Genomic DNA, 57,671 nt, shown 5'->3' on the forward strand with positions numbered 1-57,671 from the left:
ACATCCGCACTGTTCCATGCTCCAGCCATACAACCTTATTACACATCGATCTTATCTGATCAATACTATGTGAGACTAAAAGTACTGTAGTCCCTCCACTCATCAATTCGCGCATTCTTTTAGCGCTCTTTTTCTGAAATTGTGAATCTCCGACAGATAAGATTTCGTCTACGATTAATATATCGGGATTAACCAGAGTGGCTATAGAGAATGCCAAGCGCATAGTCATACCAGATGAGAAGTTACGAATTGGAGTGTCCATGAAATCTTGTAGTTCTGAGAATTCCACAATATCATTATAACGTTCTGTTAAATATTTCTTGGAATATCCCAGAACCGCACCATTCAAGTAGATGTTTTCTCTTGCTGTCAAGTCAACATCAAATCCTGCTCCAAGCTCTAGCATTGGCGCGATATTTCCTAAAACCTCTAATTTCCCCTTTGAAGGAGATAAAATCCCAGATATAATTTTTAACAGAGTGCTTTTCCCTGCACCATTTTTTCCAATAACACCTACAACATCGCCTTTCTCAATCGTGAAAGAAACATCATTCAAAGCAATGAATTCTTTATATTCAAGCTTTCCTACTATTTTTTTCACCATAAATTCTTTAAGGCTTGTAATACGGTCGTTGGCCATACGAAATTTCATCGATACATTCTCTACCTTAATCAAGTGAAACCCTCTCTCTTATAAATAAAGAATAAAATTATTTTGAGTTTTCTTAAATATCAACGATCCAAATATCAAAGCAACAACCGCGAAAATGGCACAATATACCCATGCTAATGGATCAGGAAATCCGTTATTTAAAATAATTACACGGATAAATCTTATAAAGTGATACATCGGATTTAACTCCATAAGCAATTTCATTTGTGGAGGCAAAATACTTTCCGGATAAAATATAGGTGTAATATAGGTCCAAATTGTAAGCACGATGCTATAAAGAAATTGTGTGTCACGGAAAAACACCATTAAAGAAGCAAGGAGCAGTGAAAGCCCACAAATAAAAATAATTAAGCATGATATTCCATATAGCAAAGCAATGTGATGATACGTAATTTTCATACCAGAAACAATAATTACAATATATAAAGCCACTAGAGAAAACAAAAAATTCACACCACATGAGAGTACACGTGAAAAAGGATATATGTACTTAGGCATGTACACCTTATTTATTAATGAAGCATTTTGTATAATGCATGTCATTGCCTGAGACGTCGCTTCAGACATAAAATTAAATATTACAATACCACTAAGTAAATAAACAGCATAATTAGGTATATCAAAGCGGAATAAAGTTGAAAATACCATATATTGAACAGTCATAATCAAAAGCGGATTTAACAGACTCCACAGGACACCAAGAACAGATCTTCTATACTTTGTTTTAAAATCTCTTTCCACTAATTGTGCAAGAAGAAAACCATATTTTTTATAATAGGTTAAACCAGTATTTTTAAGCACCTAAATCCCCCATAACCTTTTTTATATCCATCTTTTATATCCATCCTTTAATCTTCATTAAATGTATCCGATAACAATAAGAATTTTAAACCATAAATTTTCAATCGAGCCTTGTCTATGAAGCTTGCTTTTTTTAAGATATTTTAAACTCCTAAGCAAATTATTTCTTGGTTCTAAAAAAAGCTTAAGCTGTTCTTTTACATCATCCTTTATCTCATGCTCATAACATCGCCAAAACTCTAAGGCCTGATGATACAGAATCCTACTTTTTTTATTAGAAGAGTAACTTCGGTATTTTCGAAGTATTAAGTCCTTTATTGATTTATTTCCCCCAATTAGGTTTTTCTCATGTTGCCTGTATAACACTGAAGGTGAAGAATCATAAATCACCTCTCCTAATGCAGAAATACATAAATAAAACCACCAGTCATGCATAATAATATTTTTTTCTACTGGATTCTTTGAAAGGAGCATCTCTCTAGCAACTTTATTAATGGTGATGGTAGTGCCTACTGCAATATTCTCTATCAATGCATTATAAAAAAGCAGTTTCTTGGCCGGGGGAGGTGGCCATACTTTAATTATTCCCAAATTAGAATCCGTTAGATACGTTGAAGTGAAATGCATTAGAGGTTCATTCTCAACTAGTTTATTCAAAGTGTTAACAGCTTTCTCAACTTTGTGTGGTAACCAAACATCATCTTGATCACAAAATGCATAAAACGAATGTCCGCTTTCTGCCTCTTCTAATAAGAAGCGAAAACTGCTAATAACGCCGATGTTATGTCCTTTTATTAACCTTACCCTTTCTGGATATTTCAATGTATATATTCTAATTTTTTCCACTGTTTGGTCTCGAGAACCATCATCTCTTATCAGTATACTTAGATCCTCATAGCTTTGATTCAGAATGCTTTCTATTTGTTCAACAATGTATTGTTCACCATTATAAGTTGATAATAATACTTGAACATGCAATAAGATTACCGCCTTTTACTCCTAATTCTCTGAAACCCGTAAATAATAATTAAGTTAGTCCACATATTTATTTCAAATATCAAAATCAAGTTACGATGGTAACTAGCTCCTTTGCCAACTCATATGCTAAAATATCCTCGTACCTACAGATAAAGGAGATTAAAAACGTGTCGAAACCAGTATACGGTAAAAATGCGGTTCAGTCGAGAAATGTTGAAAAGATATCCAGTTACATATGGGCGTTAGCGATAGGGTTTATTGTTTTTTTGGTCTGGGCCCCGTTTCAAGTAGGATTATTTAATGGGCAGCAGATTGACTTTGAGAAGCCGGTCTATGTGTCTTCACTCCTAAGCAGCCTGTTGCTGCTGGTGTGGGTAGGCCTATACTTCACCAAGTTCAGACTGGAGGGACAGCGTGATGCGCTGGCTGTGGCCTCGCTGCTGTTGCCTGCTACCTACGCGTTGTCGCTTATTGGCGCTGCTTCACATTATATGGCGATGAATCTGCTGTTTGTACAGAGCATGTATGTCGCAATATTCATTATAGCGTTATATTTGCTCCAGCAAAAGCAACTAAATGTTGTCATTCAAAATGCTATTCTAGCGATTGCTTATTTCATCGTCGGTTTCGGTCTGCTGAACTGGCTTGGCAGTTGGAAATTCGCTGGGGGGCTGATCGGCTGGTTTTCCAATACGGTGCGTGGTGGTAAATACTTGGATGCAGTCATGACGGACTCTAACGGGCTGCGTCTGACCTCCATTTTCCAGTATGCCAATACTTATGCGGCCTTCCTGATGGCCTTCCTGTTCGTAGCGGTGTTTGCCCTGGTACGCTCCAAAAAGTGGTACGGCACACTAACGCACAGCTTCATGCTGGTACCGATTATTGTATCTCTGCTGCTGACCTTGTCCCGTGGGGGACTTGTCATGCTGCCTGTAGTGTTCATCCTGCTCCTGTTGTTCCTGAAGCCTGCACAGCAGATTCTCTGGATTATTCATCTTGCCCTGTCTGGCCTCGCGGCTCTGCTGGTTACTAACCCACTGACTACACTTGGAACAGAGCTAAATACTACGTACTCCTCATCAGCAGCACTTAAGGCTTGGGCCTATCTGATTGGGGCCTCGGCAGTCGTTGCTGCTTTGGGCTGGGTGATCCAAAGATTTGCGGCGCCATGGCTGCATGGGAAGCTGGGGGGCTCAGAAACCCGCAAATTCACAGGATTATGGATTCCTCTCGGTTCACTCGTGGCTGTAGCTGTTGTTGCTTTCCTGCTGATTGGGACAGGCTTGAAAAGTGTTTTACCGGATAATATTGAGACACGGCTGGAGAACATTAACTTCAAGCAGCACAGTGTACTCGAACGCTTTACTTTCTATAAAGATGCTATGAAGGTAGTGAAGGATTATCCGATTCTCGGATCAGGCGGCGGCGGTTGGGCTTCCTTATATGAAGAGTACCAGAACAACCCTTATATAAGCCGTCAGGTTCATAACTTCTTCTTGCAGTATTTGATCGAAGTCGGGATTGTCGGATTCATTGTGTTTATGGGCTTTATCGGATATATTTTCTACAAATACATCCGGGCATATCTGAAGCGGGACAAGGACGAGTTCAATAATGGATTCTTTTTCTACATCATTGCTCTATCCATTCTTGTTCACAGTCTGCTGGACTTTAACATGAGTTACGCGTTCATGGGGATTCTGGTCTTCATCGGCTTGGCTGGTATGGGTGCTGTGATGGAGAACAAACCGCTCCGCCAGAGCTGGAATAAAGCCGGGATTCGCATGGGGTACATGGCTGTCCTGAGCATCGGGACGATATTCCTGCTGTTCCTGTCGATCAGCTACATCGGGTCCAGTAACGCTGCGCTCAAAGGCAAAAACTTAGTTTCCGTGAGTACTTCCTATGAGGAGATCAAAACTCCGTTGGTCAAAGCATTAGATGCCCGTCCGTACCATCCGGAAGCAGCATTATACTTGTCCACTCTTGACATGCAGGTATTCAAGCAAACTCAAGATGAGCAGTATCTGGCTGAAGCGTCCAATGTGTTGACGCGCGCTTTGAAAGATGAGCCGTATAACAAAAATCTATTGGCTCAGTTGGCAAGCTATTACGATCTGAAGGGCCAACCAGATATGGCACTGGCAGTATACAGTGACAATGCTTACAAGTTCAACTGGGATATCACCTGGTATGAGTCATTGATTAACCGTGCTCAGACGCTTGTTGCGGCAGCTAGTGAGCAGAAGGATGATGCCAAGAAACAGGAATACCTCACCGCCGGACTGAATGCATATAAGCATGTTGAGGATGGTGTGGAGCATCTGAAAACTTTACCACCAGAACAAATGCAAGGCCGTCCTTTCTCTGTTACTCCTGCCATTGCACTAAATGTGGGTAAGCTACAGGTTATCTCAGGACAAAATGATGTAGCTGCTGCTACTTTGAAACTTGGATTGACTGAAGATTACAGTGATACCACTAACCGCGAGGTAGCCCGCTGGTACTTAGCAGCACTAAAAAAAGCAGGAGCAGTAGTAGATCAGCCAATCTATGACAAGCTGGTTGCCGCTGATCCGGCTGAGGCTGCAGCCATTGAGGCGGTTGTGAATACGCAGTACTGATCGCAATAACAGAACAGATATAGAAAAAAGCGGCTTACTGTCTGAGTACAGTGAGCCGCCTTTTATTATGATTTAAGTGAGATTGAATAAGAATACGTATGAAGATAAGCGCTAGTATCCTTATCTGCTAAACAGTCTCTCCTCGTTCTCGATAACCTGCTTCAAATACTCCAACAGCCCTTCCTTGAGCTCCTCATGCTGAAGCGCGTAATGAATGCTTGTCTGGATAAAACCCATCTTCTCGCCGACGTCATGCCGTCTGCCTTCAAAGTCGTAAGCAATAATCCGCTCCACTTCGCTTAAGCGTGAGATAGCATCAGTAAGCTGAATCTCACCGCCTACCCCTACCTGCTGTTCACCCAGCATATCGAAGATACGTGGAGTCAGGATATAACGTCCCAGAATCGCCAGGTTGGATGGAGCGTCCTCACGCTTCGGCTTTTCTACAAGCCGGTTAGCTTTATAGACACGTTCAGCTAATTCAGATCCGTCCACTACCCCATAACGGGAAACCTCTTCCCAAGGCACCTGCTGGACACCCACAATGGAGGATCTATATTGATCGTACACTTCAATCATCTGCTTGAGACAAGGCTTGTTCGACTCCACGATGTCATCCCCCAACAGCACTGCGAAGGGCTCGTTACCGATGAACTTCCGTGCACACCAGATTGCGTGTCCGAGGCCACGGGGTTCTTTTTGGCGGATGTAGTGGATGTCGGCCATCTCGGAGGATTTGCGCACCGATTCCAGCAGCTCCCACTTCTGCTTCTCAGCCAGATTGAATTCCAGTTCGAATGAATTATCGAAATGGTCTTCGATTGCACGCTTGCCTTTACCTGTCACAATAATAATATCTTCGATCCCGGAAGCTACTGCCTCCTCAACAATATATTGAATCGTGGGTTTGTCTACGATGGGCAGCATTTCTTTGGGCATCGCTTTGGTCGCAGGCAGGAAGCGGGTTCCCAGACCGGCAGCGGGAATAATCGCTTTACGGATCTTCATCTCATGGCTCCTTTAACAGATATACTCATAATCTCAATTATAACAGTTCCTGCTGATTTTGGGCAGTATACTGAGGCAGAGACAAACAGGGACGAAGATCTCTGGGTGAACGCCCGGCGTTGACGTTCCCATTGGATGTTGATATAACAGCACTATACAGCACTTCCATTCGAAGAGGAGGGTATCCATGTTAGACTTATCCAGTCCGGTATGGCAACAGCTTCACGGCCCTTTCGGCCCGGCTGAAGCGGTCCCCGGGTTACTGCAGCAGTTGCAGAAGGAGTATAGCACCGAGGTTAAAGATCAGCTGTACTGGGAGCACCTATTCCATCAGGACACGATCTACAGTAGCACTTATGCCGCGTTGCCTTATCTGGCGGAATTGGCCGGGCAGTCGGCTGATCCCGAAGTAAAATTGGACATCTACGTGACTTGCGGAATCTTCGTGGCAAATCAGCGGACAGTGAACAGCGGAAATCTACCTGCTGAATTTGCTCACCAGAACCCGCCGCTTGCTGAGGAACTTGTACGGGGGATTTATACAGCCTACCTCATTGCTGTTGAGCATCTGGGCAAGCTATCAGAAGAAGTCTTCCGCTATGCAGAAGCGGCTCAAAAGGATGACCAGGAGAAGCGATACATCCTCGCTGCGGATGCTGCTTACCGGGGAGATCAGGCAGTAGCGGGTATATTGTTGACCTATTCGGAAGGCGATGAATACATGGTTGGATGCCCGAGCTGTTATGAGGAAATGTATATTTGGCCGAATGAGAACAGCCTCGGGATGACCGCCTATTCTGACGACCCGGTATTCAACGGCAAGGAGAATGGTCAAGCCGTTACGCCTTCCGTGCTTGGCAGCGTCAGTTCTGAAGACAGCCCGTTAGCACGCCTATGGCAAGCAGCTCATACCATCAAGAACGGTCAGCTGATGGAGCAACTGCCTTATCTCACCGGAAAGGTGAACTGCCCGGCCTGTGGTGAAGCTCTGGACATCTGGCCGGAGCTGTTGCCGTTGTAAGAAAGAGCTGATGGGTAAAAGGTTTGGTTGGCCTGGATATTGTGGAGGATACAAAAACAGACCCGGAAGAATATCGGGAGCCATCTGGTTGGATGGCCCCGGTAACTGCCGGGCCTGTTATTATGTCCTTAGCTGACTATGTGCGCGAAACGCCGAAAACAAGTCCACCCTCAGGGGAATGGGTCTTATACACTTACTTCGCATTCACCAGTTGTCCGCGTGTAACCCCAAGCTGGTTTGTGGCCTTCAGGCTTTTCCAAACCTGGGTGCCGGAGATTTCACCACGCAGTGCGCGGCTGTAAAGGCTGATGACCTCTCCTACCTGCTCTGGAGTTTCCTCCAGGAACTCTACACGGAAAGAAGCTACGCCTAGCTCACGGAAGTGATTCAGGTATTCTGCACCGGACTGCTCGACCGCGTTATAGACGGTGTTGCGGCAGCCTTCGTCTACACGGACGGGATGGGACATGCCGATGCGGTCCTGCAAGGATGCACGCTGCTCCTCGCAAGGGCGGCCACAGTTCGTGTAATCTGTGCCTTCACTCATGAAGGTACAGTAGACACAGTGTTCGGTATGGAACATCGGCAGATGCTGATGGATGACCACCTCCATGCGGGAGGTGTCGCTGTGCCCGAGCAGATCAACCATCTGCTGGATGTTCAGGTCATATGACGGTGTCACCCTGTCACAACCGGCGTCCAGGAACAGGTCTACGGCTCTGTGATTGGCGATATTCAATGAGAAATCGCCGATCAGCCGGGGATGCGCAGCCTCCGGGTGCTCCATGCGGTGGCGCAGGTAATAATACAGCGCGCCGGTGTTGCGCACCAGCACAGCATCCGGCTGCAGCCGCAGGATGTTGGCATGGTAGCCGTTCTCGTTCGGCATATGGATGCGCGGGGTGGCCAGCGCAATGCTGGCCCCTGCTGCCCGCACAGCATCTACTGCCGCCGGGAACTGCTTGATGAACTCGAAATCGGCGTATATATTCGTTACGCCGGCTTCGAGCGCAGCCTGTACCTGCGGCAGGCTGCGGCACAGCGCGGTGAGCTCCGCTTCACCGCTGCCCGCTGCGGCGCCCCTGCGGGAGGTGCCGCCGTAGACCTCAACCTCCCGTTTCACATACACGGGAGGCTTCGGGCGCTCGCCCGCAAGCAGCTCCACCGCCTGACGGCGGATGCTGTTCAGCTCGCGCATGGGCACGATCACGTCGCCTTGCAGATGCGACTCCAGCGCTTCAAGCTGGAACAGGGTCCCGCCCAGGCGGCCGAATTGTTCTTCCAGCAGCGCGGTATCCATCGGACGCTTCTGCGCTGTCTCCAGCGCGAGCTCCGAATCCACACGGACAGTGACGTTCTTCTGAACGTCTGTCCACCAGGTCGTCAGCTTCTCGCCTGCGCAGCCCTGCACCCGCACATGAACCGGGAATACCCGGTACGGCTTCTCGGTCTCATACGACTGCCGCAGCGCCTTGTCGAGCGCCGGGTCGTTCGTCTTCCAGATGCGATCCCCCACATGCAGACGGCGCAGATCTACGTCATTCCGGCCCGGAACGATGTCAATAATCCATCCTTCGCCTGCTTCGCCCTCAAGCTTGACGCCCTTGCGGCGCAGATCGTAGATGCGGCCGCCTTCCTCCTTCTTCGTCGGATCTCCGGCGTCGAACACAATGCCGTCTCCACGTTTAAGCGGAGCATGAATGCGGCAGACCACGCCATCGCGCAGGATCTGCTCCACGGTGCCCAGATACACCCCCCGGCTCTTGGGGAAGGTGCCATCGACTAATTTCTTATTATTGGTACCTTCAAGGAAACCGTTCGTGAACCCGCGTGAGAAGCTCTGTTGCAGCTCACGCATATCCTCCTTCGAGGTAGGCGTCCAATTACCCTCAAAATACTTATCGATCGCCTTACGGTACTTACTGACCACATTAGCGACATACTCCGGGGTTTTGAGCCGGCCTTCGATTTTGAACGAAGTCACTCCGGCTTCAATCAGCTCCGGCATCAGGTCGATGGCGGCAAGATCCTTCGGCGACAACAGATAAGTCACATCGCCCATCGGCTTCACTTCACCGTCAATCATCAGATCATACGGCAGACGGCAAGCCTGAGCGCATTCCCCGCGGTTCGCCGAGCGGCCGCCCCACATTTCGGAGGTCAGACACTGGCCCGAATACGACACGCAGAGCGCACCATGCACGAATACCTCCATCGGCAGACGGGCTTGCTCGCCAATCGTGCGGATCTGCTTCAGATTATTTTCACGGCCGAGGACGACGCGTTCCAGCCCCCATGGCTTCGTGAATTCCACCGCTTCCGGCGAGGTAATCGTCATCTGCGTAGAACCATGAATCGGGAAGTCCGGCGAGATCTCGCGGATCATCTTCACCAGCCCCAGGTCCTGAACAATAACGGCATCCACACCCGCATCCACGCAGGCATCAATCAGTCCCTTGGCATCCGGCAGCTCATTCTCGAACACCAGTATATTAAAGGTCAGGAACCCCTTCACTCCATAGCTGTGCAGAAACGCCATAATCTCCGGCAGCTCGTCCATCCGGAAGTTGTTCGCTCTGGCCCGTGCATTAAATTTCTCTACGCCAAAAAAGACAGCATCCGCCCCGTTCGCCACCGCCGCACGCATGCAGTCCCAATCTCCCGCCGGAGCCAGCAGCTCTACGTCTTCTCTGCGTATTCCTTGCTCTTTCATTTATATCCTCCCAAACCGCCTGATGGCGGGTCATTTACAGCTTTTTAACTTATTAATTGTATCAAATATCACAGCTGTCTGCCAGTAAAATAGAAACACTTGGATTTTGCTTTCCATAAGATTCTATTTTAAAATAGTCCAGAAGCTCCTGCTTTAATAGACAAATGAAGAAGAACCTGCGTAAAATATGAATAGAAAAGATTAAATACGCAAAAGATCTCACGGTTCCCAATATTTATATACAGTAAAAGGAGAGTCGAAACCCATCATGAAAGGCATTATTCTTGCGGGAGGAAGCGGCACCCGCCTTTATCCACTGACAATGGTTACCAGTAAACAATTACTGCCGGTCTATGATAAACCCATGATCTATTATCCGCTGTCCACATTAATGCTGGCAGGCATCAAAGAAATTCTTATCATTTCTACCGCTGAGGATACACCGCGCTTTGAAAATTTACTTGGCGACGGCTCCCAGTTCGGAATCTCGTTGCAATATAAGATTCAGCCGAGTCCGGACGGGCTGGCGCAGGCTTTTATTCTGGGGGAAGACTTTATCGGGGAAGACTCCGTAGCTATGGTTCTCGGAGATAATATATATTACGGCAACGGTATGACCAAGATGTTGAAGCAAGCTGCCGATAAAACAAGCGGGGCGACTGTATTCGGCTATCATGTTCCCGATCCCGAACGTTTTGGTGTAGTGGAATTTGACGGAGACGGCAAGGTCCTCAGCATCGAAGAGAAACCGGAGCATCCAAAATCCAATTATGCGGTTACCGGCCTTTATTTTTATGACAACCGGGTAATTTCTATTGCTAAGGAAGTCAAGCCTTCACACCGTGGCGAGCTGGAAATCACTTCGATTAATGAAGCCTATCTGAAGCTGGGCGAGCTGGATGTTGCCCTGCTGGGACGCGGGTTTACCTGGCTAGATACCGGAACTCACCAGAGTCTGGTGGATGCCACCAACTTCGTCAGAACCATTGAAGACCATCAAGGGATCAAAATCTCCGCACCCGAAGAAATTGCTTATATCAATGGCTGGATTACCAAGGAACATCTCCTGGAATGCGGACATAAGCTGAGCAAGACCGGATACGGCCAATATTTAATTAAGGTCGCTACAGGTAAAATCCAATTTTAAACCATAGAAAGAGTGGATACGATGAAGTTTATCAAAACCAATCTGGAGGATGTTCTTGTCGTTGAACCGGCAGTCTTCGGGGACCACCGTGGCTGGTTCATGGAGACCTACAGCGAGGCCAAATTCCATGAACACAATCTCCGTTACCAGTTCGTTCAGGATAATCAATCCTATTCCGCTGTAAAAGGTACTTTGCGCGGACTTCACTTCCAGCTAAACCCGAAGGCACAGACCAAGCTTGTACGCTGCACACGCGGATCGATCTTTGATGTAGCTGTAGATATCCGTCAAGGCAGTCCTTCTTACGGCAAGTGGTTCGGCGTTGAGCTAAATGCTGAGAACAAGAAGCAGCTTCTCATCCCCAAAGGGTTCGCCCACGGCTTCATGACACTAACGGAGGATGTCGAGGTGCAGTACAAGTGCGATGAGCTGTACGCGCCTGAATGTGACGGCGGAATTCTGTGGAATGACCCTGAAATTGCCATTGAATGGCCGATCGATGTGATTCCTGTGCTGTCTGCCAAGGATGAACAAGCACCGCTGTTGAAGGATGTAAAGCATAATTTTGTTTATGAGGCTTAAGTAATTACATTCTTAGTAAATGCATTCGGATTAAAGCGATCTTTTCATTGTAATATCACAAAAACAACGTCCCGGCTCATCGGTAGCCCGGGACGTTATTTTATTTACCCCACCCAACCAAACGACCCCAGCACCCGCTCCAGCACCGCCTGCTGGCTCGCCGTGGCGTTGGCATCATTCAGTGTGACAGTAAGCGTATAGACCACATCGTTGCGGCTGAACACAATGATCTTCGTGCCCACCGGGATGCTGTTCTTGGTTTGCTCTACCGTGAGCATCGTAGCTGGTACACCGGCGAAGGTGGTTTCTGTGACGCTTTTCACCTGCGGGCCCTTAGGGTCTTGCTTGGTGTTCTGGTAATAGCTCTGGAGCTGGCTGACAGCATATTCTGGCGTAACCTCGGGACTGGCATAGAGCTGGAACCGGCCGCCGGTGAAGCGGTATTCCACGCTCTGACTCTCAAACAAATCCTGGACCGAACTCCACAGCCGCGGAATCTCGAGCTTGTAGCCGTAGGTCTTGGAGATCTTGGTGACCGACTTCTGGCTGAGCTGGGTATAATCCTCGGACGCCAGGCGTCCGAAGTTACTCTTCGTCTGGGCAAAATCAATATCGATCGAGTTCAGCACCTCTGTGAAGTGCGCCTGATCCCCACTCTGCCCGGGCCCGGAAGCCGCTACATATTCAAAATAATAACGGTACCCGTTCTTCAGCAGCAGAACTTGATATTCCGTACTCCACCCGCTGCCCGCGTTAAGCCCGATCTCATTAATCAGCGCCGGTTCACCTGAGACCTTGCCCGCTACGCTGTCCTTCAAGGTGTAGGCCTCGGTCACATAAGTGTCACGTAGCTGAGACCGCAGTTCCTCGTTCCAACTTGCCAGCGTGGAGCCTGCCGGGGCCGAGCTTACTTTTACACGCAGATAACTCCCCTGTTTGCCCGTATAATAGAGCTGCTGGTCATCCGCACTCCAGTCAGCAGGGACCTTAAGCGCAATCCCGTAGTCATCGTTGTACCCTTCGCGCAGCCCGTTGCGGATCGTGGAGAGGTCACGGATACTTCGGTCGGAAGCGTCAAAGGAAGGCTGGAACGAATTCAGCAACGCCGCATATTTGCCCAGGTCCTTATAATTGGCAGCATTGTCATCTGTCAGATAGATCTCATACAGCCTGCCTCCAGCATAATATTGCCTGCCCTCCCAAAGCGCGCCGCTCGAATCCTTGCTCACAGTCCGGGCATAAGGAACCTTGGCCTTAGATACAGCCTCCCGGTCCAGCACAATCTCCCCGCCGTCCTCCGAGGAGCGGACCAGATTCTCCAGCAGCCCTTCGGGATCAAGCGGAACGGCCAGCGGCGAAGCGTGCACCTCCAGATAGTACCCGTTCTCTGCACTCGTAAAAGTCGCTACGCTCTCATTCCCTCCGCTGTCGCCTACCACCAGCCCTGGCGGATAGTTCATACTCCACTCCAGATAACTGTTGCCGATCCGGGTTTTGCCGGCGTCGCTGTCAATTCCGCTCTGTGCTTCAACGTCTACTACTACTACTGGAGGAGATAACGTAACCAGTACCCCTCCGCCCTCCGCCGGAGTCATCCGCGCACCCAGCACCCCAGCCACGAACCTCAGCGGCACCATCAGCACACCGGATACCATACTCGGGGGCGCTGCGAGCTTGATTTTGACACCATCCTTCCAGGCAGTCGTACTGCCTATCGTCATCGCACCGGTATGAGGCCCGTACATTACCTTGACTACATCGTCGCCTGTGAGGGAGACGGTGCTGCCGAAGGCTTTTTTGAAAATTCCCAGCGGGACCAGCAGCGTTCCATTCTCAGAAAAAGGCTTCGGAATGGTGACCGGCTTCCCGTTAACTGTTGCAGCTGTACTGCCCGCTCGAATACTAAACTGTAGCAATGCCCCCTCTGCCGCCCGGGCCCTTCCCACGGGAAATAGGCTGAGCAGCAACAATAGGACTACAATAATAGACACTCCGCGCCGTATATGCCCCGTTCTGCTGCCCGGCCCGGCTGTATCTGCCGTTACCTCACTCTGTCGTCTGATCATCCGTATCCCCCTCCGCCTTAGCAGCATTAACCAGAGGGTCGCCTTGTCCAAGAACAAGGCTTCTGGCTACGATATCGCCGTCACTCTGCATCAGAAGCTTGACCACTGCCCCCGGCTTGTACTGTCTGAATAATTCATTAACGTCAACAAGTGAAGTCACCCGGTGTCCGTCTATGGCATATAGTGCATCTCCCGCCGTAATTCCTGCCTTGCGCGCTTCTGCCGTAAGCACCTTCGTCACTGTTAACGGCTCCTGCCCAGGCAGTCCGACAATTACGGGCCAGCTCTCCTCAAGCTCAATTCCGAGGCTCGGACGCCGGACCTCTCCATATTGGAGCAGCTGATTCATGATGTACTTCACCGTATCTGCGGGAATCGAGAAGCCCATATTCTCCACACCCACGGCTGCGAACTTCATGCTGTTGACCCCGAGTACCTCCCCCTTCATATTGACCAGCGGTCCTCCGCTGTTGCCGGGATTGATGGCCGTATCGCTCTGGATCAGCCGGTACGCCGCATCCACCGAACGGTTAAGACCGCTGATCACACCTACAGTAGCCGAATTTCTCAGGGAAAAGGAGATCGGCGTCCCGATTGCGATAACCTTCTCCCCTACCTGAAGCTTGGCGGCGCTGCCTGCGAAGGTTGCGGGTTTTAAGGCTTTGGCTTTGATTTTGACCAATGCAAGATCACTGAATTCGTCCGAGTATGTATCTGTGATGTTATAGCTCGTCCCGTCTGAGGTGACCACTACCGCCTTCTCCAGCCCGGCCATCACATGGGCATTGGTAATGATCCATCCGTCTGCTCTGACGATAATTCCGGAGCCGTGGGTCAGATTGTAACGGTCATCCGGTCCGCCGGTTTCTCCGCCCGCTTTGCCTATAATGCCGACTACAGACGGCGAGACTGTACTTATGATTTGCGGAACCGGGTCTGCTGCTGCAGGCTGGCTCCATTGCCCCTTGCTCTCCTTTTGCACCTTACCTGCTTGTCCGGCCTTCATTACGTTCACAGCCGTGCCTCTCTCAGCCGCTAATGCTCCTGTCCCGCCGTAGCCCGCCCCATGAACCACACCGGCTGGACCTATGAATCCCGACAATAATAACAACAGAATACCCGGCAGTACCACACTACCTCGGGCAATCCCGCTCCTCCCCATTCCCATGGCTCTCCCCTTCTTTCCTGCGCGCGAAGCATATGAATTCTTATCTTCAAAAAAAGACGCCTTTAGGATCGCCGCTGGCGGTAAAGGTGTCTTTAAGATGAGCTTGCCTCTGAGGTTATGTGTGCCTTACTCTAGCTGAACCAGTTCAGAATCATTGCATAATCGGATACCACAAAAACCAGCAGGCTTACCACTGCAAAACCGATGGCAAACTTGTTCTTCTGCGGAGCTCTAAGCAGCCGGACCACACCGATAAGTATCAGGATCGTGAATACAATCATAAACGCATCGAAGGTATGAAATTTAGACGGTTCTTGCGCGGCAGCTTCTGCAAGCAGCATGGCAATCCCTCCCTGAGAGTGTTGTCAAGCAAGTTTCTCTAATCCATATCACCTTCTATGTTATCGTTACCATTTCCGTCACGCAATAGAAATATTTTAAAAATGGCGTATTTGTCACAAAAAAGTTTCCTCATGGCTAAATCGCGCCTCGGATTGGCGATATTCATCATTGACCGCTGTTTTTTTCAATTTTCAATGAGCCAATCCACCTCAATCCAGCCTACAGCTGCTGCTATTCAATCAACGCAAAAGCTTCTCATTAAATCTTACGGTGGACATGCTATAGATATGCCTGTTTGGACTTGGTGGATTGGGTGGACTAGGTGGACCTCTATACCACGAAATCACACTATTTTAACACCTTTAATTAAATTTTCATTAATGAGCGCTAAATCGCTATCCACCATCATCTTGACCAATTGTTCAAATGTAATCTCCCGTTCCCAGCCTAGCTTTTCTTTTGCCTTGGAGCAATCGCCCAGCAGTATATCCACTTCAGCAGGTCTAACAAATCTCTGATCAACCACAACATAATCTTTCCAATCCAGTCCTACATGAGTAAATGCGATATCTACAAGTTCTTCAATCGTATGTGTCTCCGCAGTCGAGATTACGAAATCATCCGCTTTATCCTGCTGAAGCATCAGCCACATCGCTTTAACATAATCCCCTGCAAAGCCCCAATCTCTTTTTGCATCCAGATTTCCCATCCGGAGTTCCGTTTGCAGACCCAGTTTTATTCTCGCCACAGCATCAGATACTTTGCGGGTTACAAATTCAATGCCGCGACGTGGCGATTCATGGTTGAACAAGATTCCAGAACAAGCAAACATGTTATAGCTTTCTCTATAATTAACAGTAATCCAGTGACCATAAACTTTAGCTACACCATATGGACTTCGTGGATAAAATGGGGTCGTTTCTTTCTGTGGTGTTGCTACTACTTTACCGAACATTTCACTGCTTGAGGCTTGATAAAATCTCGCTTCCGGTTTAGTCAAACGCACCGCCTCGAGCAAATTGGTAACACCCATTCCAGTAGCCTGAGCAGTTGCAACGGGTTGAACCCAAGAGGTTGCTACGAAAGACTGGGCGGCCAGGTTATAGACTTCATCCGGATCTGAGATGCTCACCGCTCTCATCAGTGACCCCAGATCCAGCAAATCCCCTTCAATAAATTCGATTTCATTCTTTAGATGTCCGATGTTATCCATAATTGGTATACTTGTTCTACGGCGCAAACCGAATACTTTATATCCTTTTGACAAGAGAAGCTCTGCTAAATAAGATCCATCTTGTCCTGTAATCCCTGTAATTAATGCACGCTTTGTCACTTCAAATCCCCCTTTTTCATAAGTAATAAGGCTTACTGATACCTATTAACAAAGCCTGCAGAATATGTCTAAGCCAGCCCTCCGCAGAAATCCATCTCGAGAATCGGTATACATTATTTAGAAAGAGCGGTGACCCCTGCTTGAAATACATTGAATTCGGAATCGGAAACACATGGTGGGTGCGAACAGAGATTGAACAGCCCGATGGCACAGAGGTCGAAGCACAGGGGATCGTCCGGCCGATTATCTTCCGTTCCTTATATCTCAGAGTCTGGATCGGAAGAACAGTCTGGATTGCGGACTCACAGGAAGGGTTCAAACGGGGATCTAAGACTGCCCGCCGGTTTAAAATTATCTTGGGCATCCGCAGTGAGTTGTAGCGGGAGAGCAGATCATGTAAAATCCAGACCGGATAACATTACTGTTGATTACTTAAAGAATGCATTCAGTTTGTAGCGAACCCTCAGAGATAAGTGTATTCTGTGCAACTAAAAACAATAAAACGGAAGGCTTTCCTCTTCTAATTGTAGTTTGTACAACTACATTTGCCCGAATGGGTGAAAATTCAGGTATTGAGGCATTTTAATTGCACGAAATACAGCTAAACAGAGATTCGGCGGCACATCCGGCGATTTAGTTGTACAGATTACAATTAAGCCTACCTTTGCACTTAATCGGCGCGCTCGTCCTGGCTCTCATTACGTATGAAACGTGTGAAACCTGCCGCCATATTAAAATCCCCCATGCTCTCCTGTAAGAAGAGTCATGGGGGATTGGGGTTCTACAGTTACACCGTCTCTGAAGTCTGCAGCTCCATAGCCTGTGTGCGTTCCGTATCACGGATCAGGACAGGCTTCAGGTAGCGGCCAGTGTAGGATTCTTCAACAGTAATCAGCTTCTCTGGTGTTCCGGTGGCCAGGACCGTACCGCCGCCGCTGCCGCCTTCCGGCCCCATATCGATGATGTAGTCGGCCGTCTTGATGACATCGAGATTATGCTCGATGACCAGTACCGATTCGCCGGAATCGACCAGACGGTGCAGCACCTCCAGCAGACGGCCGATGTCGTCGACATGCAGGCCGGTTGTCGGCTCATCCAGGATATAGAGGGTCTTGCCGGTACTGCGGCGGTACAGCTCGGAAGCCAGCTTCACACGCTGGGCTTCGCCGCCGGACAGGGTGGTTCCCGGTTGGCCAATGTTGATATAGCCCAGACCTACATCCAGCAAGGTCTGCATTTTGCGGTGAATCTTGGGAATATTCTTGAAGAACTCCGTGGCATCCTCCACCGTCATCTCCAGCACATCCGAGATATTCTTGCCTTTATATTTCACTTCCAGCGTCTCGCGGTTATACCGTTTGCCTTTGCAGACTTCACAAGGTACGTAGACATCCGGCAGAAAGTGCATCTCAATCTTGATAATGCCGTCTCCACGGCATGCCTCACAGCGGCCGCCCTTCACATTGAAGCTGAAGCGCCCCTTCTGGAAGCCGCGCACCTTGGCCTCGTTCGTCTTGGAGAACAGGTCGCGGATATCATCGAACACACCTGTATACGTAGCCGGATTGGAACGCGGAGTACGTCCAATGGGGGACTGATCAATCTCAATGACCTTGTCCAGATTCTCCAGGCCGCGGATCTCTTTGTGCAAGCCGGGACGGACCTTGACCGCCTTGTTCAGCTGGCGGGCCAGACTCTTGTAGAGAATCTCGTTAATGAGCGAAGATTTGCCGGAGCCGGATACGCCGGTTACCGCTGTGAAGACACCTAGTGGAATCTTAACATTCACATTCTTCAGGTTATTCTCTTTCGCTCCGCGAATCTCGATCCAGCGTTCATTGTCGGTTGGCCGCCGCTTGGCCGTCACCGGGATGAACTTGCGTCCGCTCAAGTATTCACCGGTCAGGGAACCGGGGTCCTTCATAATTTCCTCCGGTGTTCCTTGGGCAATGACCTGACCGCCGTGTTTGCCGGCACCCGGTCCAATGTCGATAATATAGTCAGCCGCCATCATGGTATCCTCATCATGCTCAACAACGATGAGCGTATTGCCCAGGTCACGCATATGGGCCAGCGTGGCAATCAGCCGGTCATTGTCCCGCTGATGCAGGCCGATACTTGGCTCATCCAGAATATAGAGGACGCCCATTAGACTGGAGCCAATCTGGGTAGCCAGCCTGATGCGCTGGGCTTCCCCGCCGGATAGAGAACCTGCTGCCCGGCTAAGGGTCAGGTAGTTCAGCCCCACATTCACCAGGAAGCCGAGCCGGCTGCTGATTTCCTTGAGGATCAGATTGGCAATCGCTGTTTCTTTCTCACTAAGCTTGAGGTCTGCGAAGAAGTCCAGGCAATCCCCAATCGAAAGATCCGTCACATCCGCAACATTCTGCTCATTGATGGTCACCGCCAGAATCTCTTTCTTGAGCCGCTTTCCCTTGCATGAATGGCAAGGTTTGGCGCTCATGAAGCCTTCTATAAACTCGCGGATACCTTCCGAGGCTGTATCACGGTACCGGCGCTCCAGATTCGGAATAATGCCCTCAAACGCAACCAGGGCGTCTTTGCGCTGGCCGAAGTCGTTCTCATACCGGAAACGGATCTTCTCGCTGCCCGTTCCGTGCAGCAGCTTGTTCATATGCTCCGGCGACAGGCTGCTTACGGGTACATTCTGCGGAATCTTGAAATGCTCGCACACGGATTTCAGGAACTGCGGATAGTAGTTCGACGTACTGCCTGTCCAGGCCAGGAAAGCTCCTTCTTCAATGGATTTCTCTGTATCCGGGATCAGCAGATCGGGATCGACTACCATATTCATTCCCAGTCCGTCACACTCAGGGCAGGCTCCGAATGGGCTGTTGAAGGAGAACATGCGCGGCGCCAGCTCTTCTATGCTGAATCCGCAGACCGGACAAGCAAAGCTGGCACTGAACAGCAGCTCTTCCTGGCCCATCACATCAACGAGAATCTGACCACCCGACAGCTTCAGGGCAGTTTCAAGCGAATCGGTAAGCCGGGTTTCGATATCATCCTTAATCACAATCCGGTCCACGACAACCTCAATGGTATGCTTCTTATTCTTCTCCAGTACAATATCTTCCGTCACTTCCCGCAGCTCACCATCCACACGTACACGGACGAAGCCTTGCTTCGAGATATCGGTGAACAAGCCTTTATGCTCACCCTTACGGCCGGAAATGACCGGGGCCAGAATCTGCAGACGGGTCTTCTCCGGGTATTGCATGATCCGGTCCACCATCTGTTCAACGGTCTGCGAAGTGATCTCTATGCCATGATCCGGACAATGCGGATGGCCAATCCGGGCAAAGAGCAGCCGCAGATAATCATAGATTTCGGTAACCGTCCCTACCGTGGAACGCGGGTTACGGCTAGTCGTCTTCTGGTCAATCGATATGGCCGGGGAGAGTCCGTCGATGGAATCCACATCCGGCTTCTCCATCTGGCCCAGGAACTGGCGCGCATAGGCAGACAACGACTCGACATACCGGCGTTGACCCTCGGCGTAGATGGTGTCGAAGGCCAGGGAGGATTTGCCCGAGCCGCTCAGTCCCGTCAGCACGACGAAGCGGTCACGCGGAATCGTTACGTCGATGTTCTTGAGGTTATGGGCCCTCGCGCCCTTGATTACTATACTTTCATGTGCCAACGGTACCTCTCCTTTAAGAGAAAATTAAAATTCAAAACATTTTGGGAAAATATTTTCGATCCCTCCCAAACCCTCCCTTCCAAGGGAGGGCCCCAAGGGTTGCACCCTCTGGACACCCGCAAGCTCGGCGGAAGGAATTAGGCGGGTGAATGGACGACTACTGGGGCTATGAGCCCGCTAACCCCTACGGGGCCGCTATACTTCAAGATCAGGCTACGGCTCGCTGCCGCTTGCCGCAGACGCTGTCCCTTCGGGATACGCGCTAAGGGCTTAACTGCACGCTGTCCTTGCGGGATACGTGCTTAGGGCTTGAGTGCACGCTGTCCCTGCGGGATACGCGCTAAGAGCTTAACTGCGGGCTGTTCCTGCGGAATGCGCAAAGAGCTTCAACAGCACGCTGTCCCTCCGGGATACGCGCAAAGGGCTTGACTGCGGGCTGTTCCTGCGGAATGCGCAAAGAGCTTCAACAGCACGCTGTCCCTCCGGGATACGCGCTAAGTGCTCAACTGCGGGCTGTCCCTCCGGGATATGCAAGGGCATGGCCCCTTTATCTTCAAAAGGAACGGCCTGAATAGCGCCGTTCCCTGGATCGTTAACTTCAGCGGCGGGTTACTCTGCCCGCAGCTCAAGCAAGGCATCGCGCAGCTCGGCGGCGCGCTCGAATTGCAGGTTCTTGGCGGCGTCCTTCATCTCGGCCTCCAGACGCTGCATCAGGCTCTGCTTGTCTTTCTTGTTCAGCTTGCCGCCGACACCTGTGAGATAATCGGCCTTGGACTCGGCCACCTTGGTCGCCTCGATGATATCGCGCACCTTCTTGTTGATGGTCGTCGGGGTAATCCCGTGCTTCTCATTATGGGCGATTTGAATCTCGCGCCGCCGCTGGGTCTCGCTCATGGCCTTCTCCATGGAGTCCGTAATGCGGTCCCCGTACATAATGACCCGGCCCTCCGAGTTACGGGCGGCACGGCCGATCGTCTGGATCAGCGAACGCTCGGAACGGAGGAAGCCTTCCTTGTCGGCATCCAGAATCGCGACCAGCGACACCTCCGGCAGGTCAAGACCCTCTCTGAGCAGGTTAATACCGACCAATACGTGGAATGTGCCCAGACGGAGATCACGCAGTATCGCCATCCGCTCCAGTGTCTTGATATCGGAGTGCATATAACGTACCTTGATGCCAATCTCCTTGAAGTAATCCGTCAGGTCCTCAGACATCTTCTTCGTAAGAGTGGTAACGAGAACACGCTCATCGCGCTCTACCCGGTCACGGATTTCATTGATGAGATCATCGATCTGCCCTTCGGTAGGGCGCACTTCAATGATCGGATCAAGCAGACCGGTAGGACGGATAATTTGCTGAACCATCGTGTCGCAATGCTCCATCTCATAAGGTCCCGGTGTTGCGGACACGTATACAATCTGGCTCACCTTGTCTTCGAATTCCTCGAATTGCAGCGGACGGTTATCCAGCGCAGACGGCAGGCGGAACCCGTGTTCTACAAGGACTGTCTTACGCGCACGGTCACCGTTATACATCGCCCTGATCTGCGGCAGCGTCACATGAGACTCGTCAATCACAATCAGCATGTCATCCGGGAAATAGTCCATCAGTGTATAAGGAGTCGCTCCCGGCTCACGGAAGGTAAGCGGACCGGAATAGTTCTCGATCCCCGAACAGAAGCCGACTTCCTTCATCATCTCGATATCATAACGGGTCCGCTGCTCCAGCCGCTGGGCCTCCAGCAGCTTGCCCGCTTCACGGAGCACAGCCAGCCGCTCCTCCAGCTCACGCTCAATATTAACCAGCGCGACACGCATGGTCTCTTCCTGGGTAACGAAGTGGGACGCCGGGAAAATCGCGATATGATCACGTTCGCCGATCAGCTCGCCTGTCAGAACATCAATCTCCGTAATCCGTTCGATCTCGTCTCCGAACAGCTCTACCCGGATCGCATGCTCGCCCTGGGATGCCGGGAAGATCTCAACGACATCCCCGCGCACACGGAACGTACCGCGCACAAAATTAATATCATTACGCTGATACTGGATATCTACAAGCCGGCTCAGAATCTGATTACGCGGCTTCTCCATCCCTACCCGCAGCGAGAGCAGCAGGCTTCCGTATTCCTGCGGCGAACCGAGACCATAAATACAGGACACGCTCGCCACGATAATGACGTCACGGCGTTCGAACAGTGAGCTCGTTGCCGAGTGGCGGAGCTTGTCGATTTCTTCATTTATGCTGGAGTCTTTCTCAATGTAGGTATCGGAGGAAGGGATGTACGCCTCTGGCTGGTAATAATCGTAGTAACTGACGAAGTAATCCACGGAATTGCTCGGAAAAAATTCTTTGAACTCACTCGCCAGCTGCGCAGCAAGCGTCTTGTTGTGCGCAATAACCAGCGTGGGGCGGTTCAACTTGGAAATCACTTGTGCGATGGTAAAGGTCTTGCCTGTACCTGTCGCTCCCAGCAGCGTCTGGTGCTTCTTGCCCTGCCGGATGCCGTCCAATAACTCTTCTATGGCATGAGGCTGATCGCCCTGGGGTGTATACTCGGACTCCAGTTCAAAAGTCTTCGTACTGACGACAATATCACTCATTTGCCCGTCTCCCCTCTATCGTCTAGAATATATGAATATATTATAATTGTAACCCAATAGCTTCCTCCTCCATACCATACTGAAAAATATGGAAGATAGGAATGCACGTTCCCGTTTATTATACAGCGTTGCCCAGACTGTTGCAAACCATAATATATAGAAATTTAAGGAGCCTGAATTTATGGATTTTACTACAATAATCGGCCTGCTGGCCGGGATTGCCGCCATGATCGGCGGTTTTCTGTGGGAAGGCGGCAGCCTGTCCGGCCTGCTGCAGCCCAATGCTGCCCTGATCGTATTCGGCGGCACCCTTGCGGCGGTACTCATCAGCTTCCCGGCTTCCAAGCTCCGCAGCATTCCGGCGGCGCTACGCGTGGCTTTTGGCAGGCAGCAAGATAACAGCCGGGAACAAGCTGAAGAACTGATCGCTATGGCTGCACTAACGCGGCGCGGCGGTGTGCTTGCACTGGAGAAACGAGCGGAGGAACATCCAGATCCCTTCACCCGTGAAGGCCTGTTTCTGATTGTCGACGGCAATGACCCGGATCAGGTCCGGCAGATCCTGGAGCTTGGGATGGATGCCAAGGAACTGAAATATGAAGGCTATGCCAAAATATTCGAAGCCGCTGGCGGCTATGCACCGACCATGGGCATTATCGGCACCGTTATGGGGCTGATCCGGGTACTCAGCAACTTAACGGACCCTTCGAATCTGGGCGCGTCCATTGCCGTAGCTTTTACAGCAACACTCTATGGCGTAGCCAGCGCCAATCTACTCTTTTTACCCATTGCCTCCAAAATTAAATCCCGCAGCCAAAGTGAGCTAGGCACCATGGAGATGCTGCTTGTTGGCATTCTGTCCCTGCAGAACGGGGATCACCCGCATCTCGTCCGGCAAAAGCTGGCCCCCTTCCTGGCAGACGCCCCTAAACGCAGCGCCAGCACCAGTCCGGGAGACCCGCTATGAGACAAAGAAACCGCCGGCAGCCCCGGGCCGCCGCAGGCAAAGAGAGCCGGGACCGCTGGATGATTACCTACGCGGATCTGATCACGCTTCTGCTTATTTTCTTCGTGATTCTGTATGCCATGAGCAGCCTCGACTCGCAGAAATATGCCATTGTCAGCGGCTCCTTATCGGATACCTTCAAAAGCGGAAGTACAGTACTGGAGGGCGGAAACGGCGTTCTGGAGGGCAATCAGGGAAACACAGGGACTGGCGTCGCGAAGGGGCATAATGAAGACGGCGGAACGGCTGGCGGTCCTTCGGCCACAGATTCTGCGAATGCGGACGGGACGGATGGAACCGGGGCGGGTACTCCTGCAGCCGGACAAGAAGGAGACGGGGCTGGACACCAGCCGTCAGCGCGCGAGCTTGCTTTTCGGGAACAGGAGGCGAAGCTGGCTGCGCTTATGTGGGTTATCACCCAATACGTGGAGGAGAATAACCTGGGTGAGCAGATTTTTGTTGCGGATAAGCCGCAGGGCATTGCCATCACGCTCAGTGACCGCTTCCTGTTCGATGCGGGTAAGGCTGAGCTGAAATCGCCTGCACTCCCTGCACTACGCCAGCTCTCCGGCCTGTTCCGCGGCATCGGCGCGACCATCAGCATCGAAGGCCACACCGACAATGTTCCGGTAACCGCCGCTTCGGAATATACGGATAACTGGGAGCTGTCCGGCGCCCGCGCATTATCTGTGCTGCGCTTTTTCCTGGATAACGAGGGCCTTAGCCCTGATACTTTCCAGTATGCCGGTTACGCGGATACCAGACCTGCATATGATAATGCTACTACCGAAGGCAGACAGAAGAATCGCCGGGTCGAACTCATTGTGCTGCGTCAGCTGCAGGAGGAAGAATAGCACGGAACCACGAGCGAATCTGCTCAGATACCGGCAGGCGGCAAAAGCATATATCCATTCGCTAATATAAGGAGATAGACCGCTATGCAGGATACAAACAGAGCGGCGCCGGAGGCCGCAGGGTTTTCAGGTTTTTGCGGCTGGCAGTTTCGCTGATCATGATCATTATTGCCCAAGGGATGCTTACCCTCTTCGTCGGATTTTTTGCCGCCTTCATGCAGTTCTTCTCCTCCCGCTACTTCTGGGGAGACCTGGCCCGCGTCTACCCGCTGGATAAGCTGATTGCCATTGGCGCTGATTACCTTATTGCCGGAGCTATCTTCGCCCTGGCCTGGTTCGGGGTCTGGTGGATGCTCTACGGCTTGTCCGGGAATGGGCGGATCCGCTGTTTCCCCCTGCTTCTGCTGAGCGCGTATTCGACGTTTCTTCTCCTCTTTTTACAAGTCAATCCGGTCTATAACCCGGAAGCCATGATTCCAAGTTCTGCCGGGGAAGCGACATTTATCGTTTGTATGGGGATGTCCGCCGCCGTGCTTTTCCCGTTTTATTCAGCCGGAGTGTATTATTTCGTGCTCAAGCCCGCCACCCGTCCGCGAAAAAGATACCGTTTCCTGCTGCTGTGCTCTGCATTTTCCCTTGCAGGTCTGGCTCTTCTGCCCCTGTTGTGGCATCTGGCTCCGGGCCTGTATCCGGGTCTGCTCGGGTATCCAGAATGATATACAGACGCAAAAAGGCAGACCTCTCACATTAGTAACATCTAATGTAATAAAGAGAAGTCTGCCGTATTCAGCCGCTTTCGCAAATAAGCTAAGCCTTATTCCCCAACCAGTTCCTTGTACGCTGCCGCATCCAGCAGGCCGGTTACTGCCTCTGCGAACTCAGCATCAGGCTCCAGCTCAAAAATCCAACCGTCTCCGTAAGGCTGATCATTGATCAGCTCCGGGCTGGCCTCCAGCGCATCGTTGATCTTGGTCACCTTACCGGATACGGGTGAATATAGCTCCGATACGGTCTTCACGGATTCGATACTGCCCACGCTGTCGCCTGCGGAGATTGCTGCACCCACTTCCGGAAATTCTACAAACACGATATCGCCCAGCAGATGCTGCGCATGATCCGTAATCCCTACACGTACTACGCGTCCCTCGCCCTGCTGCGCCCACTCATGCTCTTCGCTGTATAGCAGGTTGTCCAGCACTTCACTCATTTCCAAGCCGCCTCTTTTCCGTAATTGGAGTTCTAAATTTAGTTATAGCCTAAGTTATCGGCTTGCCTAATGTCAATATAACTGACAGTAAAATTAAATTTGTCAACTTTTTGACGTTTTTTGATTGACAGGGCGGAGGGTTACCCGGTTTAATGGAGTCAGTAGAAAAACATATGGTTTGCGAATGATGGCATAGGGAGAGACTGTCTCACAGGAAGACAGCGCCGAAGGAGTAAGCCCGGGATGGGTGAATCTCTCAGGCAAAAGGACCTTTGCCGGACGCATCTCTGGAGAGCATCCAGGCCTGTAGCATAGGCTGACGGATCACCAACGGGGAAACCTGCACCAACAGCTGCAGGGTAACTCTCAGGTACAAAGGACAGAGCGAAAGTCCATTTATGCATGCGTGCATAATGGCTTTCGCCTGTCCTTTTTCGTATGTAATCAAAGCCAAGGGAGTGACGAGATGGAGTCTTTGAGAAGAACACCTTTTTATGATCTCTATGCCGCGTATGCGGAGTCCAGATGTATTGATTTCGGCGGCTGGGAGCTGCCGGTGCAGTTCACAGGGATCGTGAAGGAGCATGAAGCCGTCCGCAATCAGGCCGGACTGTTCGATGTATCCCACATGGGGGAATTCATGGTTACCGGAGAGGGCGCGGAAGCCTTCCTCCAGAGAATGACCACGAATGATGTCAGCCGCCTGGAAGACGGCGCGGCGCAGTATACTCTGATGCTCTATCCAAGCGGCGGAGTGGTGGACGATCTGCTCGTATACCGGCTGGGTGAGGAGCGTTACATGCTTGTCGTCAATGCGTCCAATATCGACAAGGACTTCCAGTGGCTGCAGGAGCATCTTACCGCTGAATTCAGCGGTGTTACCCTGAAGAATATCTCGGATGAGACGCTGCTGCTCGCCTTGCAGGGTCCGCTGGCAGAGACGATTCTGTCCAAGGTCACGCAGGTGTCTCTAACAGAGCTTAAGCCGTTCCACTTCATCGAACATGCTGAAATCTGCGGCGTCACCGTCCTGCTCTCCCGTACCGGATATACTGGCGAGGACGGCTTCGAACTGTATGCTCCCGCAGATACAGCAGCAGCACTCTGGAACGGCCTGCTGGCCGCAGGCGCACCCCATGGCCTGACTCCCGCCGGACTCGGCGCACGCGATACGCTCCGCTTCGAAGCCAAGCTGCCGCTGTACGGCCAGGAGCTGTCGGCGGAGATTACGCCGCTTGAAGCGGGTGTCCAGTTCTTCGTGAAGCTGGATGCAGGCGATTTCATCGGCCGTGACGCCCTGCTGAAGCAGAAGGAAGCCGGTCTGCCCCGGCGTCTTGTGGGCCTGGAGATGATCGACCGCGGCATTCCCCGCTCCCACTACCCCGTGTACGCGGACGGAGTCAAGATCGGTGAAGTAACGACAGGCACCCAATCCCCGACACTGAAACGGAATCTCGGACTTGCCCTGCTGGATGCTGCCTATACGGAGATCGGCACAGAGGTGTATGTGGAGATTCGCGGCAAGCAGCTTAAGGCTGCCGTCATCAAAGCCCCATTCTACAAAAGAAGCCAAGGAGTGAAGCCGCAATGAAGCACCGCTATCTGCCTATGACCGAGCAAGACCGTGCAGAAATGATGGAGACCGTAGGCATCCAGTCCATCGATGAGCTGTTCGCGGATATTCCGCAGTCCGTCCGCTACCAGGGAACGATGCCGATGTCCGGCGCTCTGGACGAATACGCACTGCTTCGCCATATGAAGGGTCTGGCTGACAAGAATGCCGACTTCGACACGCACACCAGCTTCCTGGGCGCCGGATTGTATGATCACCATGTTCCGGTTGTCATCAACCATGTGATTTCCCGTTCGGAATTCTATACTGCTTACACTCCTTACCAGCCGGAGATCAGTCAGGGGGAGCTTCAGGCGATCTTTGAATTCCAGTCGTATATCTGTGAGCTGACCGGAATGAAGGTTGCCAATGCCAGTATGTATGACGGCGCAACCGCCTTCTCCGAAGCGGCTGTGCTGGCCGCAGGCGCCACCAAACGCAAGAAGCTGATTGTCTCCCGTACGGTTCACCCGGAAGCGCGTCAGGTGCTTCGTACCTCCGCCAACGCCTGGGGTCTGCAAATTGTGGAGATTGACTACGCAGACGGGGTAACGGATCTCGCCAAGCTGGCCGAAGCCATTGATAGCGATACGGCCGCTGTGCTGGTTCAGTCGCCGAACTTCTTCGGCGGTATTGAGAATCTGCGCCAGATCGAGCCGCTGATCCATGCGGTCAAGGGACTGCTCGTGGTCAGCGCGAACCCGATTGCGCTCGGCGTGCTGGAATCCCCGGGAAGGCTCGGGGCAGACATCGTCGTCGGTGATGCGCAGCCGCTCGGAATTGCCGCTTCGCTCGGCGGTCCGACCTGCGGATTCTTCGCGGTGGCTGAGCCGCTGATGCGCCGGATGCCGGGCCGAATCGTCGGCCAGACGGTTGACCGGAATGGCAAGCGCGGCTTCGTGCTGACGCTGCAAGCGCGCGAACAGCATATCCGCCGTGAGAAGGCGACCTCGAATATCTGCTCCAACCAGGCACTCTTGGCACTGTGCGCTTCCGTCTACTTGTCCGTAATGGGCAAGGAGGGCATGCGTGAGGTTGGTGAGCTGAACATCCGCAAGAGCCATTATGCCGCTGGGCGGCTGGCTGAAATCACTGGCGCAGAGCGCGTCTTCACTGCCCTATTCTTCAATGAATTCGTCCTGAAGCTCCCGGAGGGCAGCAGTGTGAGTGCAGTTAACTCCAAGCTGCTGAAGGAAGGCTATCTGGGCGGCTATGACTTAAGCCGGGATTATCCCGAGCTGGCCGGACATATGCTGGTGGCCGTAACGGAGAAACGAAGCAAGACCGAAATTGACGAATTCGCAAGCGCACTGGAGGGCTGTGTATGAAACCGGAACAAAGTCTGATTTTTGAATTAAGCCGTCCCGGCCGCTCGGCCTACTCCCTGCCTCTGTGTGATGTGCCGCAGGGCGAGGCCCTTGGCTCACTCATTCCCGAAGGGCTGCTGCGCAGTGAGCCGGTCGTACTGCCGGAGGTATCGGAAGTGGATGTCATCCGCCACTATACCGCCCTGTCCCGCCGCAACTTCGGAGTCGATAACGGCTTCTATCCGCTTGGCTCCTGCACGATGAAATACAACCCCAAGATCAACGAGGATGTCGCCCGCTTCCCGGGACTCTCCAAGATCCATCCGTACCAGCCGGAAGAGAGCATCCAGGGGGCGCTTGAACTGATGTACACGCTGCAAAAGGATCTCGCCGCCCTGACCGGCATGGATGCCGTATCCCTGCAGCCCGCTGCCGGCGCCCATGGCGAGTGGACCGGCCTGATGATGATCCGCGCCTACCATGAGAGCCGCGGCGAGGTCCGCACCAAGGTCATCGTGCCGGATTCCTCGCACGGGACCAACCCGGCGAGCGCAGCAGCAGCGGGACTGGATACCGTGACCATCCCCTCCAACGACAAGGGAATGGTTGATCTCGAAGCGCTGAAGGCGGCGGTTGGCAGCGACACCGCTGCGCTGATGCTCACGAACCCGAGTACCCTCGGACTCTTCGAGACGCAGATTGTCGAGATCGCGGCGATTGTCCATGAAGCGGGCGGCCTGCTCTATTATGACGGAGCGAACTCCAACGCGATTATGGGCATCACCCGGCCGGGCGATATGGGCTTCGATGTGGTGCATCTCAACCTGCACAAGACGATGAGTACGCCGCACGGCGGCGGAGGTCCGGGAGCCGGACCAGTCGGTGTGAAGGCGAAGCTGATCCCGTTCCTGCCGCAGCCTACGGTGGCCCAGAACGAAGACGGCAGCTTCACGCTGGACTGCGGCGGGCCGGAATCGATCGGCCGCGTCAAAGCCTTTTACGGCAACTTCGGGATTCTCGTCCGTGCATATGCCTATATCCGCACCTACGGTCCCGACGGCCTGCGTGAGGTGTCCGAGAACGCTGTGCTGAACGCCAACTATATGATGCACCGGCTGGCTCCTTACTTCGAGATTCCCTTCCCGGGGGTCTGCAAGCATGAATTCGTGATGTCCGGCAAGAACCTTAAGCAGTACGGTGTACGTACCCTCGATGTAGCCAAACGGCTGCTTGACTTCGGCTATCATCCGCCAACCGTCTACTTCCCACTGACGGTAGAGGAATGTATGATGATTGAGCCGACCGAGACCGAGAGCAAGGAGACGCTCGACGGCTTCATTGAGACCATGATCCGAATCGTCAAGGAAGCCGAGGAGACGCCGGAGATTGTCATTAATGCACCGCATACGACTGAAATCAGCCGCCTGGATGAGACGCAGGCCGCGCGTAAGCCGGTACTTAACTGCTCCTGCGGTTAACCTTCTGCCAGAGAAGCCGGACTTAGATGGTACACCAAATAGCCGGGTCAGCGATACATTGGTATCACTGCCCGGCTATTTGACATATGTACCTGATGCAGATTTCCCCGGCTACGGCGTAAGCCGCTTCACGAACTGGAAGCGGTCATTCACCCGCATTTTACTATAGATGCTCTTCAGCATATTGCGCACGGTGCCTTCACTGATTCCCAGATCGCTTCCGATATGCAGCGCACTCTTCTCCATCAGCCACAGCCTCGCTACCTCCTGCTCCCGCGCGGTCAGCTTATACTCCAGCAATGTGGATTCAAGCCGGTACTGCTGCATCTCCGGGTTCTTCTCCATCCACTTCTCCATGATATTCTCAGCAATCTGCTGCACGAAGGGAATGGCGAATTCAATAGGCTCTCCTCTATTAAAAGAAATATCAACATATCCGTAAACGGTATCATGATCCTGCAAGGGAGCGCATACACAGTTCCAGTCGCGGAAGGTCTGATCCGTATGCTCCGTCCCCCGCACCACCCCGATGCAGTTCATCTCCATCGCCAGCGATACGGCATTCATTCCCGCCTGCTGCCTGCTTAAGCTGACCCCCGGACGCAGCTCCGCCTGCTCCATCTCGGCCTGCGTCTCCGAAGAAGAATAGACCAGCTCCAGAATGGTCCCCGCCTTGTCCGTCAGGAACACCACATAAGGAATGGAGAGCAGCTGGCTTAATTTGTTCATTTCACTGCGGATGGAAGCAATCATAGCTCTATGATAGATATGCTCCCTGGATTCTTCAGAAGAACCCGCCACGGACATTCCGCTCTGGACATCAACTTGGGTTGCATCCAGCGGCCGGAAGGCTTCAAGTTCGCTTGCTTCTAAATCTCCAGGCATACTCCATGCTCTTGATTGATTAAAGACTCTCACAAACGATCCCTCCATTTTTACCAATTCCTATATAATCAATTTTAAAAGAAAGCATTATAACATACAATTACGGAATAATGAACATTCAGTATTGGATCTGTAAATCCCCGCGTTAGCGCTGTAAAATGTAGAAATCTGTTCACTCTTATATTTCCACATCATTCCGGGAGGTTCGACATGCTTCGCATCGGCTATCTATCGGCTGCTCTTAATCTGGCTACTGCCATGGTGTCATTCCTGCGCTTCGGCAGTAATTATGCCCTGCTCATCATGGCCAGCTATACCCTCTTAACCCTTGCGGGATACCGGCTGCTGCAGAACAAAAGGACATTATATCTTATCCCTCTGCTCACCTTCAGCTGTTCATTCCTCTTATACAACGTGACCTATGTATTGTTGAAGCAGATTAATCTCGTAGACCTGTATGCTGTAGACTGGAGACTCGAGGTTCAGCTGGCGCTTCCCCTGCTGGTAGGGTTCGCCGTCCAGTCTCTCTTTAAGCGGAGCGGCAAATCCCGGTTGGTGTAGGCTTCCGGGGTTGCCGCTTTTTTTTGCAAAATCGACTTAAACTGATAGTTTTCGACATCTGCTCAGTGATATATTTACTCTTACGTCTGTCAGACCGCTGAGGATTCAGAAGTTTTCTCCGCAGGCATCTGCGGTAACGCTTTCAGAGCAATGAACAGGAGGGTTAAGCTTGAGTATGATTGAAGCCAAAGGGCTGAGTAAGTCCTTCATGCAGGCGGTGAAGGAGCCGGGCCTTAAGGGGGCGGTGAAGCATCTCTTCCTGCCCAGGCATATTGAGAAGGTGGCGGTCAAGCCGCTGGACCTGAGGATCGAAGCGGGGGAGACGGTGGCCTACGTGGGACCGAACGGCGCCGGTAAATCGACTACCATCAAGATGCTGACCGGCATTCTGATGCCTTCCTCCGGGAGTATCTCGGTGAACGGGATTAATCCGTACCGCAAAAGAATGGAAAACGCCGCCCAGATCGGCGCAGTCTTCGGGCAGCGCACCCAGCTGTGGTGGGATATTCCGATTGCCGAGTCCTTCTCGCTGCTGAAGGATATCTATCAGATTCCGGATGCCCTCTACAGGAAGAACATGGACTTGTTCACCGACATGCTCGGGATGAGCGAATTCATCCACCTGTCCGCACGTAAGCTCTCGCTGGGTCAGCGCATGCGTGCCGATCTGGCCGCAGCCCTGCTGCATAATCCGCCGATTCTGTATCTCGATGAGCCGACGATTGGCCTTGATGTATCTGTGAAGGAGAAGATCCGCGGGTTCATTAAGCAGATCAACCAGGAGCAGCAGACGACCGTGATGCTGACGACCCATGACCTGGGCGACATTGAGGACCTGTGCAAGCGGCTGGTCATTATCGATCACGGCGCGATTATTTATGACGGTACGCTGAGCGAGGTCAAGGCCCGTTTTGCCAAAAACCGGGTCATCTTCTTCCAGGTACGCTCCCCCATGCCGGAATTGTACGAGCTGCTGGAGCAGAGCCCCGGGCTGAAGCTGGAACAGCAGAGCAGCCAGGAGTTCTCGGTCACCTTTGACCGGTATGAATATACCGCCAGTGAAGTGGTTAGCCGGGTGATGAAGCATGGGGAGGTACTCGATTTCCGCATGGAGGATACCCACATTGAGCAGGTCATTAAAGCTGTCTATGACGGTCATCTGGACTTGAACGAGCACCGGGGAGCAAGGGGGCAGGCGCACCATGACGACAGCAGCCCGGCTTAACAAATACAGAAGTATTGCCAATCGTTCTCTGCAAAATGTGATGGCCTACCGGAACTCCTATATCATTAATTTACTGGCGAACTCGATTAATCTCGTAGCGATCTTCTTCCTCTGGCAGGGAATCTATGGCGGGCGCGAGGCGGTGGGCGGTTACTCCTGGGATCAGATGAAGACCTATCTGCTGGTGACCTTCCTGGCTAATTCCGTCTTATCCTGGTATTCCGAGACTGCCATTTCCGGCAAAATCCTGGACGGCAGCGTCGCCATGGACCTGCTGAAGCCGATTGATTTCCAGACGGCCCGATTCGCCGAGACCTTGGGTGCGAGCCTGCTGGAGGGGGCGATGAGTACGGTTCTGCTGATCGTGTTCGCCACCTTCCTTACCGGAGTGACCTTCCCCCACTCGCCGATCGTCTATCTGCTGTTTGCGGTTAGTCTGCTCTGCGCGGTTGTGGTCAAATTCGGCGTGGTCTATCTGGCGGCTCTCTTATGCTTCTGGTCGACGGGTTCACTGGGGATTGTCTGGACGCGGATTGCGCTCACTAACCTGCTGTCGGGCGCGCTGGTGCCATTGGCCTTCTTCCCGGACTGGCTGGAAAAGCTGGCGCTGCTGCTGCCCTTCCAGGCCATCATTCATACGCCGACGATGATCTTCCTGCAACAGGCAGATACGTGGGAAAGCCTGCGGCTGATCGGCCTTCAGCTCTTTTGGGGGGCAGGGCTCTGGATGGCGGGCAAAGCCATGTGGAACTGGGCGGTCCGCCAGGTGACCATTCATGGGGGCTAAGGCTGAAGGAGGACGCAGAATGAAAATATCGCAAATGCTCTATCTCTATAGAAGGCTGTATGTGCAGCAGCTTAAGGCGATTCTGGAGTATAATAAAGACTTTTACATCCTGATGTGTTCGGCAGCCTTGACGCAGGTATTGGGGTTCGTGTTCCTGTGGGTGATCTATGACCGGATTCCGGATATTCAGGGCTGGCAGTTCTGGGAGGTCACCTTCATGTACGCTATGATCTTCCTGACGGAGGGGGCGGGTTCGCTGTTCTTCGAGGGCAGCTGGAGGCTGGGCAGGCTGGTCAACACAGGAGAGCTGGACCGTTATCTGCTGCGGCCGGTGCCGGTGGTTCTTCAGGTGTTCTGCACAGGGATTGGGATTAACGGACTCGGCAATCTGCTCATCGGCGGGGTCATCATCTGGCAGTCGCTTGTGCACAGCCCCATCCACTGGACTACGGGCAAGGCCGCCATTCTTATCCTGTTATTCGTCACAGCGGTCATTATCCGGGTATCCATTAACCTCATGGGTAACTCGGCGGCCTTCTGGATTCGCAATGCCGGGAATGCATTCCCGCTAATGGTGCATAATCTGTCCGATCTGGCCAAATATCCGATTACCCTGTTTCCGCAGGCGATCCGCATCTTCATTTCGACGGTGCTGCCCTATGCGTTCATCAGCTTCTACCCGGCAACCTATATTTTCGGCAAAAGCGGCTGGTCCGGCTGGTGGCTCCTCGCCCCTGTCGCGGCTATCGGAAGCGCGGCTGCGGCTTACGGGGTCTTCCGGTACGGGCTGTCCCGGTATGAGAGTACGGGGAACTGAATGTTAGTTTAAATACATTTGGAGCAGGACCAGTGTTAGTTCATTGATGGACGCTCCGCAAACGGACCGTTGTTCCAATCGCTCTGCTGTTTAAGCAGAGCACGGGTACCTCTTAAAAAGACCGCATAACACCTCTAACGCGCGATAAACAGCCGCTTCTCCAGATCCAAGTCGTACACCTGCGGCTTCAGCTCCGGGTCGGTCCCGGCACCCTCAGGCGAGTGTACCACTAACTGTTCATTCTGGTTAGCGGGTACGGGTTGAATCTCGGAGTAGACCAGCGTGTCATGCACGATATCCCCTTGCTTGAAGGACAGGGGAAATACTTCTCCGCTCATCTTATTGACCGCGAAGGCGTAAGCAACTAATCCATGCCCGGACTTATACTGGGGAGCAAACAGATATACTTCTGCATCCTTGAAGCTGACTTTATCGAACTCGAGGACCTGGTCTGATGGGCGTACGAACAAGAAAGCAGGCAGCTTAAGCAAGACCTGATCCTGATCCTGATCCCCCGCCCGGTACACGATGGAGTAATCAGCCTGATACGTCTGCTCCCCTTCGAGACCGTAATTGCTGGATGCCTCCAGATGTCCGCGCTCCTCGGAGCTGCTTGCGATCATCAGCAGCTCGCCTTGTCCCGCTGCACTTCTAGCGCGGATGGTTCCCGCAGCATTAACGGAATCGGCAATTACCAGGTTGGCGGGAGCTTCTGGCTGGACCGGATTCGATAGGCCTGCTGTAGTTGCCGGAACCGCTGCGGATGCAGTTTCTGAGGCTGCGGGTGAAGCGGTTGTTGCCGGTGGAGACGCAGAAGCAGATGCTATGGCAGACGGAGTCGTTTCTGCCGACGGAGTAGCTGTGCCGGATACATCCTGGCTGCTGCACCCCAGCAGCAGGCCGAGTGCCAGGAGTGCGCCCGCTGTACGTGTTGTAGCTGTAGACCGGATTGGACTCATTCCCCTCTAATCGTTTTTTGAGTACAACCTATTATATAAGATTATCACGGTCCACAAATTTAGAGATTGTCTTATTTTCTTTAAAAAATAGTCACCGGAACATGCCCTTGAGCAGCGGCGGCGTGACAAGTGTGGTTACAATTACAGCAATAATCACTCCAGTGAAATACTCCGGCTGCAGCAGCCCGCTCGACAGGCCCGTGGCGGCTATTATCAGAGCGACTTCGCCTCTGGAGATCATGCCTGCGCCGATAATGAACGAGGACCGGGTATTGAACCCGGTCAGCCGTGCGCCGATTCCGCCGCCCAGCCATTTCGCCAATATTGCGAACAAGGATAACACCACCACAAATAGAATGTGGCTGCCCAGCCCCTCGAAGCTGACACTAAGCCCGATGCTCACAAAAAAGACTGGTACAAACAGCGTATAGGCAATCGGCTCTACTTTGGACTCCACCACCTGCTTGAAGGACGTCTGGGCAATAGCAATTCCGGCGGCAAAAGCGCCGATGATGCCGGCCATCCCCATCCGTTCGGCAAAGTATGCATAGGCGAAGAGAATCACCAGTGCGGCGGTCATGACCGCCTCGGTCACCCGCAGAGGGGCGAGCCAGCGCAGCAGCCGCGGCACGGCCAGCCAGCCGGCGAGAATGGCGACGGCGAAGAACAGCAGTTTTTTGCCGATCAAGAGGGGAATGGAGATGTCACTGCCTGTGCCGAAAAAGCTCATCAGCACCGCCAGCAGAATCACAACAAGAATGTCATCGATCACCGCCGCTCCCAGAATGGTCGAGCCTTCCGGCGAATTCAGCCGGTCCATCTCCTTCAGCACCTGAACGGAAATACTGACTGAGGTCGCACTTAGAATCACCCCTAGAAACAGCGCATTATGATCCGCGAAGCCGAACCACGCCCCGATGCCATACCCGCCGATAAAAGGCAGCAGAATTCCGCCCACCGCGACCGCCAGAGCCGACTTCCAGTTCTCACGCAGCTGCTTCAGGTCTGTCTCCAGTCCCGCGATGAACATCAGCAGCAGCACGCCAATCTCGGACATGTAATGAATGAATCCGCCCGGCTGCACCCAGCCGAGCACGGCAGGTCCGAGAAGGATGCCGACCAGCAGCTTCCCCAGCACCGCAGGCTGCCCGAGCCGCACAGACAAGTCCCCGGCCAGCTTGGTGAATAATAGAATCAGCAGTAAATACAATATGAATTCCACTTGCTATTTCCACTCCTTTTCTCCTGAAAAACTCCATAAAACGACAAAGAGAAGCCTTGGTGACAGGCTCCTCCTAATAACACTGACCTATTCAGTTCACTTCACACGATTCTCTCCAGTATAACTCCAATGAATATTGCTGTAAACCGGACTACTTCAGATAAAAGACCTCACGCAGCGGCACCATCGGAACCGCATCGTTGAAATCGAAGGAGCCCTCGACCATCTTCGAGGTGATCGCATTCCAGCGGTTGCAGGCCTCGCTCCCGGCGATGTAGGCGAATGCTGCTTCCGTATCATCACATTCGAAGCAATAGAAGAACTGGTTGCCATTCTGAAAAATCGAATAGTTGCGGATGCCCGCTTTACTGTGCTCCTCCAGAATCTCCGGCCATGGGTCCAGATGCATCTGTACGTATTCCTCTAAGTTTTCCTCTTTCACCTTCCAGGTCCAAGCCAGCTTGTTGCTGCCCATCCTCGCATCCCCCTGTCATTTGTTCCTTCGATTCAATCATATCACACAATTAAGTGGTTTGGACATGTCCGATTCGGACATTATGGGCAGCAAGGATATGCTTCGATATCAGGTACTGGTTCCCGCTTCGTTCGGACGGAGAATGGCAGAGCCAATCGCCAGCAGGACGGCGGCCATCAGGCCCAGGATCGCAAACGGCATCCACAGCTCGTTCCAGCCGCCACCGGTCGCGGCAATGTCCACCGCCTGTATCGCCCATTTCTGCGGTGTAAAGTTGGCCAGCTTCTGCATATATTCCGGCATGATGGAGACGGGCCAGAAGCAGCCGCCCAGCATGCAGGTCGGGGTAAGAATCAGCGAATTCAGCATCCCCGCATTACGCGGATTGCGGATCAGCCCGGCAACGGTGCTGGCAATCCCCATGGAGACCAGCATGAAGGCCGCCAGAACCAGGAAGTAGAGAAAGAGCGGCATCTCATAATCGTAGCGGAGCACCCATTTGCCCAGCACCAGCACGACAAGGATCTGAATCATTCCTACAAGAAAGCTGCCCAGGAAGTTGCCAAGCGCAATTTCATAGGAACGGACTGGAGCGCTGAACATGCGCATCATGGTCCGCCCTCTGCGGTCATCCGTGATCTGGGAGACAGAGCTGGTCACCAGCGCCATCAGGAACATAAGCGTCATCCCTGTAACTACGCCTAGGGTCTGCCGCGGATAGAGATCATAATCGGTACGCGTGCTGCCCACGTTGTGCTGCTCCGACTGCTTCAGCACAGCTGCGAGCTGCGCCTGCATATCGCCTGTTCTTCCACTGGCGGCAGCAACGGTATGTGCCGCTTCGGCAATTTGTGCAGCAGTGGCGGTGATCTTCATCTTCATCATAATTGAGCTTTCACTTGCCCGAAGCTCATAGATGCTGATCTGCGGCGGCTCCCCCGCCATTAAGGCGGCAGTGTACCCGGCAGGAATGAACACCCCCACCGTTCCCTCCTGCTTAATTGTGGCTTCCTTCAAGGCAGCCTCGTCGCTGCGCGGCTCGAACTTATACTCTCCGGCCAGCTCCAGCTCCGTAATCAAATGTCTGCCGGCTGCCCCCGTATCCGAGTTGACGTATAGAACGGTTGCCGGTCCCTCCGCCATCCCTCCGGTAAGGGAGATAATCGCTGCCACCACTACGCCGGGAAGCAGAATGAATACCATAAGCCCTCTGAAGGTGCCAATACTTCGTCTAATCATATTCCAGGCAATAATTAATATTTTATCCACGGTAACCCACCTTCCGGTATGAGACAATCACTGCCGCGAACAATGCTGCGCTAATGATGCACATCACCCACAGATTCGGCAAAAGCTGCTCCAGACCGGAATGCAGCATCATCCGGATGACCGCCTGCTGTACCCAATGGTTAAGCGTGAATGCCCCTGCGCTGTTCACCCAGGAATCAGGAAGCGGCGCCATCCCGCCGCTGACGAAGGTCATTACTACAGTCAGGACACTAATGATATTCGTAGCCGTCGCTGAGGTCCGGCTGAAGAGGCAGATCAGTACGGCCAGTGTCATTGAGGCGGCAATCATCAGCAGGCAGAACAGCAGCAGCAGTCCCGGGCGGTTGCCCCAGTAGACGCCGAACAGCCAGTCAGACAGCAGAATAATCGTGAGGCACTGCAGGATGCTGACCAGGCCTACGCCGAGCATTTTGCCTATGAACAGATGACTGTCTTTTACCGGCATGGAATGGATTCTGAACAGCGTATGGTTCTCTTTATCGTTAAAAAGTGAGGCTGTCACGGTCAACCCGCTGTACATCAGGAACATCAGCAGCATGGACGCTGCATAGAACTGGGCCGCCGAATAGGTCTTCCCGCCATTGTTCAGATCCCCCAGTACCACCCCCGGCTTACCGGCAGGTGCCTTAGTCGCTGTAAGAGCCTGTGGTCCAAGGGTTACGGCTGCCGCCTGCTTATAATTCAGCTCCATCAGCAGATTGTCGAAGGCGGTTCCGGCGACCCGGTTATCGTCATGGCTCCTGCCCAGAATGAATTCCAGGCTGGCCTTCTTACCGCTCTGCACCTCCTGGTCGAAGCCCGGAGGAACAATCACCCCATAGGCATATTTACTGGTGCGCAGCCCGCTCTCTGCGGCTTCACGGCTCTCTGCAGTGACAGGAATTATAAGTTCCTTCACCTCAGGCGTCTCCAGAAAAGCCGTAAGGATCGCAGATTCCTCTGCCCCTCCGCCTCCATTATTCACAATAGCTACACGTACAGGCTTGATCTCATCTGCCCCCTGTACCCCGACCACCCCGGAGAGCGAAGCGCCCAAGAGGAAGATCAGCACCAGCGGCAGCAGGAACATATTCAGCAGCAAAGTGCGTGAACGGAGCTGTCTGCGCAGCTCAAATTTCATAATAATCCAGGTATTCACGTTTCTCCCCCTCTCTAGTCCCGCAAGGTCCGGCCGGTCAGGCTAAGGAACAAGGTCTCCAGATCCGGCTCTTCAATATTCAGAGAGGCAATGACCCCTTCGTGCTTGGAGAAAATAAACAGAATATCCTGGAGCGCACTTTGCGAGGAGGGAAGATACAGCTCTACCGCATCCTGCACCGCTTCTACCCGGTTGATCCGGGGATGCTGCCCCAGCTCGTTCACTAAGGCAGGGGTGATGCCCGCTGCCTTCACAACGATTTTCTCCTCGTGGGCCACCCGTTCGCGCAGCTCGTTCTCCGTACCGCAGGCAATAATATGCCCCTGGTCCATAATGGCCACCCGGTCACAGATCGCAGCGACCTCCTCCATATAATGGCTGGTGTAGATCACCGACGAACCCATCTTGTTCAAAGCCTTCACGGATTCCAGAATATGATTGCGCGACTGCGGATCAATGCCGACTGTGGGTTCATCCATAATAATCAGGCGCGGCCGGTGCATGATGGCACAGGCGATATTCAGCCGTCTTTTCATCCCTCCCGAGAAGGTGGATGGTTTATCCCTCGCCCGGTCGCTTAGGCCGGTGAACTCCAGCGCCTCTTGGGTCCGCTCCTTCAGCAGCTGTCCGCGCAGCCCATAGAGCCTGCCGAAAAAGCTTACATTATCGGTTGCCGTCATATTCTCGTATAACGCCAGCTCCTGGGGCACAAGCCCGATGCGCTTCTTCACCTCAAGCGGCTGCTCCCGTACGGACAGCCCGTCAATGATAATATCGCCGCTGTCGGCTTGAAGCAGCCCGCAGATCATGCTGATGGTCGTGCTTTTCCCGGCACCGTTCGGGCCCAGCAGGCCGAAGATTTCACCCTCCTGTATATTGAAATTCACGTGATCCACAATCAGCTTCCCGTCATATCTCTTCACAACATCGCTCAGTACTGCTAGTGCCATTGCCGATGCCCCCTGTTCCATCATTCTCGTATTCTTATTGTACAGTAGGGCGGACACAGCCGAAGGTACTAAAGGTCATGATCCAGAGGTGACGAAAGTCATCTCCTGAAGGGCAGCACTCTTATGCTAAGATGGTTATACCTGAGAAGAATGTTGACCGATTAGGGATATTTTATCTAAAAGGATGAGCTTACTTGACCAGAGAACTGATTCTGCTGCGCTATGGCCTGCTTATGATCCCGGCGATCCTCTCGATTCAAGTCTATGCATTCGCCGACTATGACTGGTTCACTCTGCATTTCATGCTGCTGATGCTGCTGGTCACCCTGGGTGCAAGGCAATCCAGCTCTCTCTCCACACTGACCGGAGGCATGGAGCTGATCTTCACCGCCTGGCTTTGTTACGAATACGGGCCGCTGATGGTTTTTCCGGCCTTGTCTGCGGTGATCTCCTATACCCGGCGGCAGCAAAGGAATACGGCTCTTGCCTTCTTCTGTATTCACCTTGCCCTGCTGAATGCCGCCCTCCTTCATGCGGCTCCGGCAGTGCTTGTGTTCACGAACCTTACCTTCCTGCTGTGCGCCGGCTTGAATCTGCTGCTGCTCCGGGCAGGACGCGGGCGTGCCGATACCTTATTTCTCTATGACGAGCTGCGCAAAAAGCATTTTGAGCTGGAAGAGGCCCGCGCAAGGCTGCTTCAGTTCACCTCGCACATAGAGGTGGCTGCGCAGGCAGAGGAACGGGTGCGGATCGCCCGCCAGCTGCATGATGACATCGGCCACCGGCTGATCCGGGTCAAGATGATGACCGAAGCGGCCATCCACACCCTCCCTGCCGCACCGGAAACGGGATTGCAGATGATGAACCAGATCCGGGATCAGCTCTCGGGCAGTATGGACGATATGCGTGCGGCGCTGAAGCGGATTAACCCTACTCCGCAGCTTGAAGGAGCCTATGCGCTGGACCGGCTGCTGGAAGAAGTGGGCCGCGATACAGGCATTGCCACCTCCTATACGGTGCAAGGGATTCCATATCCGCTCTATCCGAGCCTTCAGGTTGTGCTGTACACCAATGCCCGGGAGGCCATCACCAATGCGCTGCGGCACGGGCAGGCCAGCTCCGTATGGGTGGAGGTCACCTATACGGAGCATGAGGTGCGGATGGAGACTGGCAATAATGGGAGGCTGCCCGAAGCTGACCCGCTGAGCCGTCTGCCGGGCAGCAGCGGGATGGGCATGAAGGGCATGAGCGAGCGCTGCTCCATGGTGGGCGGGACGATGGAGCTGCGGCTGCAGCCGCAGTTCACAGTCATCACCCGGCTGCCCGTGTACCTGCAGCCGGAGGGGGTGCTGCGCTGAATGGGGGAATGGGGGCGGGGGTGGAGGCGCCTGTGCTGCATACGGACAACTTGCGGTTCTCGGGGAGCTGCTCCCCCTCTGCCAGAAACAAGTGGAAAAACGCATCTTAAATTCACAGTTTCTGATGATTCCAGGAAATTAGTTGGAAAAACAGCATCTGCTGTCGCTGGTTGTGATGCTGACGGACGATTCGGGAGTAATTAAGTGTCGTTTTTCCAACTGTTGTCCCCAAAGAGGGCATTTGCTAATCAGCAAGTGTTGTAAATCCAACTATTTTCCGTGTCGCAGTATTGGCAGACTGGTCAGTTCTCCAATTAGCCGTGTACCAGAGCATCGCCAAACTGATTAGCCATCTACCTATTCCCCCACGCCACAATACCAGCAGACTGATCCGCTCTCCAACTGTAACGCATAGCGCAGATTCCCGTTATGCCGCATCACCCCAACTTTCCAATTAGTCTTATAAGAAATGGAGCTTACCTGAGAGTTCGCATACACTCATCAAGTTCGCCGGGGACGGGCAGCGGGAGAATATTCACAGATAAGAGGTGCTGATTCATGATTAGCGTATTGATTGTTGACGATGATTCTTTTATCCGCGAGAGCCTGAAGGTATTGATCGGGCTGGATGCCGGTATCGAAGTGGCCGGAACCGCAGGGGATGGCCGGGAGGCTCTCTCCTTGCTGGGGGATCTGCCCGGCGGAGCGGATGTTGTACTCATGGATATCCGGATGCCGGGATGTGACGGGGTGGAAGGCACACGGCTGATCAAAAAAGCCTATCCGGCCGTAGCCGTCCTGATGCTGACCACCTTCGATGATGACGAGTATATTATTGAGGCTCTGCGCGCCGGGGCGAGTGGATATCTGCTCAAGAACATCCCGCCGGACCGGATCATTCAAGGCATCAAAACCGTATATGAGGGCAATATGCTCATTCATCCCGAGATTGCCCGCAAGCTGACGGGCTTCCTCCAGCCATCCGCGCGTCAGGAAATTCCAGAGGCTCAGCCGCTTGCTTCCTATGGCCTGACCAAGTCCGAGCAGGCCGTCGTCACCTCCATTGCAGAGGGGCTCACCAACAAGGAAATCGCCGCCAAGCTGTTCCTGAGCGAAGGCACCATCAAAAACTATATCACCGACATCCTCAGCAAGCTCGGCGTACGTGACCGGACGCAGATTGCGATTCTGTATCTGAAGAGCACGCAGGGGAACCCTTGAGCCATGTACTGGCAATATCTAAGGTGAACAATTATCGCTGTCTGGTGACATACATCCAGCCCATATACCTTTTTGGTCACACCTTGTAGCCGGTTTTCGCATACGTTCTGAAGTGCCTCTTCCTTTCATGGTGGCGCTCCGCCTGTCTGTCGCCAATTCTGAGCGTTTCCTCTCAAGGGCCGCTTGTCTGGAGCCGCATTGTTGCACATTTTGCAGGATTCTTCTAAAAATGTTACGGGCTACGGGTACATTGTTGCATCATTTGCAGGAATTCTGGTGCTTAGTGCGATCCACTCCGTCCGAATGTGGTCGGTTTTTCGATTACATTTGGTCCACGCACCCAATCAGCGACGAATGTGGTCGGTTTAATACGAAAATAAAAGTACCGGACAATGCACCGCAGACTGGATTTTGACAAAAAAAGACCCACCGCCCTAAAAAAACGTTTCGTTTTTTTTGAAAAAGGGGAGACTATGGGGTAGGATTTAGTTGCACGCTATATCCTAACTGCTGGATATATTGCACGTACCGATCCAACCGGTTTTTCTTGGACGTCTCATCGCCTAGTGAGACGTCTATTTCTTGGTAGGACCTCTTCTCCCGCATCAGGGCATGGAGGATTCGAATCAGCAAATGCGCGGTGGCGACGTTTGCTTTTTTATCGCCTCGTCTCTTACGTATTCGTCGAAAGAATTGGCCGATCCGGTTCGAGGACCGAGAGTTCGCCCAAGCCGCCTGACACAAGGCCCCTTTCAGATGCTTGTTCCCTTGCATCGTTTTTGACTTTCTTCGCTTTCCCGCGCTTTCGTTGTTCCCTGGACACACCCCCGCCCATGAAGCAAACTGCGCATCACTCGGGAACATTTCCGCGACATGCGGCCCCACTTCGGCAAAGATGGTCACGGCAGACGTCCGCTCAATTCCTGGAATGGAGTCAATTTGTTCAATCACCTCCAGGTACGGTTCTGCCTTCGCCTCGATTCGCGCTTCCAGCTCCGTGATCCTTTTCTCCAAATAGACCAAGTGGTCCCAATGGTCTCGAATCATCTCCCGATGATGACGGCGCAACTTGCCATTGAGCGCGTCTAGCAACTGCGGAACTTTCTTTTTTAAACGGGTTTTGACCAGGCTTTTAACGGCCATTTCGTCTACGACCTCGCCGTCCATGATCTTCTGGAGCAGGCCCCGGCCCGAAACCCCATATAGATCGGACATAAAGGTGGTCAGCTTGATGTTAGCATCCTGCAGGATTTTGTGAATACGGTTTTTCTCCGCCGTCACCGCCTGCACCATCTTACTCCGGTAACGGGTCAAGTCTCGCAAATCCCGGATGTCCTGTTCTGGCACCATACTGCCTTCAATGAGCCCGCAACGGTGCAATTGCGCTAACCAGCGCGCATCTTGCATGTCACTTTTTCGACCCGGCATATTCTTTACCCGCTGGGCGTTGGCCAAGACCAGATCACAACTGCCCTCTAAGATATTCCATACCGGTTTCCAAAACACGCCGGTACTCTCCATCACCACTTCCCGACAGCCGTGTTCATTCAGCCAATCTTGCAGGCCTAGCAATTCTCGGGTTGTCGTCCCAAAGGTTTTCAGGTGACATTGTGGTTTCTGTTCGATCGGTCCTTTCAACACGCAGGCCACAACGGTTTCCTGGTGCACGTCTAGACCGGCGCAACACATACGTACAGCATCCATTCCAATCATCCTCCATCGTCAGCTTACAAATCATGCGCTCGAGTGAGTGTAATTTAATACACGTACTTTTGGGGGCTACAATAGGCGATGCTCGAAAAGCGCAATAGAACAGTTTTTCGCACGGGGTGTATCCCAGTAACCGTTTCCGCCCTTTGATTTGTATATGTAGTGTTGACGACTACAGCCTCATTTAGAATGGTTGCGACGGATGCCACCCACTTATTTTCATTCCTGGGGGTGACAAGGCCTCTGTCTTGTCATGCCTGTTTTTCGATTACATTTGGTCCACATGCCCACGCAGCGCTGAATGTGGTCGGTTTTTCGATTACATTTGGTCCACGCACCCAATCAGCGACGAATGTGGTCGGTTTTTCGATTACATTTGGCCCATGTGCCCACGCAGCGCTGAATGTGGTCGGTTTTTCGATTACATTTGGTCCATGTGCCCATGCACCTGGAATGTGATCGGTTTTTCGATTACATTCCAGGTGCCTCACATCACTTCCTTAACAAATATACAAGGCCCGTTCCCCCTGAACATAGTTCAGAAAGAACGGGCCTCTTTAACCTCCCGCGCCAGCAGCCGCCGGGGGAATCAATTACGTTGATAATCTTCCGTCAGACACCGGCAGATTCCTGCTTAGCCTCTGCTGGCGAGGTCTGCTTGGCCTCTGCCGGCGGCGTCTTCTTCGCCCGGCCCAGCCGGTCACCCTGCACTCCCCGCTGCCGGATGCCTGTCCGCATCCCGATGATGCTGAAGATGCTGGACGGCTTGGTCTCTGCGGTGATGCCCCCGTCCGGGTCCGGCACCAGAATGATGCCGAGCTGATGATGGTCCCCGGCATAGATCGCGCGCTGCAGATACTTGCTCTCGCCTTCGCGGTTCTGCACCTCCAGCTTGCAGAACGCGGGGTTCATGCGCAGCGCCTCATGCAGCTGCGCCGCGCTGGTCAACAGGACCCCGTTGACCTTCAGCAAGATCTCGCCGGGCAGGATGCCCAGCTCCTGCGCGGGGCTGCCCTGCAGCACGGCCAGCACCTTGCGGCCGGCCGGGGGATGCACGAAGACGGGGCTAAGGCTGCGCTCCTCCAGAGCGCTGTACCAGCTTAACCCTTCGTGCAGCAGAATAGCCGCGAGCGCCGCGACAACCGTCAGCGGGCTCCATAGGTCCGCAAGCAGGCTGAGGCCGAGCAGGACGGCGCTGTAGACCAGCAGCCGTCCGAACGTCCGGGCCGCCTTGCGTCCGGGCAGCATGCCCTGGGTCATCTCGCTGAAGCCGATGATGACCGGCAGCGAGACCAGGCCGAGGCCCCCGCCCAGCAGCGGATGCCACGGCAGTTCACCGATTCCCGTGCCTGCGGGAATCAGCACGAACAGCGGCAGCGGCCAGAAGGCCTGCAGCTGGTAGCCGCCCACCACCTTGCCGCGCTTGCCGGCAAGGAACAGCGGCGTCGCCAGCCGGGGCCCCTGCCAGCGCGCCAGCAGCGCCTCGGCCACGTGGAGCAGCGCGGCCAGCGCCAGCAGCGCCGGGATGTCCATCTCCCGCACGGCGCCGGCAACCGTTCCGGCGGCTCCGTTCTGCAGCGTCCCCGGGAAGAACGACAGTACAAACTGCACGATCCCCAGCGCGCCTATGGCATACGCAAAGCATAAATAACGCACCCGAAACAGCATTAAGACAAGGCTGACCACCCAGATACAGGCAACAGCCGTATAGGTCACTGAGACTCCAAGTGCAACCGCGGCAAGGGAGACAAACAGCCCCATAAGTCCGCCGGTCCACACGGTCCGCCAGGTTTCCGGTCCCCAGCTATGCAGCTTCACATGAATAAGCTTCCGCTCCAGGGCTACCTGTCTGCGGTAATATAGGGCAATAAATAGAATAGCGATATAGTAATAGGGCTGAATCAGCAGATGAAGCACTGCCGTGCCCCAGCTGGTCAGCAGCTCCGGGAGTACATTCAACGGTTCGCACACTCCTTTTCATAGCCTAGAACAAATAGGGATTATCTGCACGCCGGCACAATGTATGCTGTTTTTCGCATACATTCGGGCCATGCGCCTGCACGTCAGCACAATGTATGCTGTTTTTCACATACATTTGGCCCATACGCCTGCACGCCGGCACAATGTATGCTGTTTTTCACATACATTCGGGCCACAATTAAAAACAGAATTAAATGACAATATCCCATTTAAAGAAAAAAAGAAGGCTGAAATCAGCCTTCTTACTTGTTCGACGCCGCAGCCTTGATTTCCTTCTGAATTTCTTCGATCCCCTTATTCCGCTGATTGTCATTCACCGGATCCTGGATGACCTTGATCAGCGCCAGCTCCAGCGCTTCCGCGGTCTTGGCATCAATCGAGCCTGTCGATTTCAGCTTGGCTGCGCTCTGGAATTTCTTGACCGCTTCTTTGGTCCCGGCATCGAAGTAACCGTCCTTGCGGCCCGGCTTGTAGCCTAGCCCATCCAGCATAGTCTGTGCACTTTTGACATCTGCATTGTTCATATTATATTGCAGCGTAACGCTCTTGTTAATCGGCGCTACCGAGAAGTAATCCGGCTGAGCTACGGCGATATCCGGCTTAATACCCTTGCCGTGAATCCAGGTGCCGTCAGGCGTCAGCCACTTGGCAATCGTAATCTTCAGCAGGCTTCCGTCACCGAGCTGCTCCTCGAAGCTGGTCTGCACGGTTCCTTTGCCGAACGAATTCTCCCCGATCAGCTTGGCTCCGGCAGATTGCTGCAGGGCTCCGGCCATGATCTCCGAAGCGCTCGCGCTGCCTTTGTTCATCAGCACGACTACCGGATACTTCTTGCTTGATCCCTTCGAGGTACTGATCTCGCGCCGCTTGTTCTTATCTTCCACCTGCACAATGGCTTTGCCGGAAGGTACGAACTGCTCGACCATCTCAATGACGACCGGCAGCACACCGCCCGGGTCATTGCGGACATCAATAACGAGTCCCTTCATGCCTTGCTTCTCCAGCTTCGTCAGCTCTTCCTTGAACCGCTCCGAGGTGTTCTGTGAGAACTGCGTAACCTCGATCACACCGACATGCTCCTTCTCCATCTTCGCATAGACCGTCTCCAGTCTGACATCATCACGGGTGATGACGAATTGCAGCGGCTCCGCTGTTCCAGTCCGCTGGACCTTCAGGGTCGCCTTGCTGCCCTTGGGACCGCGGATTTTGGCTACAGCCGCATTCAGCTCCAGCCCTTCCAGCGATTCACCGTTCACGGAGAGGATCACATCCTTGGCCTGAATGCCGGCCTTCTCTGCCGGTGAGCCCTTGATAGGGGAGACTACAACGACTTTGCCGTTGTCGGAGGAGACTTCAGCGCCAATCCCCGAGAAGGAGCCTTCAATGCTCTCCTCGAACCGCTGTGCCGTCTCCTTGCCCATGTAGTTGGAATACGGGTCGCCCAGTGCTTCCATCATTCCGTTGACCGCACCATCAATCAGCTTCTCCCGGTCGACCTTCTCATAATAATTGCTCTCGATCAGGCTAAGAGCGGTACCCAGCTTCTTCGATTCCTTCTCCTGTAGTCCGGCAGTCTGCAGAACCGTTGCCAGCCCTTCTCCTGCCGCTTGTCCGAATACCTGTACATAACCGGTCACGCCCAGGGTCAGCAGACTGCCGCACAGCAGTGCCGCGACGATCATAAAGGCCGCAGTGCTTTTCTTTAACATGATGTTCCCACCGTCCCTTCTTGTCCATCTTAACACCAGCATGGGCCCGTTCCATGAGAAACGGCATCTCTTCCAGTATATGCCGCAGCACGAAAATATATTTATTTTATAAATTGAAATGATGATTTTTATGTTTTGGGATTGGCCGTGACTCCAGAGAATATTTGGACTTTCCCTTAACTTAATTTTTTAGTTCAATCTATATAGTTCAGCTAAACTTGGAATTTCTCTGCTAAGCGCACTTACAGATAAGGCATAGGATTCACCGGTTTCCCGTTGATCCGCACTTCAAAATGCAGATGCGGGCCGGTCGAACGTCCGGTAGACCCGGATTCGGCAATCTTCTGCCCGCGCTCCACCCGTTGTCCCTGGCTCACCTTGATACCGCCCTCGCGGATATGTCCGTACAGCGTCCATACCCCGCCGCCATGGTCAATAATGACACAATAACCATAACCGCTATACCACTGCGCTAACACAACCGTACCGGAATCCGCCGCATGGATACTCGTACCCTGCGGTACGGCAAAGTCCACACCGGTATGCAGCTTGCCGACTTCATGCGTCACCGGATGGGTCCGGTAACCAAAAGGAGAGGAGATCCGCGCGTAGCCCACCGGCCGCAGGTAAGGACCGTCTCCACCGGAATAATCTTCTGCGCTCGCAACGGAGGAGCTGTCACCGCCGGAAGACTTGGAGGCCTTCGCCTTCTCCGCCGCCTTGGCTGCGGCTACTGCCGCCCGGCGCTGCGCTTCAGCCTTCGCTGCCGCTGCTCTGCGCGCCGCTTCCTCCGCCTTAAGCTTGTCCTTCTGCGCTTCCAGCGCAGAGCGGCTGCTAGCCAGCTCTACCAGCTTGGCATCCTGTTCAGCAGAGATGACCTCCGAATTCTGAATCTCCTCATCATAATAAGCGATGAGCTCCTGCTTCTCCGCTTCCTTCTCCTTCAGCACACTGCGCTGGGCCTCCAGATCGGTGTACAGCTGCTTCGCCGTGGCATATTGCCCTTCCAGCTCCTGCTTCTTGGCAATCACCGTCTGCTTGTCCAGCTTATGCTGCACCAGCAGATCCTGATCCTGATCCACGATCATCTTCAGGGAATCGGCCCGGTCCAGGAAGTCGGAGAAGCTGGTCGAGGACAGCAGCACATCCAGATAGGAGACTGCGCCATCCGTGTACATCAGACGGACACGGGATTCCAGCAGCTTTTCGCGGGAGGCCACACGCGCCTCCGCATCATCCAGCTCCGTTGCCGTCACGGTAAGCGACTTCTCCGTGCTGGCAATTTTGCCGGATATCGTGGTCATCTCACCCTTCACCTGTGCAATTTGCCCCAGGACATAGTCCAGATTCAGCGTGGTCTTATTCTTATAGTGCTTAGCCTCCTGATTACGGGAGTCCGCCTTCTCCTGCGCCGCCTTGGCCGCCTGGACCTCCTGCTGCAGCTGCTTCAGCTGCTTATCAATCTCGGCAACGCTTGTTTTCTTCGCATACCCGTCAGAGGGCCCGAACATTGTGACAGCCAGCAATATTACGGCCATTCCGGCAGCAATTCTTTTCAACTTGCACTCTCCGTCCTTTGTTCAAAGATGTGAATCATACAGGCTATACCTTCAAGAACTTGCGGATCGACACCGTGCTGCCCCATACGCCAATCAGTACACCGAGGCCCACCAGCAGCCCGCATAGCAGCAACCAGATATTCTCAAACGGAATCAGCTGCAGCCCCAGCATCGGATCTCCCTTCACAGAAGACACCAGACTGCTGTAACCGGCGTAGAGCGCGCCAGAGGTTACTACTGAACCGATCAACCCGATCAGAGCACCTTCGATAAAGAAGGGCCAGCGGATGAAATAATTCGTCGCTCCCACAAGCTTCATAATGCCGATTTCCTTGCGGCGGGCCAGAATCGTTACCCGGATGGTATTCGAGATCAGGAACATCGACATCAGCGCCAGTCCTGCTACAAAAATAAACCCGATATTCCGCACCGCCTTGGTCACCTTGAATAAAGTCTCCACTGAGCCTTTACCGTAGTTCACCTTGTAGATCGGCTGCTCTTCATGCGTCTTGTTCAGTGCTTCTATCTTCTCCGCTACAAACGGAACCGTGGTCGGCTCAATGACTTCAACGAGCAGCTTGTCCGGCAGCGGATTATTGTCTTCATCGAAGCCTTCCAGGAGCTCGGCGGCATCCGGCCCCATATCTTCACGGAATTCCTTCAAGCCCTGTTCTTTGGAGACGAACTCCACCTTGCTGACTTCCGGCATATTGCCGATTTCGTTTTCCAGCTTCTCCCGCATCTTCTGGTCCGTATTCAGCGTCAGATGCACATTGATCTGCACCTGGCTGTCTGCTTTGTCCGCAATTTGATTGACGTTGAGCACCAGCAGGATGAACACTCCGAGTACGAAGAGAGAGACAACGATGGAAGTGATGGACGCCACCGACATCCAGCCGTTGCGGAATACGTTTTTGAAGCCTTCCCGCAAATGCCGCAAGAAGGTTTTAAAACTCATAACCGTATTCCCCTCTCAATTGGTCTCTGACGATCGTTCCATTCTCAATCGCTAGCACCCGTTTGCGCATTTTGTTCACAATATCCCGGTTGTGGGTCGCCATAACGATCGTGGTGCCGCGAAAATTAATCTCATCCAGCAGCTGCATAATGCCCCACGAGGTCTCCGGGTCCAGATTGCCGGTAGGCTCGTCCGCAATAATAACGGAAGGGTTGTTGACGATGGCTCTGGCAATCGCGATCCGCTGCTGCTCTCCCCCTGAGAGCTGTGAGGGCTCACGCCCCGCCTTGCTGCGCAGTCCCACCAGATCGAGCACTTCATTCACACGCTTCTTGATAATCTTCTTCGGCGCCTCAATAACATCCATCGCAAAAGCCACATTCTCATACGCCGTCATCTTCGGCAGCAGCCGGAAATCCTGAAAGACCACACCGATATTGCGGCGCACATAAGGGATCTTACGGGGCTTCAGCTTGCCGATATTGAACCCGCCTACGGAGATCTGTCCTTTGGTCGGCGTTTCTTCTCTATAAATTAATTTCATGAACGTTGATTTCCCTGCGCCGGACGGTCCGACAATGTAGACGAACTCATTGCGGTCGATTTTGACCGATATTCCCTGCAATGCATGGGTCCCGTTAGCATAGGTCTTCCACACATCCTGCATCTCAATCATTTTCTCACTTCCCGATTCTGACATCTTCCGCCGGGCCACCGGGCCGGGGGAGCTTCCATAAACTGCATGATTATCGCAGGCGTATCTATTGTAACAAATCCATAACCCCTTGAGTACCCGAAAGTTTTACCGAATCCTTACATATACATAAAAACATCAGGTTTCGCCCCATAGAAGGAGAGATTACTTATGAAAAAAATACACGCCGCTCTCATCGCGGGTTTCGGTCTGATGCTGGCCGGTTCGCTGGCTGCCGGAGGACTTCATCTATACGGCACCCAGCCTACCTTGCCCGCAAACACCGTTATCGCTGGCTGGGAGGTTGGCGGAATGAACATCGCTGACGTAACGGCCGGAATGGATTCAAGACTTCAGGCGCTGGAAGCTACTCCACTCATGCTGAAGGCAAAAAATAATGCCGGACTACAGGTCACCCTTAAGCAGGCAGGTGTTACCTATGAAGCCGGGGACTTCCTACAGGCGCTGAAGACGCTGACGGACGGCACGCTGATGGAGCGGGTACAAGCCCGGCGCAGCTGGTCCGGCAGCTGGAATATGGAGATTCAGCTGCAGACTGCGCAGCTCAGAAGTCTGTTGAATCCCGAATGGGAAAAAGCCTCCTTCGGCGTTCCGGTCGATGCGGTCCGGCGGATTACCGGAGATGACCGGGTCGTATATACGCCGGGCACCTCCTCCTACGAGGTGGACTGGCAGGCGCTGGAGCTTGCGATGCAGGCGGCAGTGCCCACCCGGTTGGCTGCTGACGGCAAGCTTCAAGATCAGCAGATTCAGCTGGAGGTTCCCCTTGCCGTCAAGCAGCCGAAGATCACGCTGCAAGCGCTCAAGGATCAGGGCATCGATCGCAAAATTGTCCAGTTCAGCACCTCCCTCGGGGCCAGCGGCCCCGGGCGCAGCTTCAATGTAGAGGCCGCCGCCAAAGCTGTAAACGGTACGGTACTGCCGCCGAATGCGGTTTTTGATTACGGAAAAGCAATCCAGAAGGCCCAGACCGAATACGGCTTCCGCGAAGCCCCGGTCATCGTGAACGGCAAGCTCCAGCCCGGAACGGGCGGGGGGATCTGCCAGGTCTCCAGCACCCTGTATAATGCCGCGCTGCGCTCCGGGCTTGAGATTGTAGAGCGGCGCAACCACTCGCTTCCGGTCAGCTATCTGCCCAAGGGGCAGGACGCCACTTTTGCCGAGGGGTATATTAATTTCCGCTTCCGCAACAACACCGGCAAATATCTGATCATCAAGTCCGAAGTCCAGGGGCGCACGCTAACCATCAAGCTGTTCGGCACGTTCCCGAAGAACGTCACCTATTCCATTGAATCCAGAACCGTCGAGGTGCTGCCCCCCACAGATAAATATGTGAGCGATGCCTCGCTCCCCAAGGGCGGAACCCGGGTACTGCTTGCCGGCAAAACCGGCTATGTAGTTGAAACTTACATTACCCGCCATGTGGATGGTACAGCGGTAGAGAGAAATCTGCTCTCCCGCGATACCTATTACGCCCAGAAACGTGTCATCGCCATCAACCGCGGCGGGATGAGCAAATCCGATCAGCCCGAATCCCCGCGCAGACAGCTGGTCGAGGACGGTGTGAAGGGGCGGTAACGTCCGGTTCGCCGAATCATCTGAAGTATGTACAGCAAGCAGAAACGGCTGTGCCCACCTTGTGACAAGGTCGGTACAGCCGTTATTTTATGAAGCGCTGGATGGAACCTGAAGCCTCTGCTGCTTAGAAAAGGGTATCCGGCGACATATCAATTCTCCAGTAACCGTTAACCTTCTTCAGCTTCACTGTTACTACTTCGGAAGACCCGTTCGCCCCTTCAGCAGGTACAGTCAATTCGAACACTGCCGCCTGTGCAGTCTTGGAGACCATCCGTGCAGTCGCTCTGGTGAAATCAAGCGAGTTGCCCAGATCGGAATTGACCTGTGCCATTCTGCCCTCATGCTCCAGGAACTGTGTCTGTGCATAGAAAGCAGCCGCATTATGCGTGAACCCCTTCTTGATGTAGCTCATTAGCTGCTGCTTCGTGCCCAGATCGCTCGACAGATAGCGGTACTCCTGTGCTTTATAAGTGAACCGCTCCGGGCTGAATACATTGCCTCCCCGGCTGGCATACGTGTATAGCTTCTTGGCATGAACCACCAGCGGAACAACGCTCCGTTCCGTGAGATTGTTAATGGTCGCCGGCCCTTCCTTGCCCGGCGCAGACGCCGCAACCGTTCTTACGCCCTCAATGCTTGCCACCGGTGAAGCCGCAAGCGCTCCGCCCCCTGCAGAGACAAGACCCAGTGATAATGCCAGTGAACCGATCATCCATTTTTTGTTCATCTTGAACGCCTCCTCGTATTCCTGTGTGGTAGCCTGAAGCGTACTTCAGACTAAGCTGCTGCGATAAGTACTGTATAACATTACAATAGCCCGTAAGCTGTAATACCCAAACCACCCGGGGGTATAAACGGGTAATGGGGGAAAAGCGTAAAAAAACTCTGCCCTCCGGGGAAACGGGGGGCAGAGTTGGGAGAGCGGGAGATGCGAAGGATACAGCCTAATCACTAGACTTAGGCACCGTTGCTTCAAAGTATGCGGTAAAGGACACATTTGCTGTTAGGATACTGCCCGGTTTCATTCGGGTAGGGAATTCATAAGGCTTCTGGAAGGAGAAGGAGTCTACAGCAAGGATACGCGGCAGGTCATGTAACTGCTTCAACCATTCGTTAATCTCTGAGTAACTCCCTTGTACAATAGCAGCCATTTTGATTTCTCTCAAGCTGCCCACTGCCTCAGGGCTGATCCCGGTCCAAGGGCTAATTTCATTAGATTCTGTCAGCGAGAATCCGATATCCTTCAGTCTGGCATGTGAGCTGGTTCCAATCCGTTGTAAGGCCAGGATTAGCGCTTCGCTGTCATCTCCTTGAGGAATTCCTGCCAGTAGAGTATCCTCACTTGATTCTGTTCCCTGCTCTTCACTCTTAAGCGCGTTAATCTTATTTGTAAGAATCCCCTTCTCCTGCTCCAGCAAGGAGAACTCACTATCTTGCATAACTATATCGTTATTTACCGGGCGTATGGCGAACATATAGAAGCCAAACAAAATCAGGAACAGAACTAACAATGCCAGCACAATAGCTGAACGGTATTTATTAATTTGTTCCACTGCTGTCCTCCCCTCCTTCTGACGGACTCTGGGCCTGAGCACTTTGTTCCACTACGGGTACCATATTCACCCTGAAGACTGCGGTATATTTTGCAACAGAGTTGCCGGAATTCTCAGTGCCTTCTGTCAGCTTCTGAATGGAAGCCCCCTTGGAAAAAGACATCTCACGTAATGCAGTTAAGTAGACTGTACTATGCTCCATTGCCGTGAAATTCACCGACAGGATAATCTCGCTATGGTACGAATATTTAATATCTCTGATGACTCCGCCATAAGGAAGACTTGCCTCTAATTCATTCATAACAGCAGCAGCATCTGCACGGCTGGCAGACATGGCTTCAATGATAACCGAACGATCCAGCCCCCCGCCTGATGAGTTACGGCCGTTAAGTCCGGCTAACTCTGTCTGGAGCATGCCGTTCTGTTCCTGATAAGCCAATATTTGTTCGCCCCGCTCTGCATATTGTCCTTGAACAGAGGCATACAATACGCCCGAACCGACCACACCCAGAATCCATATTGCGGCTAAAGAGATAGCGATATAAGGAAATACAATCGTCTCACGGTCTTCGCGGGGCAGCAGATTAATGCTCCGGACCTTGCTGTCACGCAAAGCAGCTCCGGCAGCGGTCCTGTAATCATTAAGAGTGTTGTCCGGCTTCGCGCCTTGTGAGAATTGGTCAACGGCAATAGGGGCAATAGCCATCTCTGGAAGCGCGGCTTGAAGCTCCTCCTGTAACTGTACACGCATCTCTGGAGAGCCGGTAATCAGGATCTCTGAGATTCGCGTCGAGCCGTCATGCAGACTGTATTGATAGAAGCTGAGCATCCGGGAAATTTCCGCTGTAATTTCGACAACCTGTTCCGTAGAGAGGTGTTCATGTGACGTAGCCGCAACCTCTGCTTCAGCAAGAAATGGTATGTTCTCTTGTAGATTCACATGCTTCTCTTGCGACAGATCGACCAGATCTATGGTTCTCATGAATACAGGATGACCACTGCGGAACATATAGATATCCAGCAAAGATTGCTCCAGGTGAATCAACATCGTCTCACTGAACTCATGCCCATACCCCGCTACAATACTTCGGGCAAGCGCAGTGGCCGTTACTTCTACCGTCCTCACCCGCAATCCGGCATCCTCCAGAACATCCACATAATCCTGAACTACCTTACGCGGTGCGGCAAAAATGATCAACTGGCTCTGGTTCTCATCCTGTTCGGTAATTACATAATCATACACCGGGTTCTCGAACGGAAGATGAAGCCCGGTTTCAACCTCCAGCTTCACAAGCTGTTCTATCTGCTTCTCGCCCGTACTCGGAATCATCATCTTGCGGACAATCATTTGCGATGGAGGGATCGAAACATCAACTGCGCTGCCACGCATACCCTTTTGTTTGACCCATTGCTTCAACCGGTCCAGCAGAGCCTCCCTATCCGCGATCTGATTCTCTACAATCATTCCTGGGAGCAGAGGGATGAACCGCTTTTTATGAATCTGCTTGTTAGCTTTGAAACTTATATAGCGGATTCCAGTCTGCTCAATGGAGATCCCTGCTGCTTTGTGCCTTAATCCAATCATGCTATATAGTTCCTCCTAACGAATGAGCGCAAGATAACCGCTGATAAGATGTGAGCCGTATGCGAAGGCAAGCAGCGCCCCTGCTGCCAGCCACGGACCAAAGGGAATATGCTGTTTACGCTGGATTCTGCCTGTAAATAGCAAAGTGCCTCCAACCACAGTTCCTAACACACAGGCAAGCAGAAAGGCCAGGATCGTATTAGGGAACCCCAGCACCATACCAAGCAATGCCATCAGCTTCGCATCCCCCATCCCCATACCGCCGAACAAGACTAACAACAACAGAATACCACTGCCTGCGACTGCTCCCAGCAGATGAGAGACTAGCGTACCCTCGGGAAAGAGCAGCACTACTGTAGCTAGTATCGGGAGAAAAAACAGCAATACCTTGTCGGGAATTAACATAAACTTAAGATCAGACACTGTAACAATAACAGCTAGACTTACCAATAAGTATCCAATAATCCCCTTGCCCGTCAGACCGAATTGAAGGTAAATCCCTAGAAACAGCAAGCCTGTCGTCGCCTCACCAAGCATATATAACGGTGAGATCCTGCTCCCGCAGTAGCGGCAGCTCCCTCTGTTCAGCACATAACTTAATACAGGTATCAGATCCCTTGATCTTAGCTGTGTGTTGCAGCTTGGACAGTGAGAGGGCGGGCGCAGAAGAGATTCACCTGCCGGTATACGTAAGGCTACTACATTATAAAAAGAGCCCAGAATCAGGCCGATCAGCGTGATATAACTGGCTACAATACTCGTCATGGTTCAACGGTTCCTGTCTGGTGAATTTTAAAAAAGGAATCGGGAATTCCGATTCCTTGAAAAGTAAGTTATTTTAATTTTGACTCTAGGATTTGCTGCGCAGTAAATTTTTTCTCCACTGGAGTAGTAGAATCATCTCTTAACAAAACTGCATATCCAGAAGAATTATCAGCCAATTTTCCTTCTGAATAGTAAATTATCGAACCACTTACAATATTCTTCTTAGTACTAGGCAATACTAATGGAGTTTCTAAAAAACTCAATCCTTGGAGTCCTGTACCTGCGGCAGATTCGGTTGGAGCGGTACCTATAACTTGAATTGTAGCAGTACCAATCTTTCCATCCAACTCAGTCGTAATATACATACGCGAGGCCTCATAGACTTGACGGGCAGTCGCCAAATCTGCCTTATCTCCTGTATTATTAATTAGTCCGCTAATCATTGGAATAGCTATAACTGCTATAATCCCCATAATCACAATA

At 52.7% G+C, this 57,671-nt stretch carries 48 protein-coding genes and 2 riboswitches (2 of these 50 only partly in view); of the genes, 18 read left to right on the plus strand and 30 right to left on the minus strand.

Annotation, left to right across the window (positions count from 1 at the left end; all coding sequences use genetic code 11):
* The 3 genes in view from MKX51_RS28245 to MKX51_RS28255 are tightly spaced (at most 57 nt apart) and all read right to left on the minus strand, a layout consistent with a single transcriptional unit that may run on beyond the window.
* A protein-coding gene (locus tag MKX51_RS28245) for an ABC transporter ATP-binding protein (RefSeq protein WP_340994652.1) crosses the window boundary here: on the minus strand, positions 1–676 show its start. The gene continues 995 nt to the left of window position 1, outside the view; only the first 676 of its 1,671 coding nucleotides appear in the window; it begins with the start codon at positions 674–676; the stop codon falls past the left edge of the window.
* A 15-nt stretch (positions 677–691) separates the two neighbouring features.
* The gene (locus MKX51_RS28250; protein WP_340994653.1) at positions 692–1,474 is read right to left on the minus strand and encodes an ABC transporter permease; all 783 of its coding nucleotides are present in this window, start codon (positions 1,472–1,474) and stop codon (positions 692–694) included.
* Positions 1,475–1,531: 57 nt separating this feature from the next.
* A complete protein-coding gene (locus tag MKX51_RS28255; RefSeq protein WP_340994654.1) occupies positions 1,532–2,452 on the minus strand; it encodes a glycosyltransferase family 2 protein in 921 nt (306 codons plus the stop codon).
* A 167-nt stretch (positions 2,453–2,619) separates the two neighbouring features.
* Between MKX51_RS28255 and MKX51_RS28260 the strand changes: the two genes are divergently transcribed.
* Positions 2,620–5,079: an O-antigen ligase family protein gene (locus MKX51_RS28260; protein ID WP_340994655.1), complete on the plus strand. Its 2,460-nt coding sequence runs from the start codon at positions 2,620–2,622 to the stop codon at positions 5,077–5,079.
* Positions 5,080–5,199: 120 nt separating this feature from the next.
* Here the strand turns inward: MKX51_RS28260 and galU are convergent, their stop codons facing one another.
* On the minus strand, positions 5,200–6,087 hold the full coding sequence (gene galU / locus MKX51_RS28265; protein WP_340994656.1) for a UTP--glucose-1-phosphate uridylyltransferase GalU: 888 nt from the start codon (positions 6,085–6,087) through the stop codon (positions 5,200–5,202).
* A gap of 187 nt (positions 6,088–6,274) precedes the next feature.
* Here galU and MKX51_RS28270 point away from each other — a divergent pair, with 187 nt between their 5' ends.
* Positions 6,275–7,108 carry a hypothetical protein gene (locus MKX51_RS28270; protein ID WP_340994657.1) on the plus strand — a complete coding sequence of 278 codons (834 nt, stop codon included), beginning with the start codon at positions 6,275–6,277 and terminating at the stop codon, positions 7,106–7,108.
* A gap of 193 nt (positions 7,109–7,301) precedes the next feature.
* Here MKX51_RS28270 and MKX51_RS28275 read toward each other — a convergent pair whose 3' ends face one another.
* Positions 7,302–9,821 (minus strand): DUF3656 domain-containing U32 family peptidase, encoded by a 2,520-nt coding sequence (locus MKX51_RS28275; protein WP_340994658.1) that lies wholly within the window; start codon positions 9,819–9,821, stop codon positions 7,302–7,304.
* A gap of 268 nt (positions 9,822–10,089) precedes the next feature.
* Here MKX51_RS28275 and rfbA point away from each other — a divergent pair, with 268 nt between their 5' ends.
* Entirely contained in the window at positions 10,090–10,968 is an 879-nt protein-coding gene (gene rfbA, locus MKX51_RS28280; protein ID WP_340994659.1) for a glucose-1-phosphate thymidylyltransferase RfbA, read from the plus strand.
* A gap of 21 nt (positions 10,969–10,989) precedes the next feature.
* Entirely contained in the window at positions 10,990–11,550 is a 561-nt protein-coding gene (gene rfbC, locus MKX51_RS28285; protein WP_340994660.1) for a dTDP-4-dehydrorhamnose 3,5-epimerase, read from the plus strand.
* Positions 11,551–11,654: 104 nt separating this feature from the next.
* On the opposite strand, the gene MKX51_RS28290 is transcribed toward rfbC, so the two are convergent.
* The 4 genes from MKX51_RS28290 to gmd form a co-directional block, all read right to left on the minus strand.
* Complete coding sequence (locus tag MKX51_RS28290) at positions 11,655–13,616, minus strand: stalk domain-containing protein (RefSeq protein WP_340994661.1); 1,962 nt, start codon at positions 13,614–13,616, stop codon at positions 11,655–11,657.
* Positions 13,597–14,778, minus strand: a complete 1,182-nt coding sequence (locus MKX51_RS28295) for a S1C family serine protease (protein WP_340995738.1) — start codon at positions 14,776–14,778, stop codon at positions 13,597–13,599. The genes MKX51_RS28290 and MKX51_RS28295 overlap by 20 nt, the downstream gene beginning before the upstream one ends.
* A 137-nt stretch (positions 14,779–14,915) precedes the next feature.
* Positions 14,916–15,125 carry a hypothetical protein gene (locus MKX51_RS28300; protein WP_340946667.1) on the minus strand — a complete coding sequence of 70 codons (210 nt, stop codon included), beginning with the start codon at positions 15,123–15,125 and terminating at the stop codon, positions 14,916–14,918.
* A 344-nt stretch (positions 15,126–15,469) separates the two neighbouring features.
* Complete coding sequence (gene gmd / locus MKX51_RS28305; RefSeq protein WP_340994662.1) at positions 15,470–16,459, minus strand: GDP-mannose 4,6-dehydratase; 990 nt, start codon at positions 16,457–16,459, stop codon at positions 15,470–15,472.
* Between the two features lie 140 nt (positions 16,460–16,599).
* On the opposite strand from gmd, the gene MKX51_RS28310 reads away from it, so the two are divergent.
* Positions 16,600–16,839: a DUF3977 family protein gene (locus MKX51_RS28310; RefSeq protein ID WP_340994663.1), complete on the plus strand. Its 240-nt coding sequence runs from the start codon at positions 16,600–16,602 to the stop codon at positions 16,837–16,839.
* Positions 16,840–17,246: 407 nt separating this feature from the next.
* Here the strand turns inward: MKX51_RS28310 and uvrA are convergent, their stop codons facing one another.
* Together uvrA and uvrB are read right to left on the minus strand one after the other, a co-directional pair.
* On the minus strand, positions 17,247–20,123 hold the full coding sequence (gene uvrA / locus MKX51_RS28315) for an excinuclease ABC subunit UvrA (protein WP_340946664.1): 2,877 nt from the start codon (positions 20,121–20,123) through the stop codon (positions 17,247–17,249).
* 609 nt (positions 20,124–20,732) lie between these two features.
* Positions 20,733–22,724, minus strand: coding sequence for an excinuclease ABC subunit UvrB (gene uvrB / locus MKX51_RS28320; protein WP_076080117.1), 1,992 nt, complete (start codon positions 22,722–22,724; stop codon positions 20,733–20,735).
* A 181-nt stretch (positions 22,725–22,905) separates the two neighbouring features.
* Between uvrB and MKX51_RS28325 the strand changes: the two genes are divergently transcribed.
* From MKX51_RS28325 to MKX51_RS28335, 3 genes are all read left to right on the plus strand, one after another.
* Entirely contained in the window at positions 22,906–23,691 is a 786-nt protein-coding gene (locus tag MKX51_RS28325) for a flagellar motor protein (protein ID WP_340994664.1), read from the plus strand.
* Positions 23,688–24,584: a flagellar motor protein MotB gene (locus tag MKX51_RS28330; protein ID WP_340994665.1), complete on the plus strand. Its 897-nt coding sequence runs from the start codon at positions 23,688–23,690 to the stop codon at positions 24,582–24,584. Before MKX51_RS28325 ends, MKX51_RS28330 begins: the two co-directional genes overlap by 4 nt.
* A gap of 134 nt (positions 24,585–24,718) precedes the next feature.
* A complete protein-coding gene (locus MKX51_RS28335; RefSeq protein WP_340994666.1) occupies positions 24,719–25,300 on the plus strand; it encodes a hypothetical protein in 582 nt (193 codons plus the stop codon).
* A gap of 98 nt (positions 25,301–25,398) precedes the next feature.
* On the opposite strand, the gene gcvH is transcribed toward MKX51_RS28335, so the two are convergent.
* Positions 25,399–25,791, minus strand: a complete 393-nt coding sequence (gene gcvH / locus MKX51_RS28340; protein WP_340994667.1) for a glycine cleavage system protein GcvH — start codon at positions 25,789–25,791, stop codon at positions 25,399–25,401.
* A 184-nt stretch (positions 25,792–25,975) separates the two neighbouring features.
* Positions 25,976–26,073, plus strand: a riboswitch (glycine riboswitch).
* Between the two features lie 3 nt (positions 26,074–26,076).
* Positions 26,077–26,176: riboswitch (glycine riboswitch) on the plus strand.
* An 81-nt stretch (positions 26,177–26,257) separates the two neighbouring features.
* Here gcvH and gcvT point away from each other — a divergent pair.
* Genes gcvT through gcvPB form a run of 3 tightly spaced genes read left to right on the plus strand, consistent with a single transcriptional unit; the run spans position 26,258 to position 30,188 of the window.
* Positions 26,258–27,382, plus strand: coding sequence for a glycine cleavage system aminomethyltransferase GcvT (gcvT, locus tag MKX51_RS28345; protein WP_340994668.1), 1,125 nt, complete (start codon positions 26,258–26,260; stop codon positions 27,380–27,382).
* A complete protein-coding gene (gene gcvPA / locus MKX51_RS28350; protein ID WP_340994669.1) occupies positions 27,379–28,731 on the plus strand; it encodes an aminomethyl-transferring glycine dehydrogenase subunit GcvPA in 1,353 nt (450 codons plus the stop codon). The genes gcvT and gcvPA overlap by 4 nt, the downstream gene beginning before the upstream one ends.
* Complete coding sequence (gene gcvPB, locus MKX51_RS28355) at positions 28,728–30,188, plus strand: aminomethyl-transferring glycine dehydrogenase subunit GcvPB (RefSeq protein WP_340994670.1); 1,461 nt, start codon at positions 28,728–28,730, stop codon at positions 30,186–30,188. Before gcvPA ends, gcvPB begins: the two co-directional genes overlap by 4 nt.
* 111 nt (positions 30,189–30,299) lie before the next feature.
* Here the strand turns inward: gcvPB and MKX51_RS28360 are convergent, their stop codons facing one another.
* Positions 30,300–31,073: a LuxR C-terminal-related transcriptional regulator gene (locus MKX51_RS28360; protein WP_340994671.1), complete on the minus strand. Its 774-nt coding sequence runs from the start codon at positions 31,071–31,073 to the stop codon at positions 30,300–30,302.
* 210 nt (positions 31,074–31,283) lie between these two features.
* Between MKX51_RS28360 and MKX51_RS28365 the strand changes: the two genes are divergently transcribed.
* The 4 genes from MKX51_RS28365 to MKX51_RS28380 all read left to right on the plus strand — a co-directional run bounded on the left by MKX51_RS28365 (position 31,284) and on the right by MKX51_RS28380 (position 34,463).
* Positions 31,284–31,634 carry a hypothetical protein gene (locus tag MKX51_RS28365; protein ID WP_340994672.1) on the plus strand — a complete coding sequence of 117 codons (351 nt, stop codon included), beginning with the start codon at positions 31,284–31,286 and terminating at the stop codon, positions 31,632–31,634.
* Between the two features lie 175 nt (positions 31,635–31,809).
* Positions 31,810–32,859 (plus strand): ABC transporter ATP-binding protein, encoded by a 1,050-nt coding sequence (locus MKX51_RS28370; protein ID WP_340995740.1) that lies wholly within the window; start codon positions 31,810–31,812, stop codon positions 32,857–32,859.
* Positions 32,837–33,646 (plus strand): ABC transporter permease, encoded by an 810-nt coding sequence (locus MKX51_RS28375; RefSeq protein WP_340994673.1) that lies wholly within the window; start codon positions 32,837–32,839, stop codon positions 33,644–33,646. Before MKX51_RS28370 ends, MKX51_RS28375 begins: the two co-directional genes overlap by 23 nt.
* A 19-nt stretch (positions 33,647–33,665) precedes the next feature.
* On the plus strand, positions 33,666–34,463 hold the full coding sequence (locus tag MKX51_RS28380) for an ABC transporter permease (protein ID WP_340994674.1): 798 nt from the start codon (positions 33,666–33,668) through the stop codon (positions 34,461–34,463).
* Positions 34,464–34,597: 134 nt separating this feature from the next.
* Here MKX51_RS28380 and MKX51_RS28385 read toward each other — a convergent pair whose 3' ends face one another.
* The 6 genes from MKX51_RS28385 to MKX51_RS28410 all read right to left on the minus strand — a co-directional run bounded on the left by MKX51_RS28385 (position 34,598) and on the right by MKX51_RS28410 (position 40,497).
* Positions 34,598–35,422, minus strand: a complete 825-nt coding sequence (locus MKX51_RS28385) for a hypothetical protein (RefSeq protein ID WP_340994675.1) — start codon at positions 35,420–35,422, stop codon at positions 34,598–34,600.
* Positions 35,423–35,513: 91 nt separating this feature from the next.
* Positions 35,514–36,644: a cation:proton antiporter gene (locus MKX51_RS28390; protein WP_340946646.1), complete on the minus strand. Its 1,131-nt coding sequence runs from the start codon at positions 36,642–36,644 to the stop codon at positions 35,514–35,516.
* A 151-nt stretch (positions 36,645–36,795) separates the two neighbouring features.
* Entirely contained in the window at positions 36,796–37,119 is a 324-nt protein-coding gene (locus tag MKX51_RS28395) for an L-rhamnose mutarotase (protein WP_209988750.1), read from the minus strand.
* Positions 37,120–37,227: 108 nt separating this feature from the next.
* The gene (locus MKX51_RS28400; RefSeq protein WP_340994676.1) at positions 37,228–38,388 is read right to left on the minus strand and encodes an ABC transporter permease; all 1,161 of its coding nucleotides are present in this window, start codon (positions 38,386–38,388) and stop codon (positions 37,228–37,230) included.
* Positions 38,381–39,547, minus strand: a complete 1,167-nt coding sequence (locus tag MKX51_RS28405; RefSeq protein ID WP_340994677.1) for an ABC transporter permease — start codon at positions 39,545–39,547, stop codon at positions 38,381–38,383. Before MKX51_RS28405 ends, MKX51_RS28400 begins: the two co-directional genes overlap by 8 nt.
* Positions 39,548–39,561: 14 nt before the next feature.
* The gene (locus MKX51_RS28410) at positions 39,562–40,497 is read right to left on the minus strand and encodes an ABC transporter ATP-binding protein (RefSeq protein WP_340946641.1); all 936 of its coding nucleotides are present in this window, start codon (positions 40,495–40,497) and stop codon (positions 39,562–39,564) included.
* A 194-nt stretch (positions 40,498–40,691) separates the two neighbouring features.
* Here MKX51_RS28410 and MKX51_RS28415 point away from each other — a divergent pair, with 194 nt between their 5' ends.
* Positions 40,692–41,855: a sensor histidine kinase gene (locus MKX51_RS28415; protein WP_340994678.1), complete on the plus strand. Its 1,164-nt coding sequence runs from the start codon at positions 40,692–40,694 to the stop codon at positions 41,853–41,855.
* A gap of 558 nt (positions 41,856–42,413) precedes the next feature.
* Positions 42,414–43,076 carry a response regulator transcription factor gene (locus MKX51_RS28420; RefSeq protein WP_340994679.1) on the plus strand — a complete coding sequence of 221 codons (663 nt, stop codon included), beginning with the start codon at positions 42,414–42,416 and terminating at the stop codon, positions 43,074–43,076.
* 471 nt (positions 43,077–43,547) lie between these two features.
* Here MKX51_RS28420 and MKX51_RS28425 read toward each other — a convergent pair whose 3' ends face one another.
* The 6 genes from MKX51_RS28425 to ftsE form a co-directional block, all read right to left on the minus strand.
* Positions 43,548–44,780, minus strand: a complete 1,233-nt coding sequence (locus tag MKX51_RS28425; RefSeq protein WP_340990933.1) for an IS110 family transposase — start codon at positions 44,778–44,780, stop codon at positions 43,548–43,550.
* A gap of 618 nt (positions 44,781–45,398) precedes the next feature.
* Entirely contained in the window at positions 45,399–46,745 is a 1,347-nt protein-coding gene (locus MKX51_RS28430) for a PDZ domain-containing protein (protein WP_340994680.1), read from the minus strand.
* A 263-nt stretch (positions 46,746–47,008) separates the two neighbouring features.
* Positions 47,009–48,475, minus strand: a complete 1,467-nt coding sequence (locus tag MKX51_RS28435) for a S41 family peptidase (RefSeq protein ID WP_036721180.1) — start codon at positions 48,473–48,475, stop codon at positions 47,009–47,011.
* Between the two features lie 242 nt (positions 48,476–48,717).
* Entirely contained in the window at positions 48,718–50,034 is a 1,317-nt protein-coding gene (locus MKX51_RS28440) for a murein hydrolase activator EnvC family protein (protein ID WP_340994681.1), read from the minus strand.
* Positions 50,035–50,077: 43 nt separating this feature from the next.
* On the minus strand, positions 50,078–50,992 hold the full coding sequence (gene ftsX, locus MKX51_RS28445) for a permease-like cell division protein FtsX (protein ID WP_036694712.1): 915 nt from the start codon (positions 50,990–50,992) through the stop codon (positions 50,078–50,080).
* Positions 50,982–51,668 carry a cell division ATP-binding protein FtsE gene (ftsE, locus tag MKX51_RS28450; RefSeq protein ID WP_036721184.1) on the minus strand — a complete coding sequence of 229 codons (687 nt, stop codon included), beginning with the start codon at positions 51,666–51,668 and terminating at the stop codon, positions 50,982–50,984. The genes ftsX and ftsE overlap by 11 nt, the downstream gene beginning before the upstream one ends.
* Before the next feature lie 189 nt (positions 51,669–51,857).
* Here ftsE and MKX51_RS28455 point away from each other — a divergent pair, with 189 nt between their 5' ends.
* Positions 51,858–53,285, plus strand: coding sequence for a VanW family protein (locus tag MKX51_RS28455; protein ID WP_340994682.1), 1,428 nt, complete (start codon positions 51,858–51,860; stop codon positions 53,283–53,285).
* A gap of 124 nt (positions 53,286–53,409) precedes the next feature.
* Here the strand turns inward: MKX51_RS28455 and MKX51_RS28460 are convergent, their stop codons facing one another.
* The 5 genes from MKX51_RS28460 to MKX51_RS28480 all read right to left on the minus strand — a co-directional run.
* On the minus strand, positions 53,410–54,012 hold the full coding sequence (locus MKX51_RS28460) for a DL-endopeptidase inhibitor IseA family protein (protein WP_340994683.1): 603 nt from the start codon (positions 54,010–54,012) through the stop codon (positions 53,410–53,412).
* Between the two features lie 217 nt (positions 54,013–54,229).
* Positions 54,230–54,838 carry a type 4a pilus biogenesis protein PilO gene (gene pilO, locus MKX51_RS28465; protein WP_340994684.1) on the minus strand — a complete coding sequence of 203 codons (609 nt, stop codon included), beginning with the start codon at positions 54,836–54,838 and terminating at the stop codon, positions 54,230–54,232.
* On the minus strand, positions 54,825–56,423 hold the full coding sequence (gene pilM / locus MKX51_RS28470) for a pilus assembly protein PilM (protein ID WP_340994685.1): 1,599 nt from the start codon (positions 56,421–56,423) through the stop codon (positions 54,825–54,827). The genes pilO and pilM overlap by 14 nt, the downstream gene beginning before the upstream one ends.
* 15 nt (positions 56,424–56,438) lie before the next feature.
* Positions 56,439–57,188, minus strand: coding sequence for a prepilin peptidase (locus tag MKX51_RS28475; protein WP_340994686.1), 750 nt, complete (start codon positions 57,186–57,188; stop codon positions 56,439–56,441).
* A gap of 68 nt (positions 57,189–57,256) precedes the next feature.
* A protein-coding gene (locus MKX51_RS28480; RefSeq protein ID WP_340994687.1) for a type II secretion system protein crosses the window boundary here: on the minus strand, positions 57,257–57,671 show its 3' portion. The gene runs 83 nt beyond the window's last position; only the last 415 of its 498 coding nucleotides appear in the window; its start codon lies off the right edge, out of view; it ends in the stop codon at positions 57,257–57,259.

Source organism: Paenibacillus sp. FSL M7-0420, assembly GCF_038002345.1.
Lineage (GTDB): Bacteria > Bacillota > Bacilli > Paenibacillales > Paenibacillaceae > Paenibacillus_AQ.

Bases quoted from the DNA above. Each gene is read 5' to 3' on its own strand.
- galU (WP_340994656.1), bottom strand. From the start codon at position 6,087: ATGAAGATCCGTAAAGCGATTATTCCCGCTGCCGGTCTGGGAACCCGC.
- MKX51_RS28270 (WP_340994657.1), top strand. From the start codon at position 6,275: ATGTTAGACTTATCCAGTCCGGTATGGCAACAGCTTCACGGCCCTTTC.
- MKX51_RS28275 (WP_340994658.1), bottom strand. From the start codon at position 9,821: ATGAAAGAGCAAGGAATACGCAGAGAAGACGTAGAGCTGCTGGCTCCG.
- rfbA (WP_340994659.1), top strand. From the start codon at position 10,090: ATGAAAGGCATTATTCTTGCGGGAGGAAGCGGCACCCGCCTTTATCCA.
- rfbC (WP_340994660.1), top strand. From the start codon at position 10,990: ATGAAGTTTATCAAAACCAATCTGGAGGATGTTCTTGTCGTTGAACCG.
- MKX51_RS28290 (WP_340994661.1), bottom strand. From the start codon at position 13,616: ATGATCAGACGACAGAGTGAGGTAACGGCAGATACAGCCGGGCCGGGC.
- MKX51_RS28295 (WP_340995738.1), bottom strand. From the start codon at position 14,778: ATGGGGAGGAGCGGGATTGCCCGAGGTAGTGTGGTACTGCCGGGTATT.
- MKX51_RS28300 (WP_340946667.1), bottom strand. From the start codon at position 15,125: ATGCTGCTTGCAGAAGCTGCCGCGCAAGAACCGTCTAAATTTCATACC.
- uvrB (WP_076080117.1), bottom strand. From the start codon at position 22,724: ATGAGTGATATTGTCGTCAGTACGAAGACTTTTGAACTGGAGTCCGAG.
- MKX51_RS28325 (WP_340994664.1), top strand. From the start codon at position 22,906: ATGGATTTTACTACAATAATCGGCCTGCTGGCCGGGATTGCCGCCATG.
- MKX51_RS28330 (WP_340994665.1), top strand. From the start codon at position 23,688: ATGAGACAAAGAAACCGCCGGCAGCCCCGGGCCGCCGCAGGCAAAGAG.
- gcvH (WP_340994667.1), bottom strand. From the start codon at position 25,791: ATGAGTGAAGTGCTGGACAACCTGCTATACAGCGAAGAGCATGAGTGG.
- gcvT (WP_340994668.1), top strand. From the start codon at position 26,258: ATGGAGTCTTTGAGAAGAACACCTTTTTATGATCTCTATGCCGCGTAT.
- gcvPA (WP_340994669.1), top strand. From the start codon at position 27,379: ATGAAGCACCGCTATCTGCCTATGACCGAGCAAGACCGTGCAGAAATG.
- gcvPB (WP_340994670.1), top strand. From the start codon at position 28,728: ATGAAACCGGAACAAAGTCTGATTTTTGAATTAAGCCGTCCCGGCCGC.
- MKX51_RS28360 (WP_340994671.1), bottom strand. From the start codon at position 31,073: ATGCCTGGAGATTTAGAAGCAAGCGAACTTGAAGCCTTCCGGCCGCTG.
- MKX51_RS28365 (WP_340994672.1), top strand. From the start codon at position 31,284: ATGCTTCGCATCGGCTATCTATCGGCTGCTCTTAATCTGGCTACTGCC.
- MKX51_RS28370 (WP_340995740.1), top strand. From the start codon at position 31,810: ATGATTGAAGCCAAAGGGCTGAGTAAGTCCTTCATGCAGGCGGTGAAG.
- MKX51_RS28375 (WP_340994673.1), top strand. From the start codon at position 32,837: ATGACGACAGCAGCCCGGCTTAACAAATACAGAAGTATTGCCAATCGT.
- MKX51_RS28380 (WP_340994674.1), top strand. From the start codon at position 33,666: ATGAAAATATCGCAAATGCTCTATCTCTATAGAAGGCTGTATGTGCAG.
- MKX51_RS28385 (WP_340994675.1), bottom strand. From the start codon at position 35,422: ATGAGTCCAATCCGGTCTACAGCTACAACACGTACAGCGGGCGCACTC.
- MKX51_RS28395 (WP_209988750.1), bottom strand. From the start codon at position 37,119: ATGGGCAGCAACAAGCTGGCTTGGACCTGGAAGGTGAAAGAGGAAAAC.
- MKX51_RS28410 (WP_340946641.1), bottom strand. From the start codon at position 40,497: ATGGCACTAGCAGTACTGAGCGATGTTGTGAAGAGATATGACGGGAAG.
- MKX51_RS28420 (WP_340994679.1), top strand. From the start codon at position 42,414: ATGATTAGCGTATTGATTGTTGACGATGATTCTTTTATCCGCGAGAGC.
- MKX51_RS28425 (WP_340990933.1), bottom strand. From the start codon at position 44,780: ATGGATGCTGTACGTATGTGTTGCGCCGGTCTAGACGTGCACCAGGAA.
- MKX51_RS28435 (WP_036721180.1), bottom strand. From the start codon at position 48,475: ATGTTAAAGAAAAGCACTGCGGCCTTTATGATCGTCGCGGCACTGCTG.
- ftsX (WP_036694712.1), bottom strand. From the start codon at position 50,992: ATGAGTTTTAAAACCTTCTTGCGGCATTTGCGGGAAGGCTTCAAAAAC.
- ftsE (WP_036721184.1), bottom strand. From the start codon at position 51,668: ATGATTGAGATGCAGGATGTGTGGAAGACCTATGCTAACGGGACCCAT.
- MKX51_RS28455 (WP_340994682.1), top strand. From the start codon at position 51,858: ATGAAAAAAATACACGCCGCTCTCATCGCGGGTTTCGGTCTGATGCTG.
- MKX51_RS28460 (WP_340994683.1), bottom strand. From the start codon at position 54,012: ATGAACAAAAAATGGATGATCGGTTCACTGGCATTATCACTGGGTCTT.
- pilM (WP_340994685.1), bottom strand. From the start codon at position 56,423: ATGATTGGATTAAGGCACAAAGCAGCAGGGATCTCCATTGAGCAGACT.
- MKX51_RS28475 (WP_340994686.1), bottom strand. From the start codon at position 57,188: ATGACGAGTATTGTAGCCAGTTATATCACGCTGATCGGCCTGATTCTG.